At 61.1% G+C, this 57671-nt stretch carries 49 protein-coding genes (2 of these 49 running past the window's edge); 42 read left to right on the top strand and 7 right to left on the bottom strand.

From position 1 onward, the window contains the following. From ACWTV3_RS13345 to ACWTV3_RS13285, 13 genes are all read left to right on the top strand, one after another. Nucleotides 1–584, top strand: the 3' portion of a protein-coding gene (locus ACWTV3_RS13345) for an L-threonylcarbamoyladenylate synthase (RefSeq protein WP_100389968.1). It extends 73 nt beyond the left edge of the window; only the last 584 of its 657 coding nucleotides appear in the window; its start codon lies beyond the left edge, outside the window; the stop codon is at nt 582–584. Further along, a complete protein-coding gene (locus tag ACWTV3_RS13340; RefSeq protein ID WP_498478689.1) occupies nt 575–1867 on the top strand; it encodes an MraY family glycosyltransferase in 1293 nt (430 codons plus the stop codon). Before ACWTV3_RS13345 ends, ACWTV3_RS13340 begins: the two co-directional genes overlap by 10 nt. After that, nucleotides 1864–2313 carry a Cg1360 family ATP-synthase-associated protein gene (locus ACWTV3_RS13335; RefSeq protein ID WP_498478688.1) on the top strand — a complete coding sequence of 150 codons (450 nt, stop codon included), beginning with the start codon at nt 1864–1866 and terminating at the stop codon, nt 2311–2313. Before ACWTV3_RS13340 ends, ACWTV3_RS13335 begins: the two co-directional genes overlap by 4 nt. A gap of 142 nt (nt 2314–2455) precedes the next feature. Continuing rightward, nucleotides 2456–3256, top strand: coding sequence for a F0F1 ATP synthase subunit A (gene atpB, locus ACWTV3_RS13330; protein ID WP_498478758.1), 801 nt, complete (start codon nt 2456–2458; stop codon nt 3254–3256). Nucleotides 3257–3305: 49 nt separating this feature from the next. After that, nucleotides 3306–3530: an ATP synthase F0 subunit C gene (gene atpE, locus ACWTV3_RS13325; protein ID WP_129071100.1), complete on the top strand. Its 225-nt coding sequence runs from the start codon at nt 3306–3308 to the stop codon at nt 3528–3530. Between the two features lie 25 nt (nt 3531–3555). Then, nucleotides 3556–4116, top strand: coding sequence for a F0F1 ATP synthase subunit B (locus ACWTV3_RS13320; RefSeq protein ID WP_498478687.1), 561 nt, complete (start codon nt 3556–3558; stop codon nt 4114–4116). Further along, nucleotides 4116–4910: a F0F1 ATP synthase subunit delta gene (locus ACWTV3_RS13315; RefSeq protein WP_100389976.1), complete on the top strand. Its 795-nt coding sequence runs from the start codon at nt 4116–4118 to the stop codon at nt 4908–4910. The genes ACWTV3_RS13320 and ACWTV3_RS13315 overlap by 1 nt, the downstream gene beginning before the upstream one ends. A 37-nt stretch (nt 4911–4947) precedes the next feature. Then, nucleotides 4948–6585 carry a F0F1 ATP synthase subunit alpha gene (gene atpA / locus ACWTV3_RS13310; RefSeq protein WP_498478686.1) on the top strand — a complete coding sequence of 546 codons (1638 nt, stop codon included), beginning with the start codon at nt 4948–4950 and terminating at the stop codon, nt 6583–6585. A 50-nt stretch (nt 6586–6635) separates the two neighbouring features. Beyond that, entirely contained in the window at nt 6636–7535 is a 900-nt protein-coding gene (locus tag ACWTV3_RS13305) for a F0F1 ATP synthase subunit gamma (protein WP_100389978.1), read from the top strand. A 20-nt stretch (nt 7536–7555) separates the two neighbouring features. Next, nucleotides 7556–9082 (top strand): F0F1 ATP synthase subunit beta, encoded by a 1527-nt coding sequence (gene atpD, locus ACWTV3_RS13300; protein ID WP_229820453.1) that lies wholly within the window; start codon nt 7556–7558, stop codon nt 9080–9082. Between the two features lie 2 nt (nt 9083–9084). Next, nucleotides 9085–9345, top strand: a complete 261-nt coding sequence (locus tag ACWTV3_RS13295; protein ID WP_100389979.1) for a F0F1 ATP synthase subunit epsilon — start codon at nt 9085–9087, stop codon at nt 9343–9345. Between the two features lie 9 nt (nt 9346–9354). Continuing rightward, on the top strand, nt 9355–9876 hold the full coding sequence (locus ACWTV3_RS13290) for a P-loop nucleotide/nucleoside kinase family protein (RefSeq protein ID WP_100389980.1): 522 nt from the start codon (nt 9355–9357) through the stop codon (nt 9874–9876). Continuing rightward, nucleotides 9873–10622, top strand: coding sequence for a YaaA family protein (locus ACWTV3_RS13285; protein ID WP_498478685.1), 750 nt, complete (start codon nt 9873–9875; stop codon nt 10620–10622). The genes ACWTV3_RS13290 and ACWTV3_RS13285 overlap by 4 nt, the downstream gene beginning before the upstream one ends. Before the next feature lie 188 nt (nt 10623–10810). Here ACWTV3_RS13285 and ACWTV3_RS13280 read toward each other — a convergent pair whose 3' ends face one another. From ACWTV3_RS13280 to ACWTV3_RS13260, 5 genes are all read right to left on the bottom strand, one after another. After that, nucleotides 10811–11401, bottom strand: a complete 591-nt coding sequence (locus ACWTV3_RS13280; protein WP_498478684.1) for a DNA-3-methyladenine glycosylase I — start codon at nt 11399–11401, stop codon at nt 10811–10813. Beyond that, nucleotides 11398–11910 carry a methylated-DNA--[protein]-cysteine S-methyltransferase gene (locus tag ACWTV3_RS13275; protein WP_498478683.1) on the bottom strand — a complete coding sequence of 171 codons (513 nt, stop codon included), beginning with the start codon at nt 11908–11910 and terminating at the stop codon, nt 11398–11400. The genes ACWTV3_RS13280 and ACWTV3_RS13275 overlap by 4 nt, the downstream gene beginning before the upstream one ends. Before the next feature lie 91 nt (nt 11911–12001). Then, nucleotides 12002–13054, bottom strand: a complete 1053-nt coding sequence (locus ACWTV3_RS13270; protein ID WP_498478682.1) for a hypothetical protein — start codon at nt 13052–13054, stop codon at nt 12002–12004. A gap of 54 nt (nt 13055–13108) precedes the next feature. After that, nucleotides 13109–14491: an aspartate aminotransferase family protein gene (locus ACWTV3_RS13265; protein WP_498478681.1), complete on the bottom strand. Its 1383-nt coding sequence runs from the start codon at nt 14489–14491 to the stop codon at nt 13109–13111. 65 nt (nt 14492–14556) lie between these two features. Then, complete coding sequence (locus tag ACWTV3_RS13260; protein WP_498478680.1) at nt 14557–15039, bottom strand: Lrp/AsnC family transcriptional regulator; 483 nt, start codon at nt 15037–15039, stop codon at nt 14557–14559. Between the two features lie 122 nt (nt 15040–15161). On the opposite strand from ACWTV3_RS13260, the gene ACWTV3_RS13255 reads away from it, so the two are divergent. The 11 genes from ACWTV3_RS13255 to ACWTV3_RS13205 all read left to right on the top strand — a co-directional run bounded on the left by ACWTV3_RS13255 (nt 15162) and on the right by ACWTV3_RS13205 (nt 38350). Beyond that, on the top strand, nt 15162–16598 hold the full coding sequence (locus tag ACWTV3_RS13255) for a gamma-aminobutyraldehyde dehydrogenase (RefSeq protein WP_498478679.1): 1437 nt from the start codon (nt 15162–15164) through the stop codon (nt 16596–16598). A gap of 43 nt (nt 16599–16641) precedes the next feature. Then, nucleotides 16642–17256, top strand: coding sequence for an FHA domain-containing protein (locus ACWTV3_RS13250; protein WP_498478678.1), 615 nt, complete (start codon nt 16642–16644; stop codon nt 17254–17256). An 18-nt stretch (nt 17257–17274) separates the two neighbouring features. Further along, nucleotides 17275–18069 (top strand): PP2C family protein-serine/threonine phosphatase, encoded by a 795-nt coding sequence (locus tag ACWTV3_RS13245; protein WP_498478677.1) that lies wholly within the window; start codon nt 17275–17277, stop codon nt 18067–18069. A gap of 119 nt (nt 18070–18188) precedes the next feature. Then, nucleotides 18189–19616, top strand: coding sequence for a serine/threonine-protein kinase (locus ACWTV3_RS13240; protein ID WP_498478676.1), 1428 nt, complete (start codon nt 18189–18191; stop codon nt 19614–19616). 12 nt (nt 19617–19628) lie between these two features. Then, nucleotides 19629–25535 carry an Ig-like domain-containing protein gene (locus ACWTV3_RS13235; protein WP_498478675.1) on the top strand — a complete coding sequence of 1969 codons (5907 nt, stop codon included), beginning with the start codon at nt 19629–19631 and terminating at the stop codon, nt 25533–25535. A gap of 9 nt (nt 25536–25544) precedes the next feature. Then, nucleotides 25545–26516: an AAA family ATPase gene (locus ACWTV3_RS13230; RefSeq protein WP_100389990.1), complete on the top strand. Its 972-nt coding sequence runs from the start codon at nt 25545–25547 to the stop codon at nt 26514–26516. Beyond that, nucleotides 26513–27943: a DUF58 domain-containing protein gene (locus ACWTV3_RS13225; protein ID WP_498478674.1), complete on the top strand. Its 1431-nt coding sequence runs from the start codon at nt 26513–26515 to the stop codon at nt 27941–27943. Before ACWTV3_RS13230 ends, ACWTV3_RS13225 begins: the two co-directional genes overlap by 4 nt. Beyond that, the gene (locus ACWTV3_RS13220) at nt 27940–30231 is read left to right on the top strand and encodes a transglutaminase TgpA family protein (RefSeq protein WP_498478673.1); all 2292 of its coding nucleotides are present in this window, start codon (nt 27940–27942) and stop codon (nt 30229–30231) included. The genes ACWTV3_RS13225 and ACWTV3_RS13220 overlap by 4 nt, the downstream gene beginning before the upstream one ends. Before the next feature lie 145 nt (nt 30232–30376). Beyond that, nucleotides 30377–33877 carry an FHA domain-containing protein gene (locus ACWTV3_RS13215; protein WP_498478672.1) on the top strand — a complete coding sequence of 1167 codons (3501 nt, stop codon included), beginning with the start codon at nt 30377–30379 and terminating at the stop codon, nt 33875–33877. A gap of 105 nt (nt 33878–33982) precedes the next feature. Beyond that, nucleotides 33983–36976, top strand: coding sequence for an FtsK/SpoIIIE domain-containing protein (locus ACWTV3_RS13210; RefSeq protein ID WP_498478671.1), 2994 nt, complete (start codon nt 33983–33985; stop codon nt 36974–36976). Nucleotides 36977–37144: 168 nt separating this feature from the next. Continuing rightward, the gene (locus ACWTV3_RS13205) at nt 37145–38350 is read left to right on the top strand and encodes an ABC transporter substrate-binding protein (protein WP_498478670.1); all 1206 of its coding nucleotides are present in this window, start codon (nt 37145–37147) and stop codon (nt 38348–38350) included. 90 nt (nt 38351–38440) lie between these two features. Here ACWTV3_RS13205 and ACWTV3_RS13200 read toward each other — a convergent pair whose 3' ends face one another. Beyond that, nucleotides 38441–39424 carry an asparaginase gene (locus ACWTV3_RS13200; protein WP_498478669.1) on the bottom strand — a complete coding sequence of 328 codons (984 nt, stop codon included), beginning with the start codon at nt 39422–39424 and terminating at the stop codon, nt 38441–38443. Nucleotides 39425–39595: 171 nt separating this feature from the next. On the opposite strand from ACWTV3_RS13200, the gene ACWTV3_RS13195 reads away from it, so the two are divergent. The 4 genes from ACWTV3_RS13195 to ACWTV3_RS13180 all read left to right on the top strand — a co-directional run bounded on the left by ACWTV3_RS13195 (nt 39596) and on the right by ACWTV3_RS13180 (nt 43721). Then, entirely contained in the window at nt 39596–40075 is a 480-nt protein-coding gene (locus ACWTV3_RS13195; protein ID WP_498478668.1) for an OsmC family protein, read from the top strand. Between the two features lie 98 nt (nt 40076–40173). Continuing rightward, nucleotides 40174–41157 (top strand): FKBP-type peptidyl-prolyl cis-trans isomerase, encoded by a 984-nt coding sequence (locus ACWTV3_RS13190; protein WP_498478667.1) that lies wholly within the window; start codon nt 40174–40176, stop codon nt 41155–41157. 50 nt (nt 41158–41207) lie between these two features. Then, nucleotides 41208–42290: a 1-deoxy-D-xylulose-5-phosphate reductoisomerase gene (locus ACWTV3_RS13185; protein WP_498478666.1), complete on the top strand. Its 1083-nt coding sequence runs from the start codon at nt 41208–41210 to the stop codon at nt 42288–42290. Nucleotides 42291–42392: 102 nt separating this feature from the next. Further along, on the top strand, nt 42393–43721 hold the full coding sequence (locus ACWTV3_RS13180; protein ID WP_498478665.1) for a M50 family metallopeptidase: 1329 nt from the start codon (nt 42393–42395) through the stop codon (nt 43719–43721). 163 nt (nt 43722–43884) lie between these two features. Here ACWTV3_RS13180 and ACWTV3_RS13175 read toward each other — a convergent pair whose 3' ends face one another. After that, complete coding sequence (locus ACWTV3_RS13175) at nt 43885–45081, bottom strand: acetyl-CoA C-acetyltransferase (RefSeq protein ID WP_498478664.1); 1197 nt, start codon at nt 45079–45081, stop codon at nt 43885–43887. Between the two features lie 127 nt (nt 45082–45208). Here ACWTV3_RS13175 and ACWTV3_RS13170 point away from each other — a divergent pair, with 127 nt between their 5' ends. The 14 genes in view from ACWTV3_RS13170 to ACWTV3_RS13105 are tightly spaced (at most 45 nt apart) and all read left to right on the top strand, a layout consistent with a single transcriptional unit that may run on beyond the window. Beyond that, nucleotides 45209–46399 carry a substrate-binding domain-containing protein gene (locus ACWTV3_RS13170; protein WP_498478663.1) on the top strand — a complete coding sequence of 397 codons (1191 nt, stop codon included), beginning with the start codon at nt 45209–45211 and terminating at the stop codon, nt 46397–46399. Between the two features lie 14 nt (nt 46400–46413). After that, nucleotides 46414–47169, top strand: coding sequence for an ABC transporter ATP-binding protein (locus ACWTV3_RS13165; RefSeq protein WP_341620802.1), 756 nt, complete (start codon nt 46414–46416; stop codon nt 47167–47169). Next, entirely contained in the window at nt 47166–47873 is a 708-nt protein-coding gene (locus tag ACWTV3_RS13160; protein WP_498478662.1) for an ABC transporter ATP-binding protein, read from the top strand. Before ACWTV3_RS13165 ends, ACWTV3_RS13160 begins: the two co-directional genes overlap by 4 nt. Further along, nucleotides 47870–48745: a branched-chain amino acid ABC transporter permease gene (locus tag ACWTV3_RS13155; protein ID WP_100390004.1), complete on the top strand. Its 876-nt coding sequence runs from the start codon at nt 47870–47872 to the stop codon at nt 48743–48745. The genes ACWTV3_RS13160 and ACWTV3_RS13155 overlap by 4 nt, the downstream gene beginning before the upstream one ends. After that, entirely contained in the window at nt 48742–49821 is a 1080-nt protein-coding gene (locus ACWTV3_RS13150; RefSeq protein WP_498478661.1) for a branched-chain amino acid ABC transporter permease, read from the top strand. The genes ACWTV3_RS13155 and ACWTV3_RS13150 overlap by 4 nt, the downstream gene beginning before the upstream one ends. Then, nucleotides 49818–51380, top strand: a complete 1563-nt coding sequence (locus tag ACWTV3_RS13145; protein WP_498478660.1) for a class I adenylate-forming enzyme family protein — start codon at nt 49818–49820, stop codon at nt 51378–51380. Before ACWTV3_RS13150 ends, ACWTV3_RS13145 begins: the two co-directional genes overlap by 4 nt. Further along, on the top strand, nt 51377–52033 hold the full coding sequence (locus ACWTV3_RS13140) for a TetR/AcrR family transcriptional regulator (RefSeq protein WP_100390007.1): 657 nt from the start codon (nt 51377–51379) through the stop codon (nt 52031–52033). The genes ACWTV3_RS13145 and ACWTV3_RS13140 overlap by 4 nt, the downstream gene beginning before the upstream one ends. Beyond that, nucleotides 52030–52776, top strand: a complete 747-nt coding sequence (locus ACWTV3_RS13135) for a 3-hydroxybutyrate dehydrogenase (RefSeq protein ID WP_498478659.1) — start codon at nt 52030–52032, stop codon at nt 52774–52776. The genes ACWTV3_RS13140 and ACWTV3_RS13135 overlap by 4 nt, the downstream gene beginning before the upstream one ends. Beyond that, nucleotides 52773–53681 (top strand): alpha/beta fold hydrolase, encoded by a 909-nt coding sequence (locus ACWTV3_RS13130; RefSeq protein ID WP_498478658.1) that lies wholly within the window; start codon nt 52773–52775, stop codon nt 53679–53681. Before ACWTV3_RS13135 ends, ACWTV3_RS13130 begins: the two co-directional genes overlap by 4 nt. A 14-nt stretch (nt 53682–53695) precedes the next feature. Then, nucleotides 53696–54454: a CoA transferase subunit A gene (locus tag ACWTV3_RS13125; protein ID WP_498478757.1), complete on the top strand. Its 759-nt coding sequence runs from the start codon at nt 53696–53698 to the stop codon at nt 54452–54454. Then, nucleotides 54454–55095: a CoA transferase subunit B gene (locus ACWTV3_RS13120; protein WP_498478657.1), complete on the top strand. Its 642-nt coding sequence runs from the start codon at nt 54454–54456 to the stop codon at nt 55093–55095. The genes ACWTV3_RS13125 and ACWTV3_RS13120 overlap by 1 nt, the downstream gene beginning before the upstream one ends. Before the next feature lie 45 nt (nt 55096–55140). Beyond that, on the top strand, nt 55141–56199 hold the full coding sequence (locus ACWTV3_RS13115; protein ID WP_498478656.1) for an alpha/beta fold hydrolase: 1059 nt from the start codon (nt 55141–55143) through the stop codon (nt 56197–56199). A gap of 40 nt (nt 56200–56239) precedes the next feature. Next, entirely contained in the window at nt 56240–57388 is a 1149-nt protein-coding gene (gene ispG, locus ACWTV3_RS13110; protein WP_189621863.1) for a flavodoxin-dependent (E)-4-hydroxy-3-methylbut-2-enyl-diphosphate synthase, read from the top strand. Between the two features lie 18 nt (nt 57389–57406). Next, on the top strand, nt 57407–57671 hold the 5' portion of the coding sequence (locus ACWTV3_RS13105; protein ID WP_498478655.1) for a proline--tRNA ligase. 1517 nt of this gene lie beyond the right edge of the window; only the first 265 of its 1782 coding nucleotides appear in the window; its start codon is at nt 57407–57409; its stop codon lies off the right edge, out of view.

Raw genomic sequence — 57671 nt, 5'->3', positions numbered from 1 at the left:
GCCGTGGCGACCTCGTCGTCATTCCCACCGATACCGTTTACGGCGTTGCGGCAGACGCTTTTCAGCCGGATGCGGTGCAGAAACTTATTGACGCCAAGGGGCGTACTCGGCAGTCGCCTCCTCCGGTGCTCATCCCCGGCATCCCCACGCTTGATGCTCTCGCGGCGACGGTGCCCGACGAAGTGCGCACGCTCGTGGCCGAGTTCTGGCCCGGTGGCCTCACCATCATTCTTCCCGCCCAGCCCTCGCTGAGCTGGGATCTGGGGGAGACTCAGGGCACGGTTGCTTTGCGGATGCCGTCGAACCGTATTGCCCTCGAACTCCTTTCAGAGACGGGACCGCTCGCGGTGTCCAGCGCCAACAGCACCGGTCTGCCGGCCGCTCGCACGGCTGAGGCTGCTCACGAGATGCTGGGGGACTCCGTTTCGGTGTACCTCAGCGACGGTGAGGGCGGAGAGCTCGCGTCGACCATCGTGGATGCCACGGGTCTGCTTGTTGAGGGTGGCAAGCTGCGCATCGTGCGCGAAGGCGTCATTTCGGCCGACGCCATTCGCGATCTGATCGGGGCCGATCTGTGCGAATAGTTTTCTACTTCCTCATCGCGGGTATCGCCGCGATGGTCACCTACGCGCTTTCGCTGTTGGTGCTCAAGGTGGCGCTCAAGTACAAGCTTTATCCGCAGGTGCGTCAGCGCGACGTGCATTCGCGGCCCACTCCGCGACTGGGCGGCGTTGCGATGTTCTTCGGTGTGGTTGCGGCGTTCGCCGTGACCTCCAGTTTCAGCAACTTCTCGCTCATCTTCAATGAGCCAGGCAAGGTCTTTGGTCTTCTCGGCGCTGCCCTGATCATTGTGATCATCGGTGTCGCCGACGATATCTGGGATCTTGATTGGCTCACGAAGTTGGCCGGGCAAGTGATTGCTGCATTCGTCGTAGCGTGGCCAGGCGTGCAGCTCTCAACCTTGCCGATTGGCGGGAAAACAATCGTGTCGCCGCACGTCTCGATCATCATTACGATCTTCGCGATTGTCCTGGTGATGAATGCGGTCAACTTCATCGACGGACTCGATGGACTCGTTGCCGGTGTCGCGATCATCGCGAGCAGTGTCTTTTTCATCTATGCCTATCTGCTGCAAGGGCAAGCTCAGACCGAATACTTCAACCTTGCGTCTCTTACTACCGCGATCTTAATCGGGGCTTGCGTGGGGCTTCTTCCTGTGAATTTCTACCCGGCAAGAATGTTCATGGGTGATGCCGGTGCGCTGCTCGTAGGCCTTCTCATGGCAGCCTCTGCGATCTCCGTCACTGGCCAGGTCGACGACACGTACCTCGCACAGCCAGACAAGTTCACACTTGGTTTCTTACCCGCCTTCATCCCCATCCTCTTGCCCATAGCTGTTTTAGTCATTCCTTTGCTTGACTTCGGGCTTGCGATCATCCGCCGCCTGCGTGCTGGCAAGTCTCCCTTCACTGCTGACCGTAAGCATTTGCATCACCGTTTGCTAGATATGGGGCACTCTCACCTCCATGCGGTGCTCATCCTCTACAGCTGGACCTTCGTTGCCTCAGTCGGCGTTCTCGGGTTCACCTTCGTGCCGTGGCGTTGGGCCGCGCTCATGTTTATCGCGGGTCTTGCCGTGTGTGCGGCGGTAACGCTAGCGCCCCTGAGCCGCCGCAAATCGAGAGAAGTCGCCGCGCAACGTCTCGCCGCTGAGCAAGAGACTCTCGACGTCGCAAGGTACGACGGACTGGATGCGGCCTCAAGTGCTACAGCGGTGACCAGCTCATCCCCACCCGACAACGATCCGGATCACCCTGCGCCTCAGGGCGGCCCCGAAAGTCCCCACACAAAGGAACCCAGCGAATGAAGTCCTCAGCAATCCTCGGCCGCGCGATCGCTTATGGAGCGATCCTGACCGTCAGCATCGCTGTCGTCGGTTCCATCATTGGCTATCTCGTAGCGGGAAACTCGGGAATGATCAGCGCCCTCATCGGTGCCGGTCTCACCGCACTCTTCATGGGCCTCACCGCCGGCAGCATCGTCATCGCGTCTCGAGCAAGCGGCGGAGACTCCTCAAGCACGATCTTCTTTGCAGTCGTTCTCGGCGCGTGGCTGATGAAGTTTGTCGTCTTCATCGCGATCCTCGTGATCCTGCGTAGCCAGCCGTTCCTTGAGCCCGTCGTATTCTTCTTCGCGATGCTCGCGGCAGTGCTCGGAAGCCTCGTTGTTGACGTGCTCGCGTTCGTCCGAGCCCGCGAAAGTTACGTGCCTGGAGTGCAGTTGCCAGGTGAAGATACCTCGACGTCAAACTAATCTCGCGGATTCGCTTTCAGATTCGTCGTGAGTGTAATTCTCTTGATACAGTTGATCCTGCTACAAACCCCCATCTTTCATCGCCGCGTAATTACACGCCCCGATTCTGGAGACAGCGCTGTTATATAACGCTCTCGCGCTCATTGCGCCCTTTGCCACCGATGACGGATCAGGCGACGGGGGCTTTCACGGCCCCTCGCTAACCGAGTTTGTCCCACCCGGGTTTCTTTTTGTAGATACCCCCTTTGAGATCAACCGCATCATGATGGTGCGTTTCATCGCTGTCGCTGTTTTGGTCCTGCTGTTCTGGCTGGGCACGCGACGCATGAGCATGATCCCCGGCCGCGGCCAGAGCCTGCTCGAGATGGCCGTCGGCTTCGTCCGCTCAAACATCGCTGAAGGCGCATTGGGCAAGGAAGACGGCAAGCGCTTCATGCCGCTCCTCGCCACCATGTTCTTCATGGTGCTGGCAATGAACATCACCGGTATTGTGCCGGGGCTGAACATCGCGGGTACCTCCGTAATCGGTGTGCCGTTGGTCTTGGCGCTAGTCGCCTACGTCGTGTTCATCTACGCGGGAATCAAGAAGCAGGGCTTCAACTTCTTCAAGGCGTCGCTCTTCCCCGCCGGTGTGCCGTGGCCGCTGTACTTCATCGTTACTCCGATCGAGTTCGTCTCCACGTTCATCCTTCGCCCGGTAACTCTCGCCCTTCGTCTTCTCATGAATATGATCGCGGGTCACATGCTGCTCGTGCTCTGCTTCTCGGCAACGCACTTCTTCCTGTTCACTGCTGGCGGCCTCTTCGGTCTGTTCAGCATTGGCACCCTCGCCTTTGGCTTCATCTTCACAATCTTCGAACTACTTGTTGCGGTACTTCAGGCTTATGTCTTCACATTCCTGACCGCCGTATACATCCAGCTCGCGCTGGTCGAAGAGCACTAGACCGATCCCGGCACTCGCCTGGATTAGAAAACCACGGAAGGAAACACAAATGAACGTCGCAGAGCTGACTGGAAACATTGCACCCCTCGCATTCGGTGTTGCAACCATCGGACCCGCCATCGGTGTAGGCATCGTCGTAGGAAAGACCGTTGAGTCGGTTGCACGCCAACCTGAACTTCAGGGTCGCCTCACGGGCCTGATGTTCCTCGGTATTGCATTCACCGAAGCGCTCGCATTCATCGCGATCGCCGTAGCATTCATCCCGTTCCCGTAACCACTAACTGACTGAGGAGGCTGGGATGCATAGCGCACTACTGGCTGCTGCAGAAGAGGGCGAACCGGTTATCAACCCGCTCATTCCCGCAGATTACGACATTATTTGGTCAGCGGTTTGCTTCGCTATCATCTTGTTCTTCTTCTGGAAGAAGTTCCTTCCAGCACTGACGAAGACGCTCGATGCTCGCGCTGACGCCATCGAAGGTGGCATCAAGAAGGCCGAGATCGCTCAGGCTGAAGCTGCTACCGCTCTTGAGCAGTACAAGACGCAGCTTGCTGAGGGCCGTGCCGAAGCCGCGAAGATCCGCGAACAGGCTCGTCTCGAGGGAACCGCAATCGTCAACGAGCTCAAAGAGCAGGCGACGGTTGAAGCCGCTCGCATCACTGCGAACGCTCAAGCAACGATCGAAGCAGAACGCCAGGCGGCACTCGTCTCGCTCCGCAGCGAAGTTGGCTCAATGGCCATCGACCTCGCATCGGGCGTTATCGGGCAGAGCCTGACAGATGACAAGAAGTCGTCGGCACTCGTCGACCAGTTCTTGGCTGACCTCGAGGCATCAGAGAAGGCAAAGGCGAAGAAGTAATGGGATCAGCTACGAGAGAAGCGCTTGTTGCAGCGAAGGATGCACTCGCATCCGTCACTGCCAAGAACTCTCTGGCCACGGGCGCAGAGCTGTTCAAAGCAGGACGTGTAGTGGGCGACTCCGCTCAGCTTCGTGCTGTTTTGGCTGACCCTGCCGTTGACGCGAAAGACAAGGCCGCAACAGTCGGCTCGGTTTTCTCGTCGCTGAGCGCCTCAACGCGCACCGTACTTTCAGCCATCGTGAGCGCTCGCTGGTCGAGCGCTGACGACTTGCTCGCAGGGATCGAAGAGGTCGGCATTCGTGCGATCGCTAAGTCGGCTCCGGCAAAGCTCGCAATCGAAGACGAACTCTTTGCTTTCGGTACTACCGTCGCGTCTGACGCACAGCTCGAGCTTGCTGTTGGCAGCAAGCTCGGTTCGGCTGCTGCTAAGTCGAAGCTCGTCGGTTCCTTGCTCACGGGCAAGGCATCTGAACAGACGGCGCTGATCGTTGATCATCTCGTTCAGCAGCCCCGTGGGCGTCGCATCGGGGAACTCGTTTCCACGGCCGCTGACATCGTTGCGGACCAGGCAGGCAAGGCCGTCGCAACAATTACGACCGCCGCACCGCTCAAGGCAGCACAGCTTGAGCGCCTGCGTGCAGGACTTGCCAGCAACTACGGACGCGAGCTCAAGCTCAACGTTCGTCTCGACCCCTCGATTATCGGTGGGGTTCGCGTGCAGATCGGTGACGAAGTTATCGACGGCAGCGTTTCCACCAAGCTCAACGACCTCAGGATCCAACTCGCAGGCTAGCGAGTTAGCAGAACTTTCCACGGAATAGGAAAACACAATGGCAGAACTCAGCATTAGTCCGGACGAGATCCGCGACGCGCTCAAGGACTTCGTCAAGGCTTACGAGCCCGGCAAGGCCGCGACCACCGAAACCGGAACGGTCATTGACGCGTCCGACGGCATCGCCCACGTCGAGGGACTCCCCGGCGTTATGGCCAACGAGCTCATCCGCTTCGCTGATGGAACTCTGGGCCTCGCTCAGAACCTCGACGAAGACGAGATCGGTGTTGTTGTTCTCGGTGAGTTCACCGGCATCGTCGAAGGTATGGAAGTTACTCGCACTGGCGAAGTTCTTTCCTCGCCCGTCGGTGACGCATTCCTCGGCCGTGTAGTTGACCCGCTGGGTAACCCCATCGATGGTCTCGGCGACATCAAGGCAGAAGGTCGCCGCGCCCTTGAGCTTCAGGCTCCTGGCGTTATGGCCCGTAAGAGCGTGCACGAGCCCATGCAGACCGGAATCAAGGCAATCGACGCCATGATCCCGATCGGCCGTGGCCAGCGCCAGCTGATCATTGGTGACCGCCAGACGGGTAAGACCGCCATCGCGATCGACACCATCATCAACCAGAAGGACAACTGGGAGTCGGGCGACGAGAACAAGCAGGTTCGCTGCATCTACGTTGCTATCGGTCAAAAGGGTTCCACGATCGCTGCCGTCAAGGGTGCGCTCGAAGACGCCGGCGCAATGGAGTACACCACCATCGTGGCTGCTCCCGCATCCGACCCCGCAGGCTTCAAGTACCTCGCTCCCTACACCGGTTCGGCCATCGGCCAGCACTGGATGTACGGCGGCAAGCACGTACTGATCATCTTCGATGACCTCTCCAAGCAGGCTGAGGCCTACCGTGCCGTATCGCTGCTCCTGCGCCGTCCGCCAGGACGTGAGGCATACCCCGGTGACGTGTTCTACCTGCACTCCCGTCTGCTCGAGCGTTGTGCCAAGCTCTCTGACGAGCTGGGTGCCGGTTCGATGACCGGTCTTCCGATCATCGAGACCAAGGCAAACGACGTTGCTGCCTACATCCCGACCAACGTGATCTCGATCACCGACGGCCAGATCTTCTTGCAGTCCGACCTCTTCAACGCCAACCAGCGCCCCGCTGTTGACGTGGGAATCTCGGTCTCGCGAGTCGGTGGTGACGCCCAGGTCAAGTCGATCAAGAAGGTTTCAGGAACCCTGAAGCTCGAACTCGCTCAGTACCGTTCGCTCGAGGCATTCGCGATGTTCGCATCTGACCTCGACGCAACGAGCCGTCGCCAGCTTGCTCGAGGCGCACGCCTCACCGAGCTGCTGCGCCAGCCGCAGTACTCGCCGTTCCCCGTCGAGAACCAGGTCGTTTCGATCTGGGCCGGCACCAACGGCAAGCTCGATGAAGTTCCTGTCGAAGACGTCCTTCGTTTCGAAAGCGAACTCCACGACTACCTCGCACGCAACACGAAGGTGCTCGACACCCTCCGCGAGAAGAACGCACTCGATGACCAGCTGATCGCTGACATGGATGCCGGAGTTGAAGCCTTCAAGCTGGGCTTCCAGACGGGTGAGGGCAAGTCGCTCAACTCCGTCGGCACCGAGGAGTTCGACGAGATCGCTGAAGAAGACATCGCTCAAGAGCAGATCGTCAAGCAGAAGCGCTGAGCTTCGCAGCAGTGATCATCGACCAACACGACATAGAAAGTTAGAAAGCCATGGGAGCGCAACTTCGGGTCTACCGGCAGAAAATTAGTTCTGCCAAGACGACCAAGAAGATCACACGCGCGATGGAGCTGATCTCCGCGTCGCGCATTCAAAAGGCGAAACAGCGGGTTGCTGCATCGGGTCCGTACTCACGCGCCGTAACGCGTGCCGTTTCGGCGGTGGCGACTTTCTCGAACGTCGATCACGTGCTCACAACGGAGCCAGAGAAAGTCGAGCGCGCTGCGGTCGTCATTTTCTCCAGCGACCGCGGCCTCGCAGGAGCGTTCAACTCGAACGTTCTTCGCGAAGCTGGTGAACTCGCTGCTCGCCTCGAGGGTGAAGGTAAAGAAGTTGTTTACTACCTCGTCGGCCGCAAGGCTGCCGGATACTTTGCCTTCCGCAAGCGAGATGCTGAGCAAATCTGGACCGGTGGAACTGATTCCCCTGAGTTCGAGATTGCTAAGGAGATCGGTGACGCGGTTGTCAGCAAGTTCCTGCAGCCGGCCAGCGAGGGTGGCGTAGACGAGATTCACATCGTTTACAACCGCCTGGTCAGCATGCTTCTGCAGGTTCCTGAGGTTGTGCGTCTGCTCCCGCTGGAGATCGTCGAAGGTGTAGAAGCTCCCGATGAGAAGGATGTTCTCCCTCTCTACGAGTTCGAACCTGAGGTCGACAAGGTGCTTGACGCCTTGCTGCCGGTCTACATCGAAAGTCGTATCTTCAACGCCATGCTTCAGTCTGCTGCTGCAAAGCACGCCGCAACGCAGAAAGCAATGAAGTCTGCAAGCGACAACGCAGACAAGCTCATCAACGACTACACGCGCCTCGCAAACAACGCGCGCCAGTCTGAGATCACCCAGCAGATTTCCGAGATCGTGGGCGGCGCGGACGCCCTGAGCTCGGCTAAGTAAGAACCATAGATAGGGAAGCCATGACTGAAAAAGCCCCGGCCAAGAAGGCCCCAGCCAAAAAGACGCCAGCAAAGAAGGCGCCTGCGAAGAAGGCAGCTGCCGCTGCTGTTGTCGCCGGCGTTGGACGTATCGCACGTGTAACCGGTCCCGTTGTGGACGTCGAGTTCCCGCACGATTCGATCCCCGGTATCTACAACGCTCTCAAGACCAACGTTTCGATCGGTGGCGAGACCACCGAGATCACACTCGAGGTTGCTCAGCACCTCGGAGACGACGTTGTTCGTGCGATCGCGCTCAAGCCGACTGACGGACTTGTCCGCGGCCAGGAAGTCCGCGACACGGGCGAGCAGATCACGGTTCCCGTTGGTGACATCACCAAGGGCAAGGTCTTCAGCGTTACCGGAGAAATCCTGAACGCGGATGCCGATGGCAAGGTCAACGGCGAAACGATCGAGATCACCGAGCGCTGGCCTATCCACCGCAAGCCCCCGGCATTCGACCAGCTCGAGTCGAAGACCGAACTCTTCGAAACCGGTATCAAGGTCATCGACCTTCTCACCCCGTATGTCCAGGGTGGAAAGATCGGACTTTTCGGTGGTGCCGGTGTCGGCAAGACCGTTCTGATCCAGGAAATGATTCAGCGTGTAGCTCAGGACCACGGTGGAGTTTCCGTATTCGCCGGTGTTGGTGAGCGTACCCGTGAAGGTAACGACCTCATCGCTGAAATGGACGAGGCAGGCGTCTTCGACAAGACGGCCCTAGTCTTCGGCCAGATGGATGAGCCGCCAGGAACGCGTCTCCGCGTCGCTCTCTCGGCTCTGACCATGGCTGAGTACTTCCGCGACGTGCAGAAGCAAGACGTGTTGCTCTTCATCGACAACATCTTCCGCTTTACGCAGGCCGGTTCCGAGGTTTCGACCCTTCTGGGCCGTATGCCTTCCGCCGTGGGTTACCAGCCGAACCTTGCCGACGAGATGGGTATCCTTCAGGAGCGCATCACGTCGACCCGTGGACACTCGATTACGTCGCTGCAGGCAATTTACGTTCCTGCCGATGACTACACCGACCCCGCACCGGCAACGACCTTCGCCCACCTCGACGCCACGACTGAGCTCAGCCGTGAAATCGCATCGAAGGGTCTGTACCCGGCCGTTGACCCGCTCACCTCGACGAGTCGTATCCTCGACCCCCGTTACCTAGGTGCCGACCACTACCGCGTTGCTACCGACGTGAAGCAGATTCTGCAGAAGAACAAGGAACTTCAGGAGATCATCGCGATCCTCGGTGTTGACGAGCTCTCTGAAGAAGACAAGATCACGGTATCGCGCGCACGTCGTATCCAGCAGTTCCTCTCGCAGAACACCTACATGGCGAAGAAGTTCACCGGTGTTGAGGGATCGACTGTTCCGCTCAAGGACACCATCGAGTCGTTCGACGCGATCGTCAAGGGCGAATTCGACCACGTTGCTGAGCAGGCGTTCTTCAACGTCGGTGGAATCAACGACGTCGAAGAGCAGTGGGCCAAGATTCAGAAAGAGAACTCCTAACAATGGCAGTTCTCGCAGTGAGCGTTGTCTCCGCCGACCAGGAACTCTGGTCGGGGGAGGCAACCCAGCTCATCGCTCGTACCACCGAAGGTGAAATCGGAATCCTCCCGGGTCACGAACCGCTTCTGGCGATTCTGGCCAAAGGTGAGGTCCGTGTTTCCACCGCAGATGGCCAGACGGTGACCGCAATTGCGGACAACGGGTTCCTCTCGGTTGAGAACAACACCGTCACCGTGGTGGCGAGCACCGCAGAACTGGTTTAGTTTTCAATCATGCTTATAGCGATGGCCGGGTTGCCGGGTGCAGGAAAATCGACTCTCGCAGAGGTCGTTGGTGCCCGGCGCAAGACCACCGTGTTGTCTGTCGACCAGATAGAGACAGCGATCCTGAAGGCCGGCATCAGCGCCGGACAACCGACAGGACTCGCTGCCTATCTGGTGGCGGAGACCCTCGCCGAATCCGTGCTGATGAACGACAACGACATCATCATCGATGCTGTCAACGCCGTGGATCCAGCGCGCGAGCAGTGGGTCAACCTAGCCGAGCGCACCGGCTCCGGCATCCGATTCATTGAAGTCGTCTGTTCCGACGAAGAACTCCACAAAGAACGCCTCGTAGAGCGCGCTGCTAAGCGTGAGCTTGCGGGTGCGCCAGACCGCGATGCTGTCGAGCAAAGCGTTGAAGAGTATTCTCCGTGGAGCGGAGTGAGCGGCGCCGTCGCCCGCATCACCCTCGACTCTGCCGGCCCCATCGGCGTCAACGTCGAACGGGCGTCCGCTTTCCTCGACGCGTGATCGTTCTCCTTCCTCCGTCCGAAACTAAGCGTGACGGGGGAGATCAGAGTGCCGTGCTCGACTGGGATCGCCTCTCGTTTCCCGAGCTCACTCAGCCACGGCAAGCCGTCGTATCTGCGGTCTCAGAGCTCGCCGGGGACACCGAAGCCGCTCAACGCGCCCTTGGCATCAGCTCGAAACAGCTTTTCGAAGTGGAGCGCAACCGTGCGTTGGCCACCGCGCCGGTAATGCCAGCCCTCGAACGCTATACCGGCGTGCTATTCGACGGTTTGGATGCCGCGACCATGACTACTGATGAGCGCTCGTTCGCCCACGAGACTGTGGTCGTGCATTCTGCCCTGTTCGGCCCGATCGGTGCCGGCGATCCCATTCCCGCGTACCGCCTGTCTCATAACTCCAAAGTTCCTGGTCTGCCGTTGAAGAAGCATTGGCGTGCTCCGGCGTCCGAAACTCTGGCGGGGCTCGGTGGGCTCCAGCTAGACCTTCGCTCTGAAGCGTACGCACAGTTGGGCACGGCAGGGGAGAACAGCGCGTACCTGCGAGTGGTGACGACCGGTGCAGATGGCAAGCATGTGGCGTTGAGTCACTTCAACAAGAAGTCCAAAGGACTCTTCACTCGTGCGCTCGTGCGGGCGGGGATCCGCCATTCAACGGTCGACTCGCTTCTCGAGTGGGCAAACGGTGCCGGCTTCCAGCTGGAACACGGAGCCCTTGGCGAACTCGATCTAATCGTAGAGAACCCCTAGTGATGGCGCTGATCCACACCGCAGATCAGCCGCAATTCTTCTGAACCGCTGACGCTGCCGCAGCACCGCTGAGCTGATGCGCTGCCGGGCCGTGACGCTGCCGCAATACCCCTGAACCGCTGACGCTGCGGCTGCGCTTCGACTCCGCTGTGCCGGCCGCGCTCTTAAGCAGCTAAGCAGCTAAGTAGCTAAGCGGCGCGCCAGCAGCCTTCGAGGTGGTCGTCGACCATGCCCGCGGATTGCATGAGCGCGTACATCGTTGTCGGGCCCACAAAGCGGAACCCTCGCGCTTTGAGCGCCTTACTCATGGCCGTTGACTCCTCGGTGGTCGCAGGAACGTCCCCGAACGCTGCGAGACGAGTAGTTCGTGGTGGCGGTGCGAAACTCCACAGCAGCGTGTCTAGCGCGCCGGGGTCGTTCCGCGTGAGCTCGAGAGTCGCTTGAGCATTGGTGATCGCCGCAGATACCTTGAGCCGATTGCGGATGATGCGGGGGTCGTTCAGCAACCGTGCAATGTCGTCGTCGCCGTAGCCTGCGATCGTGGCGGCGTTGAAGTGATCGAAGGCTTCGCGGATGCCCTCACGGCGACGCAAGATCGTGATCCAGGACAGGCCCGCTTGAAACGCTTCGAGCATTATCTTCTCGAAGAGTTTGTGGTCGCCGCGGAGGGGATTGCCCCATTCGGTGTCGTGATACTTGCGGTACTGCTGGTCGTCTCCGACCCAACTGCATCGAGCGCGGCCGTCCGGCCCGGCAAGGAGGGATTCACGATCGCTCACTTGTGACTGATTCCCTCGTGCTTGAGAAGCCAGACTTTGGTGGGAATGCCGTCGCCACCGCTGTAGCCGGTAATCCGCTGGTTCGAGGCCAGCACGCGGTGACAGGGAACGATGATCGGAATCGGGTTGGCGCCGACAGCACCGCCAACGGCGCGACCGGCGGTGGGGCGGCCTGTCGCGCGGCCGATATCGGCGTAGGACACTGCGGCGCCGTACGGCAGTTGGTTGAGCTGTAGCCACACGGACTTTTGGAATTCTGTGCCGGCCGCGGAGAGCGGCAAGTCGAAGGAGCGGCGGTCTCCGGCAAAGTACTCGGCGAGTTGAGCGGCCGCGGTGTCGAGAACCTGGCAAGAACGCTCCGGCTGTTCGCTGCGGGGGAGAACACCGTCGTTCTCAATGGCGAGGCCGATGACGCTAGCGCCGTCGCTCGTGAGCTCGATACGGCCTATCGGCGAAGACAGCCGGCGCAGGTAAGTGACCTCGGTCTGTAGGGGGGTGAGCGTGTTCATGCTTCGAGCGTACGCCGCCTAGCGAGAAGACGGCTGGCCATTTTCGGACATTGCAATTCGCTTCGAAAAAACGTGCTGTGGAGGAGCGGCGTTAGATGCCGTCTTCGTTGCGCGGTTCGATGTTGATGCTCTCGTTGAGTTCGCTGATCGTGGCGTTGAGATCTTCGAGCTGAACGACAAGCCCGTCGTAGGCGGCGACGTTAGCTTCGATGGTGTCGTAGAGCGCGTTCAGCTCATCCTGGCGATCGATGAGCTGGTTTCGTTCACGATTGAACTGATCGAGCGTGGTGAAGTCTCCTCGGTCAGCGCGTGCATTGAAGTTGTCGATGTCGGCGTTCAAGCTGTCATAGCCCGAGTTGTAGGTCGCGTAGTCGTCATCGATCGTGCCTCGGAGAGCATCCAGCTGCTCAACGAGCTTCTTGCTGGCATCCAGCTGTTCGGTGAAGACTGCATTCGACTTCTCGTGCAGCGCCACAACTGTCGCGCGATCCGTGAAGTAGGTGGCGTAGTGCTCTTCAAGCTCCGGGCTCAGATCGGCAAATTCTGTACCGATGATCGAATGGAGCTCGTTTGAACGCTCGCCGGGCTCAGTCTTAGCGTAGAACTCCAGCGTTGTTGCGAACTCCGGATCATCCTTCATGCGGTCGGCTTCTGCCTCGAGCAATGGCGCCAGTCGGGCGCGCTCGTCATCCGAAAGTCGATCCCACGCAGCGTGGAGCATCTCGTGTGCGGCGACGACCTCTTCGATGCCGGCGAGCCGCTCATCCGTCACATCAAAGAGGTATATCGCTTTGCTGCTCGGAAAGTAGCATCCCAGCACGCCAAAGTTCTCTTCAACGTTGGAGCACGTGCTGTTGAACTCCGGGTTTTCTTGGACGACGGGCTGGCTCGCGTAGAAGAGGAACTCGCCCTCCTCTGACATCGCCGCCGAGGTGACGTAGGTGCTCACCGTAGAGGACGGCTCGAACTGCCACACCGTGAACTGATCGGAGATGCGCTGCTGGTGTGTGAGAGCCCACACCCCAGCAGCGATCACCGTTACGTTCAACAGGATCGCGAGCACAATTGCGATTGCGCGTGCCACAGTGATCCGAGCGCGGTCATCGCGCGGACGCAGTGTTAGCGAATTTTCCTCAGTGCTCACGGAAGGAACTCTATCCGAGCCGTGGGGTAAGAGGGAGGGCGAACGCGGTGGGTTCTAGAGACGGCTCCATGCTTCGGTCAAAACCGAACGCAGGATCGATTCTATCTCGTCAAACTCGGCGGGTCCGATCGTGAGCGGCGGTGCCAGCTGAATCACAGGATCTCCACGGTCATCGGCGCGGCAGTAGAGCCCGGCTTCGTAGAGCGCCTTCGACAAGAAACCGCGGAGCAGGCTCTCGGATTCTTCATCGTTGAAGGTCTCTTTTGTCGCCTTGTTTTTCACGAGTTCGATGCCGAAGAAGTATCCATCGCCACGAACATCGCCCACGATGGGCAAGTCGAGAAGGCGCTCAAGGGCAGCACGGAACTTGGGAGAGTTCTCGCGGACATGCTCGTTGATCTTCTCTTCTTCGAAGATGTCGAGGTTCTCTAGCGCTACTGCAGCGGAAACCGGATGTCCGCCGAAAGTGTAGCCGTGGTAGAAAGTCGTCTCGCCGTGCTTGAAGGGCTCGTACACGCGGTCGGAGACGATGGTCGCACCGATCGGTGAGTAGCCGCTGGTCATTCCCTTGGCGCACGTGATCATGTCGGGAACGTAGCCGTATGCATCACACGCGAACATGTGGCCGAGGCGACCAAACGCGCAAATGACTTCGTCGCTGACGAGCAGAACGTCGTACTCGTCGCAAATCTCGCGCACGCGCTCGAAGTAGCCAGCGGGAGGCGGGAAACATCCACCCGAGTTTTGAACGGGCTCTAAGAAGACCGCAGCGACGGTCTCGGGGCCTTCGAACTGGATCATTTCTTCGATGCGGTTCGCCGCCCACAGTCCGAATTCTTCTTCGGTGCCGTGGAAGCCCATCTCCTCGGCGCGGTAGTAGTTGGTGTTTGGCACGCGGAAGCCGCCGGGAACGAGAGGTTCGAACATCTCCTTCATGCCGGGGATGCCGGTGATGGCCAGTGCTCCCTGCGGGGTGCCGTGGTAGGCGACGGCACGCGAGATGACCTTGTGCTTGGTGTGGCGGCCCTGAAGCTTCCAGTACTGCTTGGCCAACTTGAAGGCGGTCTCTACTGCCTCGCCACCGCCGGTGGAGAAGAAGACGCGGTTAAGATCGCCCGGGGCGTAGCCCGCTAGCCGGTCAGCCAGCTCGATGGCCTTGGGATGCGCGTACGACCAGAGCGGGAAGAACGCGAGTTCTTCAGCCTGCTTAGCCGCGACCTCGGCCAGGCGCTTGCGGCCGTGACCCGCGTTGACAACGAAAAGTCCGCTGAGGCCGTCGAAGTACTTGTTGCCCTTGGTGTCATAAATGTGGTGACCCTCACCGCGAACGATGATGGGAACGCCGTGACCGTCTTCCATCACCGACTGGCGGGAGAAGTGCATCCATAGGTGATCTTTCGCTTTTTGCTGAAGATCGGCTTCGTTGAACTCTGACATCTCAAACACTTTCTTTAGTGCGTTGGGGAACTGGTGCGTGGTGACGTTGGTGAGGTGGGGAGCGCTTAGCGCGTTCCCCAGTTATAGAACTGCTTGTGGAGGCGCAGGTAGACGAAAGTTTCCGTCGATCGCACGCCTTCGATGCCGCGGATGTCGTGGTTGAGGAGCTCGATGAGGTCGTCGTCGTTCTCACACACGACTTCGACGAGAAGGTCGAAGCTGCCGGCGGTAAGAACGACGTAGTCGACTGAGGGGAGCTTGCCGATCTTTTCGGCCACCGAAGTGGTGTCTCCCGAGATCTGGATGCCGATCATTGCTTGGCGAAAGAAGCCCAGTTGCATTGGATCAGTGACAGCCACGATCTGCATGACGCCAGATTCGGTGAGCTTCTGCACGCGCTGGCGTACAGCGGCTTCGCTCAAGCCAACAGCCTTGCCGATCTCCGCATAAGAACGACGACCGTCGTTCTGTAGCTGTTCGATGATTGACTTGGAGACGTCGTCAAGGTGCACAGGCTTGTTGGCGGAACCACGCGAAGAAGTGCTCATGTATCGATTTTGTCAGTTCAGGGCATGGCTGGCAAGTGATTCCGTATCAAAAATGCCTTTTTGCGGCGGAAATCGTTAGTGCCGGGGTGGATTAGTGGCGTCATGGTCGCTATCTTTGAGGCATGAGCGCTCCTGACATCCAGAACTTTATTAATGGCGAGTACGTCGCAGCGCGTACGGAAAGCGGCTTCGATGTGATCGACCCCGCCACTGAAGACAACTACGCGCACTCGCCGGTTTCGTCGAGTGCGGATGTTGACGCCGCCTATTCCGCCGCGGCGACAGCCTTTGAGACTTGGGGTGAGACCACGCCCTCCGAGCGCCAACTTGCGCTCTTCCGTATCGCCGACGCAATGGAAGCTCGCGCCGACGAATTCGCCGACCTCGAGTCGAAGGACACCGGCAAGCCGCGTGCGAGCCTCGTCGCTGACGAAATCATGCTTTCGGTCGACCAGATTCGGTTCTTCGCCGGCGAAGCCCGTCATCTCTCGGGAATGGCCTCGGGCGAGTACATGAAAGACCACACGTCGTCGATCCGTAGAGAACCGATCGGCGTCATCGGGCAAGTAGCGCCGTGGAACTATCCGCTCAACATGGCGGTGTGGAAGGTCGCCCCGGCCATCGCTGCGGGAAACACGACCGTGCTCAAGCCCAGTGACACGACTCCCTCGGCGACACTGCTGTTCGCTGAAGTCGCCGCTGAGTTTCTTCCCGCTGGCGTGTTCAACGTGCTGACAGGGGACCGCACCACCGGCGGGCTCATGATCGACCACAAGACGCCGCAAATGGTGTCCATCACGGGATCGGTGCGGGCGGGAATGGAAGTCGCCAAGGCGGCATCCGTCGATCTCAAACGAGTGCACCTCGAGCTGGGCGGTAAGGCTCCTGTTGTTGTCTTCGACGACGCCGACATCCCCGCTGCTGTTGCCGGTATTGGCGCCGCGGGGTACTTCAACGCGGGGCAGGACTGCACTGCGGCGACGCGAGTAATCGTGCACGCCAACATCCACGACGAGTTCGTTGCTGAGCTTGTGAAGTGGACGCGCGAGAACGCGACCACTGGTGCGCCGAGCGAAGACGTCTATTTTGGTGCCGTGAATAACGCGAACCAACTTGCGCAGGTGTCTCGCGTCATCGAAGAGCTGCCATCGCATGCGCAGGTCGAACTCGGTGGTGCACGCCAGGGCGATCGCGGTTACTTCTACGAAGCGACCATCGTTTCGGGACTTCAGCAGAACGACTCGGCAGTTCAGAACGAGATCTTCGGCCCCGTCATCACTGTTCAGAAGTTCACGGATGAGGGCCAAGCGCTTGAGTGGGCCAACGACGTCAACTACGGGCTGGCTTCGAGCGTGTGGACTCGCGATCACGGCCGTGCGATGCGCTTCGCTAAGCACCTCGACTTCGGTTGCGTCTGGATCAACACCCATATTCCGATCGTGGCGGAGATGCCCCACGGTGGCTTCAAGCACTCGGGTTATGGCAAAGATTTGTCGAGCTACGGTTTCGAGGACTACACCCGCATCAAGCATGTGATGAGTTTTATCGGACAAGCGTGACGTGCTCCCACGAGAAAACGTCTAGCGTGCCTAAGATTGCCGCGTGAAGCATGACTTCGATGACACGATAACGGCGGGCCAGCGGCCGCAGCTTCAGCCGACCATGCCTGATCTCGATGACACGATTATCATCAGCGCGCGACGAACCGCAGCGGTCGTTAAGCCCTACCAACGTCCCGTCGAATCGCAAGCAAAGCAAGCATCGCCGACTACAGCTCAAGAGGCAGCGCGCTTGCGGGCGCGTGCCGCAGCGCAAGTGAAGCCACCGCGCGCTCCCGTGGAGCCGACGGCGGCATCCTCTGCGCTGTATTACCGGGTGCAACTTGACGGCACTGCGCAGATGTACTCTCTGGAACATGCGTGTGTGTTTGGGCGAGACCCGCGACCTCCGCGCATTGTGAAAGGCGTGGGCCCGCGCCTTGTGGCGGTACAGTCTCCGCAGTGCGAAGTATCAGAAACGCACGTCGAAGTGCGGCAATTGGGGGCATCGGTGATCGTCACCGATCTGCGCTCCACCAATGGTTCGGTCGTTCAAGTGCCGGGCAATGCGGCACGAAAACTTCGTCAGGGTGAGTCGGTGGTGGTTTCCACCGGCACGCTAGTGGATATTGGAGACGGAAACATTATTAGGATTCTGCCTCGGCGGCGTCTGGAGTAAACGGGCAGGAAGGTAGCCGTGACCGAAATCGGCGGCAACAACCCGGGGCATACCATCGCCCTACCGGGGCGAGCAGAACAAACGTTTACGTTTGCGTGGGCTGCGGGCACTCACACTGGACATCGGCGCGCCGCAAACGAGGACAGCTACGTGGCGCGTTCTCCCATGTTCGCTGTGGCCGATGGAATGGGCGGACACTCGGCGGGAGATCTCGCCAGTGCTGCCGTCGTCGAGCGACTCGATGATGCCATTACGGGTGACTTTCTGCCGGCACGCGCTGTGGAGCGCGCGCTGGAACGAGCGACCGACTACATCGGCTTGATTGCGCAAGACAGTGAGCTGGGCGTGGGGACGACCGTCACTGGCGTCGTGATCACTGAACACCACGAGTCCGCGAGCTTCGCCGTCTTCAACGTGGGGGACAGCCGGGTCTACAACTTTGACTCCGAGCGCCTAACTCAAATCACACGAGACCACTCGGTGGTTCAAGACCTCGTTGAGGCCGGCTTGATCTCGCGCGACGAGGCAGACGATCATCCGGATGCCAACATCATTACGCGAGCGATCGGCTTCAACGCCGCACCGTCACCAGACTTCTGGATGCTGCCTATCCAATGCGGGCAGCGCCTGCTGGTCTGCTCGGATGGCCTCACTCGCGAGGTCTCGGACGACGAAATTGAGCGCCTGATGAAGCAGGGTCTTTCTCCCGATGAGACGGTATCGCAACTCATTGATTCCGCGCTCGATAGCGGTGGGCGAGACAACATCACCGCAATTGTGATCGATGTGTTGAAAGTGCCTACAGCGGCGTAGCCCTCGAGTCCTCCATACTGGGGACAGACAAACTGACCCCAGACAAGGGGCAGAATCCGATTTTTGAGTGGTTTCCTCATTTAGAATGATCGAACTCGACGACAAGTAAGGGGTGTTCTGTGGCGAGAAGATTGCCCTCAGCTCCTCCTGCGCTGCCCGGATTCTCCCACGTTCACGTTCTGGGCTCGGGTGGCTTCGCCGATGTCTTCCTTTATGAGCAGAATATGCCGCGACGCCAAGTCGCTGTCAAAGTGATGCTCAGCGAGGTTGTGAACGACCAAGTTCGGCTCATGTTCCAGGCCGAAGCCAACCTGATGGCCCAGCTCAGCTCGCACCCTTCGATCCTCACGGTCTACCAAGCGAGTGTGTCTTCAGACGGCCGCCCGTACCTTGTCATGGAGTTGTGTTCCTCGTCGCTCAGCCAGCGTTACCGAGTCGAACGACTCCCTGTTCCTGAAGTGCTTCGCATTGCCATCAAGATCGGCAGTGCTATCGAGACCGCCCATCGTGCGGGTGTGCTGCACCGAGACATCAAGCCGTCCAATATTTTGACGACTGCCTATGGGCATCCTGTGCTCTCCGACTTTGGTATTGCGGCGACGCTCAGCGAGTCTGAAAATCTTGAAGCCGTGGGAATGTCGATCCCGTGGTCGGCACCCGAAGTGTTAATGGATGAGACCGCCGGCACGATCGAATCTGAACTGTGGTCGTATGCGGCCACGGTGTACTCGTTGCTTGCCGGGCGCTCGCCCTTCGAGGTGCCGGGGGAGTCGAACAAATCGACCGACCTCATCTCACGCATTAACCGCGCGAAGCCACGCACTACCGGGCGAAGCGATGTGCCCGAGAGCTTGGAACGCGCCCTCAACCGCGCGATGTCTCGCAAAGCGGAGGCGCGCCAAGGCAGCGTTCTCGAACTAGTACACGAGTTGCAAGCGGTGGAGTCTGAGCTCGGGCTCTCGCAGACAGCAATCGAAGTTGCCATGGACGACTGGGCTCTGGCTACGGTCGCCGAGCTGGAAGACCGCACCCGTGTGCGCCCCGGCCAAGCATCACCAATGACGTCCTCGCAACGCCGTAAGCGTCGCCGCCCCGCTAACATCGAAGAAAGCTTCGGCTCGTTCGAGAGTGAAGCGGCCGAAGGCAAAATGTCGCGTCGCAAGACAGGCATCAGTCCCATTCCCAAAACGCGCGGCATGCAGACCGTCGCGTGGATCGGTGTTGCGCTCGCAGCCTTCGTCGTCGTGCTGGGAGCCACGGCCACGTTCATTCAGCTTCAGTCGGGCTCGAACGACATCCCCGTGGTGAGCGACATCTCAGCATCGGTCTCAGCCGACGTCGTGGAGTTCTCCTGGCTTGATCCCGGCCTCGAAGCCGGCGACTTCTACCAAATCAAAACGACCGATGGGCAACCGTCAGTTCAGCAGCGCGAGCCGAACTTTGTCGTTGACGCTGAGTCGGGCGAAAACGTCTGTATTTCCGTCACTGTTACTCGCGAGGGCAAGTCTGGCCCCGCGAGTGCCCAAAAATGCGCGGTGTTGCCGTGATGAGGGAGGCCAGTGATTAAGCGTTGGGGTAAAGCGCGCCGCTCCACAGTGATCGGTGTGGTGAGTGTCTCTGCGATCGTAGCGCTGGTAACTACGGTCGCAATTGTGTCGACGGGATACACCGCTCAGCGCGTCGACTTGGCAGACGGTGCCGTCTGGGTCGCCAACAACCAACAGCAGGCAATCGGGCGCGCCAGCACCGAAGTGCTTGAAATCAACTCCGTCGTAAACGCGCAAAGTGCCGACCTCGAAGTGGTTCAACAAGGCGAGAGCGTATTGCTCTTCGACCGCTCGGAAAGTTCGATCGACATTGTCGACCCAGCGCTCTCTGAAATCGACGACAGCGTTGCGCTCCCGCCCAACCAGCCCGAAGTGTATTTCGCAGGCAACAACGTAGTCGTACTCGAGCACGGCACCGGAGAGCTGTGGATCAGGTCGTACGAAGACTTCTTGAACTTCGATGCCGAATCTCCCGCATCCTTGAGCCTCGGCGCCGATGCAATCGTCAGCGTCGATGAAGATGGGCTACTGTTCGCCTACTCTCCGTCAGCCGCTCAGCTCTTCCGAGTGAATGCCGCTATCTCAGACACGGCGGAGTCCAGCGAGAACCTCGAACTTGATCCAAATGCCGAGTTGAGCATCACGTCGGTTGCTGGCCAGTGGGCGATCCTCGACTCCGATGCCGAACTGTTGCACATGGATGGCCGCGAGGTTGACCTCACCGGGCTTGTGGATGGCGGCAACGGCACCATTCTCCAGATTCCCTCTGCTGCCGGCGAACGAGTTCTCATCGGATACAGCAATGGCGTGCTGAGCGTTCCGCTCAACGGTGCCGCTGCCGTCGGCCTTGCCACGGGCCAATCCGGTATTCCGGCGGCTCCGCTGCGGCTGGGCGAGTGCGAATTTGCAGCATGGTCGAGCGGCGAGAACTGGCGACGCTGCCCCACGGATGCTGGCGAAGGCGTCATGCTTCAGTTGAGCGAGATGCAAGCCAACGCTCAGCTTTCCTACTCGGTTAACGGATCGCGCGCGGTGCTCAACGATCGACTTTCTGGTCGCACCTGGGCAGTGCAGAGCAGCGGCGAGCTGATCGACAACTGGAATCAGCTCATCACGATCGAAGAGGAAGAGCCCGAGGTTGAGCAGAACCTCGTCGACCTCGAGCCCGAGGTCGACAAAGTGCAGCAGCCGCCAGTCGCGGTCGACGATACCTTTGGAGCCCGCCCGGGCCGTTCCACCGTTCTGCCGGTGTTGCTCAACGACTATGACCCAAACGGTGATGTTCTCGTAATCGAAGACCTGCCCATCATCGATCCAGGAATCGGTCGAATCGACCGCATCAACGACCGGCAGCAGATTCAGATCACACTGGAGCCTGGCGTTAGCGGGGAAGTGTCGTTCAACTACACTGTTAGCGATGGCCGCGGGGGCACGGCCAGTGCCAGTGTGACTGTCGAGATCCGCGAGGATTCCGAAAACTCGCCCCCGCAACAGGTGCGCGCTACCGAGTTCACTGTGCAGTCGGGCGGGCGCGTTTCGAATCAAATTCTCGGCGACTGGGTAGACCCGGATGGCGATCCCTTCTATCTCACGAGTGCGTCTGTCGCAGCCCCCGACGTCGTGAGCTACCAGCCGGGAGGGGACCTCGTATTCTCAGATTCCGGAGCCGGTGGCGAACTCAAGGTCGTCACGCTCGTAGTCTCGGACGGCACTGCCGAAAGTTCGGGCAGCGTGTCGCTCTCGGTGAAGCCTGCCGGAGAAGTTCCGATCGAAGCCGACCCGTTCGTGGTGCTGGCTTATGCGGGCAAGGAAGTCACGGTGTCGCCGCTGAGTTACGTTCACGGTGGCAACGGCAATATTCGCCTCACTAGCGTTCCTTCAAAAACTGGCTCGCAAGTGCTGCCGAGCTACGAAACCGGAACCTTCCGTTTCGAGAGCGATGAGATTCGCAGCCACAACCTTGAATACGTCGTGACGGATGGAAACCTCACGTTCACGGCGATCGTGCGTATCGACGTTGTCGCGCCGCCAGACGCCAATACGTCACCGATCACCGTGCCCAAGACTGTGTTCGTCCAAACTCTCCAGAATGAGAGAATTGACGTTGCAGGCACAGACGTCGATCCCGCCGGTGGAGTGCTTCTCGTCACTGAAACGATGAACCTGCCCGTGGGCTCTGGCGTTCGCGCCGAGATCCTCGAACAGCGCCTTGTTCGAGTCAGCCTCGAGGCTCCGCTCGACAACGGGCCGGTCAGCTTCAACTACCGCATCAGTAATGGGCTAGCGGATGCCGTCGGCGTGATCACCGTTGTCGAAATTCCCGCGCCGTCCCGCTTGCAGGCCCCCATCGCCAACGATGACTCGGTGACGGTTCGCGTGGGACAGGCTGTCGACATCCCTGTGCTTCTGAATGATGAACACCCCGATGGGCTCGAACTGTCGTTGGAGCCGAAGCTGGCTCAGGACCTTCCCGATGACTCAGGCCTCCTCTTCGCTTCTGGCGACGTGTTGCGCTACCTCGCGCCCGACAGACCCGGCAACTTCACCGCGGCGTATCAAGTCGCGGGGCCCGACGGGCAATCCGCGACAGCGATCGTAAATATTGCCGTTCGTGAGGTCGACGCGTCGAGTAACAACCCGCCGGTTCCGCCTACCGTCACTGCGCGCGTGCTTGCTGGTGACACCGTTCGCATCTCCATCCCGCTGACCTCCGCCGACCCTGATGGCGACTCGGTTCTCCTGCTCGGCCAAGCAACGAACCCGAATAAGGGCGCGGTAATCGAAGTTGATTCCAATACCTTCGTGTACCAGGCGGGAGAGTACTCCGCGGGCACCGACACTTTCAGCTACACCCTGATCGACTCACTCGGAGCTCGGGCGGATGGCGAAATCAATATCGGTATTAGCCCGCGTCTCGATGGTGCCCGCAATCCCGTTGCAATCATCGACGAAGTGACGGTTAAACCTGGCATCACCGTTTCCGTTCAGGTCCTAGCTAATGATTCAGACCCCGATGGCAGCACACTCTCTGTCGTTTCGGTAGAGCCGAACGATGCCGAAACGGTTGCCGAGATCGATGGCGATGTGGTGAAGGTCACGCCTCCGGAAACCCCTGGCGATTACGGCATCATCTATGTCATCGAGAACGAAACAGGCGGATCGAGTCAAAACTTCATACGCGTTACGGTCGATCCGGACGCGAAGCCGGCGTATCCGATCGCGACGGACAGCGTGCTCACGCTCTCCGACGTGCTCGATCGAAACCGTGTGACCGTCGATGTTCTTGCCGACGTGTTCTTCGCCGACGGCGACCCACGAACGCTCTCCTTGGGAATCTACCCGGGGTACGGCGACTCGGCGTCGGTTACATCAGATAAGCAGATCGAAGTCTCGGTCGGAGACACCGGCCAGATCATCCCGTTCCGTGTGACGAACCCAGCCGACCCGACTATCTTCAGCTATGGCTTTATCAAGGTGCCGGGCTACAACGATGCTCTTCCCCAGATCGATCGCCGGGCACCGAAGCTGAGCATCAGCAGCGAGAGCACTCTCGTCATTGACCTCGACGACTACATCATTGCGGTGGGCGATAACCCGGTGCGTCTCACCGACTCCAGCACGGTTTTGGCGACCCACAGCGACGGCTCGAGCCTCGTGCGCGACGAAGACACGCTGGTATTCACCTCTGCGGAAAAGTACTTCGGGCCGGCCTCCATCTCCTTTGAAGTCACCGATGGAACTTCGGCGACGGATCCGGAGGGGCGCACTTCAATTCTCGTGTTGCCTATCGAGGTTCTTCCGCGTGACAACCAAGCTCCCGTTTTCGGCGGCGCGGTCATCGACTTCGAACCCGGTCAAGAGAAGGAGATCGACCTTCTCAAGCTGACTAACTATCCGTACCCGGATGACCTCGATGAGCTTGCGTACACTGTTCTGAGCCCGCTTCCTGAAGCGTTTAGCTATTCGCTCGAAGGCACGATGCTGACCTTGCGCGCTAACGACAGCGCTTTCAAGGGCACCCGCACCTCTATCTCCCTCGGCGTGAGCGATGACCTCTCCGAAGGAAAGTCAGGGCGTATCGAGCTCAACGTCGTTCCATCTACCCGTCCTCTTGCTAGCCCCGCTCCTGACGTAGCGATTGTCAAGCGTGGCGAAACTACGGTCGTCGATGTGCTCGCCAACGATGCGTCGACAAATCCTTTCCCCGGCGCGCCATTGCGCGTGGTCGACATTCGCGGTCTTGGCGGCGGTGCTATCCCGGCTGGGATCTCTATCGTTCCGAGCAGCGACAATCAAACGCTGACCGTCACGGTGTCAGATTCGGCAGTTCCGGGTGACGTGAATCTCCAATATCGGGTAGCGGATGCCACCAACGACGAGAGCCGCTACGTCTGGGGCACCGTTGTGGTGTCGGTTCAAGACAAGCCTGATCCCGTTTCGAACCTCGGCCCGAGCGGTTTTAGTGACAAAACCATCATGATGCGCTGGAACGCCGGACCAGCCAACAACTCTCCGATCACGTCGTACCGAGTGACGACTCGTGTCGCTGGAGTTCTGGTGAACACGACGGAGTGTGCTGGAACGACCTGTGCGATCCCGACGACCGGAAACGGCCCGACAAACTCGGTGAAGGTGACGGTCGTTGCCATCAACGCGATCGGCGAATCCGAACCGGTAACGCTTGCGGACTCAGTGTGGTCTGACATCATCCCGGTCGCGCCAACGACGCTGAGCGCATCTCCGCTTGATCACGGCCTGCGCCTCACCTGGAACACTGTGCCCACGCCTGCTGGCGGCTCACCGGTAGATCGGTACCGCGTTGTTGTGGGCGGTTTCGAGACCACGCTCGGCCTTGCGCAGTGTGACGCAGGAACTTGTACCTGGGAGACGCCGTCGACCTGGGTACTCGACAACGGTGTTGCGGTGTCCTATACCGTGAGCGCTCGAAACTCTGCCTACACGGCACTGTCGGTGTGGAACACGAGCGAGCCGCGAAGCGCTATCCCGGCGGGACCGCCGATCGCGCTTGCTGCACCCGTAGCATCCGTAGTGAACGACACCACCGCTAACTTGAGCTGGGCTGGTGCCTTCAACCAAAATGGTCGACCGGTCACGTCGTACACCGCGGCTGCCTACACCGGAACCCAGCCAACCTGTGCGCCCGATGGCTCGATCACGAGCAACGGCGCAAAGCTCGCTGCAGTCGGCACGGGAACCTCCGCGACGCTGTCGGGGCTATCGCCGAATCGCACGTACACAATGCTGGTCTTTGCGTACAACGGCCAGGGCTGCACGGCAACCCCTACGGTGATTGCTCACACTCCGCCCGCCGTGGTGACCGCTCTCAATACCGCCGGCCCCGTGCCCAATGGCAACCGCTACGACTTCACGGTCAATGGCGGCATGATGGGTAGCGACGCGCTCGATAGCGATTACACGGTTTACTACCGTTTGAGCGGCGGCACCGTACCGGGCACGGTTTACGGTCCTGTGGCGCTCGGTTCGTTCCTCACGGCGGATGGCGGTCAGCAATACGGCCAAGACATCTCGGTCGAAGTGCGCGCGTGCCGCAGCTACGGATCGGGCCCGATCTGTCAGCCGGAGTGGTCAGCGGCGTTCCCGCTGGGCGTGCCGGTGAACCCTTCGGTATCGAGCCTGACTTTCACCTCCGACAATGACGTGCTCAATGAGAGCGGCACTTTCGCGTGGCTCAACTGGCCTACGGGAGATTACGAAAGCGTGCAGTACCGCTGTGGTGGAATCACCCTGGGTGCATGGCAGACAGCGGACACCGCTGTTCCCGGGGCGAGTTGTCACGCCGACGTTGCGCTCCTTGCCACACCTACCCTCGTAATTCGCGTGGTTGCCAATGGTGGCCAGATTTATGAGAGAACGTATAACGGATATGACTATGACTAGAGGTGCACTATGACCATGACTCCCGACGAAGCCGCATGGTTCGCAGAAAGCTTTAACCGACTTGTCACGAACGTAGAACAGGTTCTTCTCGGCAAGACCTTTGTCGTGCGCCTCGGTTTCACCGCGCTTCTCAGCGAAGGTCACCTTCTCCTCGAGGACTACCCGGGAACGGGAAAGACCTCATTCGCTCGCGCGATCGCGCAGAGCGTCTCGGGAACGACAAACCGTATCCAGTTCACTCCTGACCTACTCCCCGGTGACATCACGGGTGTCAGCATTTTCGATCAGCGTGAGAACGAATTCGAGTTTCACCCGGGCCCCGTTTTCTCCAACATTGTTCTTGCGGATGAAATCAACCGTGCCAGCCCCAAAACTCAAGCCGCTCTTCTCGAAGTAATGGAAGAAGGCCAGGTGACCGTGGATGGCGTCACGCATCCCGTGGGCTCGCCGTTTATGGTTATCGCAACCCAGAACCCCATCGAGCAGGCCGGAACGTACCGCCTACCTGAAGCGCAGCTTGACCGCTTCCTGATGAAAGCGTCGATCGGTTACCCCGACCGCGCATCCACACTTCGTATTCTCGATGGTGCCGGTGTCGCTGCTCATTCCACGACTATCGAACCAGTGGTCAGTGCTGAACTCGTCGTGGAAATGGCTCAACTTGCACGCACCGTGCACGTTGACCCGACGATCAATGACTACGTCAGCCGCTTGGTCGAAGCTACTCGTAGCGCCACCGAGGTTCGACTCGGCGTGAGTGTGCGGGGCGCCCTCGCACTGATGCGCGCAGCGAAGACTCTCGCAGCATCCAATGGTCGACACTATGTCGTTCCGGATGACGTAAAGGCCCTCGCCGAATCGGTGCTCGCTCACCGTCTGGTGATCGATGCTGAAGCCGAGTTCGAAGGCGTCACCGCCTCGAGCGTGATTGCACAGATCCTCATCGAGAACCCGCCGCCCACAGAACGGCAAGCCGTGTGAGTTCACTTCTGAACCGCTCGGCGAAAGGGCATTCGAATAACACCGCGGCGGAGAATTCAGGTCCGGGCGGGGAGCGGGCGCGCTCAGACAGCGACTTTCCGACCGCAATTCGCGGTCTCGATAACGCGCGCACCCGAATTGTTGGATACCGCACTGGTTTTCTTGCCGACCTGATCGTCACGTTGGTGCGGTTTGCAGTAGTCGCGCGCGCCACGATCACCCGGTACGCCGAGCGCGTTACATCGGTTATCACGCCGGTCGGGTGGGCCGTTCTGTTGCTCATACCGCTGACGCTTGTGGTCGGATACTCGATCTCGTGGAATGAGCTTGTTGTTGTTGGCTTCGCCCTGATTGCCATCGCGCTCATGGCCGCCATCTACCTCTTGGGTCGAAGCCACCTCGCTATTAGCCTGCGAGTCGAGCACCAGCGCGTGGTCGTGGGCGAGGCTGCCAGCGGCGAAGTGCACGGGGTCAATGAAGGTAAGCGTCGCAGCTTGGGGGTTGTCGCAGAGATTCCGGTGGCATCCACCGTGGCTGAGGCAGTGCTGCCTAGTTTGCGCCCTGGCGGAGCGGCCGCTCATGACTTTCCCATCCCGACGAACCGCCGTGGCGTGATCTCAGTGGGACCAGTGCGTACCGTGCGTGCAGACCCCGTTGGACTTGTGCGGCGCGAGCTAATCTGGACCGATTCAGCTGAGATTTTTGTGCATCCCCGAACGATTAGCATCCCCAGCGTGAGTACCGGCCTCATCCGCGACCTCGAGGGCAACCCGACTAAGGACCTTGCTAACAACGACATCTCGTTCCACGCGCTGCGCGAATACGTTCGCGGCGACGAACGCCGCAACATCCACTGGAAATCGACGGCTCGCACCGGTCGCTACATGGTGCGGCAATTTGAAGAGACTCGACGCAGCCACCTCGTGATTGCTTTGAGCCTCGCGACGGCGGATTATGCCAACGACTATGAGTTTGAGATGGGCGTCAGCGTTGCCGGCTCTCTCGGAGCGCAGGCAATTCGGGATGCCCGAACCGTCACCGTAGTCGCTAGTGAGCAGACTCCGCAGTTCGCCAAGCGCAAGGTTTTTGCAGTTCGCGCCCTGTCCACCTTGACCGGAACACGGTTGCTGGATGACCTCACTCGAGTTCAGAGCGCCGACACCGCCCTCCGTCTGATCGACGTCGCTCGCGTAACGTCGGAACAAACCAGCGGCGTCTCGGTTGCGTTTCTCATTTGTGGTTCCACAGTGACCTCTCAGCAGTTGCGCGCGGCGTCGACGAAGTTCGCGGCCAATGTAGAAGTTGTGGCAATCGTGTGTGACCCGGAGGCAGTCCCGGGGCTCCGCCGGGTTGCTGGCCTCAGCGTGCTCACAATTGGCTATCTCGAAGAGCTCAAGCGTGCTCTCTCACGATCGGCGGGTGCATGACACGACCTGTCTCTCGTTCTTTCGTTATCGTTTCTGGCGTACTGCTCTGGTTGTCGATCGCGGTCGCTTCGGCTGCGCTCTGGCCGATCTACCGCACGCAGGCGCTCACCACACTGATTGCCGTCGCCATCCTCGCGGGATCTATTGTTGCCGTGCTCGCCCTGTGGCGATCGTGGTCGTTCGTGACGACATCCCTCGTCTCGGTGTTGGTCTTTCTCATCATTGGAGTGCCGGTCGCCGTGCCGTCGGAGACCCAGTTCGGCGTTGTGCCGTCGCTCGAAGGGCTCAGCGATCTCATTGTGGGAGTAGCGCTGGGGTGGAAACAGCTGCTCACCATTTCCTTGCCGGTAGGCGATTATCAAGCCCTGCTCGTCCCTGCCCTCGTGCTTGTGTATTTCGGCACCGTGGTTGCGTTGAGCATCGCGTTCCGCACCCGCGTTGCGGAGCTCGCGGTGGTGCCGGCGATGGTTGTCTTCGTGATGGCCATTGCCCTGGGCCCGACCTATCCCGATCAGCCGCTCTCGTTGTCTCTCATCCTTCTCATCGTGATTTCGCTCTCGTTGGTGTGGTTCCGCTGGCGTCGCCGTCGCGATACGGTCAACGCTCTTGAAGCAGCAATGGATAAAGCTGGCGTCGCGCGTCGTAAGCGTGAATTCGGCTTTGCTGGGGTTCGCACGGTGGTCAGCGCGGTCGTCATTTTGGCTATCGCCTCGGGCATCGCTGTGGTGGCCGCTAACGTTCTCCCGCCGACGAACAACCGTTCGGTGTTGCGCACGGCAATCGTTGAGCCTTTCGATCCCCGTGACTATGTCAGCCCGCTTTCGGGCTTCCGGCGCTACTGGCAGCCGAGCACCGCAAATTCTGTGCTGTTCGAAGTAGCGGGAGTGCCTTTGGGAACTCGAGTGCGCCTCGCGACTCTGGATAGCTACAACGGCGTGGTTTATGCGGTCGGCAGTGACCAAGTGTCAAGCGAATCTGGTTCCTTCTCGCGCGTGCCGTCTCGCTTTGACCAGTCCGCGATTGACGGCGAACAAGTCGAAATGACCATCACGGTCGCTGACTATTCCGGGGTATGGCTCCCCACCGTAGGGCTGTTCGAGCAGGTCGATTTCTCGGGCGATCGTGCAGCTGACCTTCGGGATTCTTTCTACTACAACAAGGTCTCGGGAACTGCCGCGGTTGTCGACGGTCTTATGAGCGGTGATTCCTACACCTTCGAAGGTGTGGCGCCCTTCCAGCCGGATGCAGACGAGATCAGTTCTCTTACTCCTGGCCCGGCCGAAGTGCCCTCGATTCAGCAGTCGCCCGACGAGCTCACCGAGAAACTTGACCAGTACGTGCGGGGATTCACCTCGTCGGGGGAGCGCTTGCAAGCGATGCTCTCCGGACTCGCTGCCGACGGCTACATCAGTCACGGCGTCGGCGTGGATGAGCCAGCTAGCCGCTCGGGACACTCTGCCGATCGGATTGCCGAGTTGGTGACGGCACCACGCATGATTGGCGATGGAGAGCAGTACGCGGTTGCGGCATCCATGATGGCCAATGAACTCGGATTCCCTGCGCGTGTGGTGCTCGGGTTCGTAACATCAGATTCTCAGATTCGTGGCGACGATGTCTCGGCGTGGATCGAGGTGAACACAGCAGAGTACGGCTGGGTCACCATCGACCCGAACCCGCCACTACGAGAGATTCCGGATGAAGACCCGGACGACATTGCCCAGGTCGCCCGCCCGCAGACCGTCGTTCAGCCGCCTGACATTGAGTCGGATACGACCAACCAGCAGTCGAACCCCGATAGCGAGCAGGCTTTGCAGCCCGACCTCGACCCAGTACTCCAAGCCATTCTCGCTGCGCTGCGTACGGCAGGTTGGATCGCACTTATTGTGCTGGTGCTCGCGGCACCGTTCGTTCTCATCATTGCCGCGAAGTTGCGCCGCCGACAGCTGCGCAAACGCGCTGAGTCATCGGTAGAGCAGATCAGCGGTGGGTGGCAAGAGTTCGAGGATTCGCTCATTGACCACGGTTACTCGCCACCCATTGCGGGCACGCGAACCGAGGTCGCTGCCGTGATGGCGACTCCGGATGCGCGTCAGCTTGCCGAGCATGCCGACCGCGCAATTTTCTCGGGGGGCACCCCTGAAGCTTCTGACGTCGATGCTTTCTGGTCGACCGTGTCGGAATTGGAAACTCAACTCAACACAGGGCTGTCGCGCTGGGCACGGTTCAAGACCAAAATATCGCTGCGATCGCTCGGTGGTTATAGTGTCACAAGTCTGTTTAAGCGATAGAGGGCTACCCGTGAATTGTTCTTTCTGCGCGACGCAACTGCCTGCCGATGCCGTCTACTGCGCTGAGTGTGGCCGGCCGGCGATGTCTCGTCGTGCCCGCAGAGGTGCTGCGACGAGTACTGAGTCTGCCCGCCAACCGGTCGCCGTGAGCGAACGCTCGGCTAGTAAAAACGCAGACGCTCCGCTGGGCTCGCGTCGTCGCCGTAAGCGCGAATTGGCTGCTGCCGAGAACGGTGCTGCCGCCACGAGCGTTGCTCTTGCTGAGGATGAGCCAGCCACAGCCACAGCCACAACTCCGGCTTCGGATACCGCCGAGACGCCGATCGGGGAGCACGAAATTGCGGTTGGAGCTGCTGACGAAGCTGCCGTGACCGCAGAGCATGAATCCGAGCCCGCTGCTAGCAGTGATCACGAGGCGAGTGCGAGTGCGAGCGTGAGCGCTAGTGCGAGTGACGATGACGACGCCGTTATTTCTCTTGACGAATTGCCTGCCGCGCTTCGTGAAGCCCTTGTGTCATTACCTGATGTCCTTGAGGAAGACGCGCGCACTCTGCAACTGGGCGAGCCCCTTGTGCTGTCCGCACCAGCCGACATCGCGGTCTCGACCGGCGAGGCTGACGTTGCGCACGACGTCAATGCCCTCGTGGACGAGATGCCCTTTGATGAAGATGGCCCGTACGACGAAGTGCTGCCCTTCGACGAAGACGGTCCCTATGACGAAGTGCCCAACCCCTCGGCGCTGAGCTTTGACCGAAACTTGATCGTGAGCTCGGTGAGTGAGCTTCCGGAGCCTGTCGCGACGGCGACCTGGCGGGATATGCCCGCGCCGATTATCGAGCAGGCAGATCAGGCAGAGCAGCCCGAGCCGGCAGAGCAGCCCGACCCGGCAGAGCGGCCCGACCCGGCAGAGCGGCTAGACGAACCCGAACCCGAACCCGAGCCCGAGCCCGAACCTCACACCGAGGCCGCCGAGAGTAACGACGGCACTGTGGGCTTGCATTCACACGAAGAAGAAGTTCGCGGTGAGAGCCGGGACGATTCCGTGAGCCCTGACGCCGAGAGCGGCGCTCCTGATGTAGCCGCGGCTTCGGACGCGAATGCTGGCCGCGAAGACGACAGCGCTGAACCCGTCGATACCCCTCCGCTACTGACTCCCATGACGCAGATCGATTATTTCGCTGATGCTGATGCAGATGTCGAACCTGTAGCCGCAACCGCAACCGCAACCGCAACCGCAGCCGCCGAACCGGATGCAAATACGGAACTGGAACCGGAAACCGCTCTCGACGCAGATGACGACGTGGCAACAGATGTCCAAGTGGATGCCAGCCCGGAATCAGTCGCGAGCATCGGGTCCTTCGCACACGTCGCGCCCGCCTCAGAAACAGGTCAGCCGGACGAGCCCAAACGGGCCCACCACGTTGAAGTCCTAGCGAGTGTCGCTGCGGCTGCGCAGACTGATGAGCCCGCGGCGGCGACCTCCAGCACTTCGTTGAGCGACCAAAGCCATGCGGAAGAGCCGTCTACTGCCGACTTCGAGACGTCGTCTGAACTGGATGCCGCTATCGACGAGGCGCGAGCCGACGAGGCGCGAGCCGAAGCGGCGGCGGCCGTAGAGGCAGAAACCCCGGGGCTCGCAGCCGACAGCGCCGACCTCGAGAACGCAGAGACCACTGACGCAGATGCTGTTGCTGACACTGACCGAATCCGCGAAGAAGTATCACGAGTAGTCGCTCCTGAGAGTGCAGCAAGCGAATCTATCGCTGAGCCTGAGCCTGAGCCTGAGCCTGAGCCTGAGCCTGAGCCTGAGCCTGAAGTCGAACAGTCCAGCGATGCTGCAGAGTTCGATAGTGATGACTTCCACGCGCGCGAAGAAGAGCAAGACCACGAGCGCGAGCACGAGCGCGAGCACGAGCAAGAGCACGAAGATGGGGAGTCGGGGGACATGAACGAGAAAGCTGCTGTAGTCGAACCGGCGAGAGTCGTTCCAGAGCCGCTTGTCGAGCCGGCGCCGTTGCCACGCTCGTCATTCGAGCCTGACTTGAGCAAGCTGGGGCGCACTGAGGTGACTCCAGACGACGTAGAGTCGCTTCGCGTGAAGCCTGTACGCCCGCTCGGCGAAGAAGCCGTCTTTACGACGGCCGATCGACTTCGCGCTTCCGCTTTCGCTCCTGTTGCTTCAGAACGGGTCGTCGACCATCCAGCACCAGCGGCTGTTACGGACGACGAGGCGCCCATCTCCGCTGAAGCTGAGCCTAGCGGCCACGGAACACAACCGCGCTCAGCGGTTGCGGCGGTACAGTCTCGCCCGAACGCTCGCGAGCCGGAACGCTCCGCGAGCAGTGCAACAATGGAAAGCCATGCTGGCGCAGACACGTGCACTCAGTGCGGAAATGAGCTGTCAGAGTCAGATATCTTCTGCGGATCCTGCGGGTTCGTCAAGCATGGTGTCGGCCCCAGCTCGCGTGCGGCCGCTCCGGTGCTTGATCCATTCCCGTGGGGAACGCCGGCAGCCGAGAAGGCTGTTGCGGGTGCTCCCGAGAACGACGAGCCCAACGGCAGCGCCGAGAACCTCAACTTTGAGGCCTCCGCGTCTGTTGAGGCCATCCCCGCCCCGACGGAGGAGCCCCGGGCGGAGCAGGACGAGCAGCCCCAGCAGAGCGCCCCGGCCGAAAACGCTGACGTCCCGGTCGAGATTGACAATGAGCCGAGCGGTATCAATGCGCTCTCCGCCGACCATCGAGCTGCCGTTCCTGACATCCTTGAAGTAGTCGAGACCCGGAACGATGATCCCCAGCCAGAGCCAGAGCCAGAGCCAGAGCCAGAGCCAGATGTCGTCGACGGCATCGAGATTGCCGCGCCCCGTGCATCCGCGGACAGTAAGACCGAGGCCGAAGACGCTCCGCCGGAGAACCCTGACGTTCCCGCGATGGAAACAGCGAAAAGCGCAAGCGCGACAAGGGATGCTTTTCCGCTCATCGAGCCAGGAAGTGTAGAGCTCGAGCAGCCTCTTATCGGCGGCACCGAACCTCAGGCACCTCACACCGAATCCCGCGAAGAGGGCCCGGCTGCCGCCGCCGCGCAGCCGCATCTGGAAGCGGCACCTCCGCTCGAAACAGCAGCCGAGGGTGAAGGCATGCAGGGTAGTACGGCCGCGGCAACGACTGCCTCGGGAGCCCCGGGGTTCTCGGTGCTTGCGCCGCCGCCAAAGTCGAACCAGAGGGTCGAGCTTCCGATCTCGCCGCCCGTCCCTCTGGCAGCGCTCGGAGCGGATGAAGCAGACATCGAAGACACCCGCATCGTCGAACGCAGCGTCACTGGTACGCGCTTTGTGCTGCAGTTCAGCACGGGCGACAGCGTTATCGTGACCGGAAACGGGCTCGTGGGGCGAAACCCCATCCCGGAGCCTTCTGAGAAATTCGACATCGTGGTGCCGATCACCGACCCCAGCAAGTCAGTCTCGAAGACTCATCTTGAGTTCGGTCAAATGAGTGGCGTGTTCTGGATCAGCGACCGTTACTCCGGCAACGGAACCATCGTGCGTGAGCCTGGCGCAGAGCCGAAGCGGTGCGAACCGGGTAAGCGTTACCGGGTCGTCCGTGGAACTCGCGTAGAAATCGGAGAGCAGTTCTTCATCGTCAGCTAGCGGCGAGAACCGAGACTGTCCCTCCACAGGGTTTGCCCCGAAGGGGGTCTGCACTAGGTTTCGTGCGCGCCGAATCGTGAGTGCGGAAACTGATGAAGTAGAGGAGTGAACGAGACTCCTCTTACTGCCCCTCGCATTGCGCTTCCGCCGCCCCCGCAGCGCCCGGCACCATTCAAATTCCCGGTGATCGCGGCGACTGTTCCGGTCGTTGCCTCCGTGGCGATCTGGTTGATCACGGGTTCAACCTTTGCCCTCATCTTCGCCGCGCTGGGCCCGCTGGCAGCGACAGGTAGCTATATCGATTCGCGCGTGTCCGCTCGAGCATTGCGCCGCACTGAGAAAGCTCGATTTTCCGATGACGCCGCCGCGACTGTGACAAAAATCCAGGCATATCACCGTCGCGAACTTGCCGAACTTGCCGAGAAAACACCCCCGGCAATCATGTTGGTCAGTGACGTTCATACCGACGCATCACGCTGGATGCGTGAGCCAGCCGATGTGCTTCCGGTTCATCTCGGCTATGGGCTTGTCCGCAGCAGCATCGCGATCGATCGCACCGGCGCTCATGACGCTCAACCGCCCGAGGTTGAAGAAAGTTATCGCACGCTCACGGCACAGGCCGAGCACCTTGAACGCGCCCCTATCGCGGTCAATGCGCGGCTCGGGGTCGCGATCTTCGGCAACCAGCTGATGGCGCTGTCCCTGGCCCGCGCGGTATCGATCCAACTTGCGCGAACCCTCGCGCCCACCGCGAGCTGGGTGAGACTCGGCGGAGCATTCGCGGCCGAACCCTGGAGCGAGGCTCTTCCGCACCGGCAACTCCGGGGGAGTGATGTGCAGAGTCAGAGCGTCGACGAGTCAGCTGGCGGTACCGACCTTGCGACTGTGCAGTGGGGCGTGTTGGGGGACTCAACACCACAGGTATCGGTCACCGTGGTGCAGGAAGAGGGGCACGTGCCAAGCGGGCACAGGATCGTTATTCAGGCACGCGGTGACAGAGTCGCGGTGGTGCGGCACCCAGATCGTCATCAACGCCGTGACTTCGAACCCTCGTTCTTGGGCCGTGAGCAAGCGTTGGAGTGGGTGCGGGCAGCGCGAGGAATTGCGGCCCGCGACGGTCTCGCCTCGGGGATCGACGATTTGCCAGATCTGGTGCGTTTCTCTGAAATCGCGGCGATGTCGCACGCTGAACACCGTCCGCGCGCCGCGCGTCGTCGTTCCTTGAAAGCGCGGCCGGCAATGGGCACCCGCAGTGCGATGTCGCTCGATCTTGTCGCCGACGGTCCGCACGCAATTGTGGGCGGAACGACGGGCAGCGGTAAGAGTGAGTTGCTCATCGCCTGGGTCCTTGCCATGGCGGCCGAGACAGCGCCGGAGGACGTCACGTTCCTGCTCGTTGATTTCAAGGGCGGCTCTGCTTTTGACGCCCTAACCCAGCTTCCACATACCGTCGGAATCATTACCGACCTCGACGAAAACTCCGCAGCGAGAGCATTTTCTAGCCTCCGCGCCGAGTTGCGACATCGTGAACGCGCTCTCGCTCAGGCAAAGGTCCGCGATATCTCAGATCTTGAGAGCATGCCACGGCTGGTGATCGTGGTTGACGAGTTCGCGGCGATGATGGAGGACTATCCTCAACTCCACACCCTCTTCAGCGACATCGCCGCGCGCGGCCGCTCTCTTGGAGTTCATCTCATTCTGTGCACACAGCGCCCCTCGGGTGTTGTGCGGGACTCTCTTCTCGCCAACGCTGACTTGCGGATATCGCTTCGAGTCAACAACGGAGCCGATAGTTCCGCCGTCATCGGCAGCGACCGCGCCGCAGAACTCCCGGCGCAGCAGAAAGGGCGGGCGTGGGTCGCGCATGGATCGTCGTCCGCCGAGCTCGCGCAGTTTGCGCTGGTCGACCCCCGCGACATCCGGGATATTGCTGAACGATGGGCTTCGAGCGCGAAACCCCGACGGCCGTGGTGTGAGCCGCTGAGTGAACACCTTTCGCTCTCGACCGTGCTCGCGCATCCAGAGGCTCCCGGCGCAGTGACACGTCACACCCCAGAGGGCGGGGGCACTATTGCGTTCGGAATGACGGACCTCCCTGAAGAGCAACGTCATGGCGTCGCGACCTGGTCGCCCTCCGGCGATGGACACCTGCTCGTGCTTGGCGCCCCCTCCAGCGGAAAAAGCGTCACGCTCTCGACGCTCGCTCACGTGACATCCCGCGACATCCTTGTGCTCGGAACCGACTCAGCGTCGTTTTGGGACTCCCTCGCGCAGCTCTATGCGCGGTTGGATGTGATCGGTCACCCGGGCCGCGCCGCCGCTGCAGTGCTTGTGGTGGTCGACGACCTCGACGCTGCGGTGTCACGATTTGACGACGAATACCGTCCGGCAGTGCTGGAACGACTCGCGCGCATACTGCGGGAAGGGCCGGCGGCTGGGATTGCGGTCGTCGCGAGCGCTCAACGGATCACCGCGGCCTTGCAGTCACTCTCGCAGCTCTTTCCTCAAACCTTGCGTCTGAGGTTCTCCACCCGACAAGACTTTGTGCTTTCAGGCGGCCGCACGGAGGAGTACAACGACACGCTGCCCGCGGGAGGAGCACTGTGGCAGGGCGCGCGGGTGCAGGTCGCACAGAGCGACCGGTTCCTTCCCGTACCGCCCCCTGCTTCCGCCGCAGTCGTCGGCAGGGAAGGAGGGCTCGCCATCGTGAGCACGCGCCCGGCGGCTACTGCAGCGGCTTGCACCGAGGCAGGGTGGACAGTGCAACTAGTGGAGGGTGCCCCTGGCAGTGAGCGAGAGCTGCTGATCAATCCGAGCGGAACGCGGGGATCCGTAGCTCTCGTCGGTTCGGTAGACGAATGGCAGTCCCGCTGGGGAGCGATTCAAGCACTTCTTCCGCACGCCACAGTGCTGCTCGACGGGTGCAGCCTGAGCGACTACCGGCAACTGGCTCGCGCGAGAGAATTGCCACCGCCCCTCAGCCCCGGATCGCGACAGTACTGGCGACTGAGCGGCGGCGGCCCCACCGAGCGGGTTCAACTGCCTCGAAAGAGCCACGCCTCCGCGCCGACAGGCGACAACGTCGCGCGAAACGCCTAACGTGCGTCTTCCTCAGGGGTACCCGAATTGGGCACATTTTGAGCGCGAAATTGTGAAGTATCCGTGAAATTATTATGAAGCGCCAAAAGCCCCCTCCTAATTGGGGCTACAACAACCCGGACTGCGCTCACTACCATCGGTGTAACTGGTGGGGGCGAAGGAGAAAACGTGACGAGAGCACTTCCGCAGGATCATGCGATCCAGCAGCTAATGCTGCAGGCGAAGCAATCTCAACTCAGCCGTCGGCGGTTGTTGCAAGGAGCAGGTGTCGGTATGTCCGCACTCGCGCTTGCGGCGTGTGCCGCGCCGGATGGGTCGGACGCGATCGATATTTCTGACAGCGACAGTTCGCTGGTCTGGGCCAGCTGGCCCTCGTACATCGACGAGGACCTCAGCGGTAGCTCAGCGACACTCAAGGCGTTCAAGAAAGAAACAGGCATCGAAGTCGAGTACAAGGCCGTTGTTGAAGACAACGTTGGCTTCTACCTGACGATGAAAGACCAGCTCGCTCTCGGAGAACCGACCGGTGCCGACATCATTTGCGTCAGCGACTGGATGGCCGCGCGCCTCATTCGCTTCGGATACGCCCAGAAGTTTGACTCAGCCAACATCCCGAACAAGGCAAATCTCACCAAGACTCTGAGTAACCCAGAATTTGACCCCGAGCGCGAATACTCGCTGCCGTGGCAGAGCGGATTCATCGGACTCGCCTGGAACGCGGAGGAGTACCCCAAGGGGCTGGTCTCCGTTGAACAGCTGTGGAGCGAAGACCTCAAGGGCAAAGTCGTTGTGCTCGCCGAAATGCGTCACACCATGGGCATGCTGCTGCTCGCTAACGGCGTCGACATCGCTGATGAAAATTGGGGAATCGACGAATTCAAGAAGGCCAGCGCCGTTCTCGAAACTCACCTCGCGTCGAAGCACATCCTCGGTGTGTACGGAAGCGACTACCTTGAAAAACTCAAATCTGGCGAAGCATTGGCCGGATTCGCCCGCGCAGGAGACATCGCGGTGCTCAACGCCCAAGCAGGCTACGAGAAATTCAAGTTCTTGCTGCCCGGATCGCGAGGCACTTTCTTCACGGACTCGCTCGTGATTCCGGCTGGCGCTCAGCACAAGGCCAACGCCGAAAAGCTCATGAACTTCTACTACGACCCCGCTATCGCCACAGAGGTTGTGGAGTGGATCCACTGTGTGAGCCCCGTCGACGGAACTCTCGAGTACGCCATCGAGAACTTCCCGAAGCTCGCATCGAACCAGTTCACGTTCCCCAACGCCACGGCGATGTCACGTGCAAGCACGTTCCGCACGCTCAGCACGACCGATGACCAGTCGTTCAACGCTGAATTCCGTCGCATCACGGGCAAGGGCTAAATACTCCATCACTCCTCCCCAGCGCGGCGTGCTCCATGAGCGCAGCCGCCTGGGGTGAGTGCGTTAACCGCCCGAAGTACGCGGGCTGCCCTAGGCCAATTCGAAGCGCAGCTCGCCAACGGGCAGACCGCGGCCGAGCACTTGCTCAGTCGTCGACTTCAGCACGGTCGCCACAGCATCCGCATCAAGAGCGCCCGCCTCGGCGAGCAACGAAAGTCCCACGGGCAACAGCGGGCGGATCGAGCCATCGAGAATCTTAAGCGTGACGGTCGTGCCGTCGGGCGCAGCGGCAATAAGCACCCCTTCGGCACCACGCTTGGCGATGATTCCCAGGGTGTCCATCGCTTCGGCGACCTGCGGCATATCGAGGCCCCACGCGTTGCCGCGAATGGCGCTCACGAGCGAGTGTGCGTGGGCGTCGGTCGCGGCATCCGCCAGCACAATGCGCTGGATGGCGGTGGCGAGCGACACGAGACTCACGGCGAATACCGGAGCCCCGCATCCATCCGTTCCTTCATGAGCGAGAGGCTCACCCGTGAACTCGACGATGGTGTTTCGAATGCGTTCCTGAAGCGGATGACCGTGCTCGAGGTAGTTCTCGAGCGGCCAGTCATTGACGACGCACGCGGCCAAGAAACTCGCGTGTTTGCCCGAGCAGTTCATGGCGAGTCGGCGCGGAGCATCTGAAGCGCGCCGCGTGGCCGAGTCTGCGGGCCAATCGGGCGGGCAGCGAAGGTGATCTTCGGTGAGGCCGTACGCAGCGAGCGTCGATGCGACAACGTCTTGGTGGCGCTGACTGCCGGTGTGGCTGGCACTAGCTAAGACAAGTTGTTCGTCATTCAGCGTGACGCCGGCGCGTAAGACGGTGATTGCCTGCATCGGCTTCAGCGTGGAGCGCGGGTAAATCAACGCATCGGGGTTGCCCAGTCGACGCAGTTCGGTGCCATCGGGGGAGAGCACGACGGCGGCTCCAAGATGCCGAGATTCGATCATCCCGGAACGCTCCAACACAGCGAGCTGAGTGGTGTCGTCGACCGTGAGTGCGCGGGAGGAAGCCGTCGTTACAGAGTTCACCCTCCTACGTTATCTCCGTCTGGCCAGAGTGAGGGTTCGGATGCCGAACCCGTGTGAAACCGCGGCGACACTTCTCAGCGTGCGGCGCTACGGTGAGAGTTAGATACGTTGGGTGTGATCGCCCCGCTGCGGTCTGTGATGCTGGCCCTCGGGGCCGCGAGGGAGGTTTCGATGAACATCGACCACAATTTTGAAGTGCGCTTGGAATGGTCCGGAAATCTGGGCGAGGGCACGACAAACTACCGTGGCTACTCTCGCCACAACGAGGTCACCGCGGTGGGCAAGCATCCGATCGATGGGTCAAGCGCTCGAGTATTCCATGGCCATGCAGATCGTTGGAACCCCGAAGAGCTGCTGATCGCGGCGCTCAGCCAGTGCCACATGCTCAGCTACCTGCACGTTGCTGTCAGTCGCGGGATTGTTGTTACCGCGTACCACGACGAGGTATCGGGCACCCTGAAGCAGACCGACAACGGGGGAGGCCACTTCACGTCGGTCACCCTGCGCCCGGTCGTCACGATTTCTGCCGGCAGCGTAGAAGACGCCATGGATGCCCACGCCGAGGCGAGTGGCAAGTGCTTCATTGCGTCTTCCGTAAACTTTCCCGTGCTGCACCAACCTCGCATCATCGTCGAGTCTGCCGCTGAGTAATGCCGACGGCAGACTGGCCGAGTCGGCGATTCCACACGCTACACACAGCAAGGGTGCGGGAGGATTGGTGCTCCGTGTTCTTGCTGTGAAGGGTTCTTGTGCGAAAAGCGATTCCGTTTCTGTTGACCATCGGCGTTGTGGCGTCACTCGCCGCGTGTTCGCCCGCCGACTCGACGACTGCTGAGAACTCCGGCGATTGCACGCCGACGGCATCCGGCTCGGCCTCTGAGGCCGTTCAGGTGAGCGGCGACTTCGGCGCCAAGCCTGAGGTCACCATTGACTTCCCGACCGACGTTTCTGAAACCGAGCGCTCTGTCGCGATTGCCGGTGACGGCGACATCGTTGCTATTGAGGCAGCCACGGCCAACGTGCAGTTCAGCCTGTACAGCGGTGAAACGGGCGAAGAGCTTTCCTCCACTACTTACGACGAAACCGGGTTGACCCCGTTCCCCGTGGATGCCGAGCAGTTCCTCGTGGGCATCGTCAAGACAATTGAGTGCTCCACCGCGGGTACTCGCGTCGTGGGCGTCATTCCGCCCGAGGAGTCGTTCGCCGACGACGCAAGCCGCGAATCGCTCGGAGTCGGCGCTGATGACGACATCGTCTTCGTTGTTGACGTAGTTTCCGTTGACGAGCCTGCCGAGCCCGCGCTTCCGCGCGCCGACGGTGAAGACCAGCCCGCTGAGGAAGGTTTCCCGGCGGTTGAGCTCGACGACGATGGTCGCCCCACGATCACCATTCCTGACACTGACCCGTCAGCGGAGCTTGAAGTCGCTGTACTGAAGCAGGGTGCTGGCGAAACCGTTCAAGAGAACTCGGATGTTGTTGTCCACTACGTGGGCATGAACTGGACCACCGGCGAGATTTTCGACGAGAGCTGGGCGCGCGGGGAGCCGTCGACCTTCAACACGGGGCAAGTAGTGCCTGGCTTCAAAGCTGCGCTCGAGGGCCAGCAGGTTGGTTCACAAATCATCGCGGTATTGCCTCCGAGCGAAGGCTATGGAGAAGCCGGTAACGAGGGCGCAGGCATTGGCGGAACCGATACCATCGTCTTCGTCGTCGACATCCTCGGCATTGGCTAATTCGCGCTCGTCGTTGACGCACATTTGTGCGAGCCAACTAAAGTAGCGGGATGCGCAAGATAATTCTGCTCGGATCGACGGGCTCGATCGGCACGCAAACCCTTGAGGTAATCGAGGCAAACCGTGACCGTTTCGAGGTCGTCGGTCTCGCAGCCGGCTCCAACCGAACCCTCGTCGAAGAGCAGGCGGCTCGCTTCGGCGTGAAGCACATTGCCTTCGGTGCCGAGGAGGCGGCGCAGTTGGTGCGGGATGTCCCTGCCGACGTCGTCGTCAACGGAATCACCGGTTCAGTAGGCCTCGGGCCCACGCTCGCGGCCCTTGAATCTGGCGCGACGCTCGCTCTCGCCAACAAAGAGAGCCTCATTGTCGGCGGAGAACTCGTGACGTCGCGAGCGAAGCCCGGGCAAATTGTTCCCGTTGACTCGGAGCACTCGGCCATCGCCCAAGCGCTGCGTTCTGGCGAACACTCCGAAGTGCGCCGCTTGGTGCTTACGGCATCCGGGGGTCCATTCCGGGGTCGCACGCGTGATTCCCTGCGCGATGTGACTCCGCGCGAGGCGCTCGCTCATCCCACCTGGGATATGGGGCTCGTGGTTACGACGAATTCCTCAACCCTCGTGAACAAGGGCCTCGAAGTGATTGAGGCGCACTTGCTGTTCGGTGTGCCGTACGACCGCATTGCTGTGACGGTGCATCCACAGTCCATCGTGCATTCGATGGTGGAGTTCGTCGATGGCTCGACGATCGCTCAGGCCAGCCCGCCCGACATGCGGTTGCCGATTTCGCTCGGCCTGGACTGGCCGAGCCGCGTCGCGGGCGTCGGCGCTCCGCTCGACTGGATGACGGCGAGCACGTGGAACTTTGAGCCTCTCGACAACGAGGTATTCCCTGCGGTTGAAATGGCGAAAGCTGTTGGCGCAGCCGGCCTCACTTTCCCCGCGGTCTTCAATGCAGCGAACGAGCAGGCCGTGTTGGCTTTCCACGCCGGCGCGATCGGCTACCTCGACATCTTGGATGTCGTTGAGCGGGTCGTGCAGTCCCACGAGGCAACCGAGCTGACGTTGGATGCTCTCGCCGAGGCAGAGTCGTGGGCGCGACGCACCGCTGATGCTGTGGTCGCCACTCGCTCCTAGCTGCGGCACTGAACGGGGCGTTCGCCCCCAGTGTGGGGTTGTTCTGCCGCTTCCACAGCACCGGTACAGGTGACCGTCGGTGCGCGTGGCTAGTCTTAGCGGGTGGAAAACGTGCTCTTGTACATTCTTGGCATCCTCGTCGTTCTCGTCGGGCTTGCTGTGTCTATTGGCCTGCATGAAATCGGACACCTGCTGCCCGCGAAGCTCTTTGGCGTGCGCGTTAGTCAGTACATGATTGGTTTCGGACCAACGATCTTCTCGCGCAAGCGTGGGGAGACGGAATACGGCGTGAAGGCGATTCCGCTCGGTGGCTATATCTCGATGGCGGGCATGTTCCCTCCCGGCAAATCTGAGAGTGGAAGCCGCACGGCTACCACCGGCGTTTTTCAAGCGCTCGTTCAAGATGCTCGCAGCGCCAGCGCCGACACTCTGGTCGACGTCGATGAATCGCGCGCTTTCTACAAACTTCCCGTGCTGAAGCGCGTCGTCATCATGCTCGGTGGGCCGGTAATGAACCTGCTCATCGCCATCGTGATGTTCGCCATTCTCTTCATGGGTTTCGGTGTCGCGCAGCCCTCCACCACGGTGGGTAGCGTTTCTGAGTGCGTTCTCGACGCCACCTCCGAACGCCAGACGTGCGAAAGCACCGACCCTGACGCTCCCGGCTTCGCCGCGGGAATCATACCCGGAGACCGACTCGTGTCAATGGATGGCCAAGCCGTCTCCTCATGGGCCGAAGCGACAGAATTCATCCGTGCCGCTGCTGGCAATGAACTGAACATCGTCGTCGAGCGCGACGGTGCCGAGGTTTCTCTCGTGGCTGAGCCACTGCTCACTGAGCGCTACGTCTACGACGATAGCGGTCAGATCGTTGAGGATGCTGACGGCGTCGCCCTAACGGAAGAATACGGCTTCTTGGGTATCGGTTCCGCTCTCGAGACCGTACAGCAGCCGGTGACCGCCGTGCTGCCTGCGGTCGGCGACAATATCGTTTCGGTGGCCAACGTCATCCTGAATCTGCCCCAGCGCATGGTCGACGTGGCCAACGCGGCTTTTGGTCCTGACGAGCGTGACCCCAATGGCCCCATCAGTGTTGTGGGCGTTGGTCGTATCGCCGGTGAGATCACGAGCCTCGACAACGCCCCCGTGGCCGACAAAGTAGCGTCTCTCATCGGCCTCATTGGCTCGCTCAACGTTGCACTCTTTGTCTTCAACCTCGTGCCGCTCATGCCACTCGACGGTGGACACGTGGCTGGCGCACTGTTCGAGGGTGTTCGCCGCTTCTTCGCCAAGCTCTTCGGTAAGCCCGACCCCGGCCCCTTCGATGCCGCAAAGTTCATTCCGCTCACGCTGGTTGTCGTCGTTCTGTTGGGCGCCATGAGCGCCATGCTGATCTACGCCGACATCGTGAAGCCGATCTCGATCTTCTAAGCCGCTGCCGCTGCCGCTGCCGCTGCCGCTGCCGCTGCCGCTGCCGCTGCCGCTGCCGCTGCAGCGCTCGCTATCGCGACCGCTGCTGCGGTTGCCGCAAAACGGTGGCCGGAGACGTTGTCGACTCAGGCCACCGTTGCAGTCGGTCTAGCTATGAGAGTTTCTAGCGCGTTAGCAGCAGCGCGTCGCCCTGACCGCCGCCGCCACAGAGCGCTACGGCCGCGCGGCCCGAGCCACGGCGTGCCAACTCGTGAGCGGCGTGGACCACCAAGCGAGCACCGGACGCCCCGACCGGGTGACCAATAGCGATAGCGCCGCCGTGGATGTTCACGATGTCGTGGCTGAGCCCGAGTTCGGCGGTGGAGCGCAGACTCACGGCGGCGAAGGCCTCGTTAATTTCGGCAAAGTCGAGATCTCCGGCACTCCAACCGGCGTTGTCGAGGGCAGCGGCAATGGCGCGAGCGGGCTGCGAGTGCAGAGAGTTGTCGGGGCCGGCGACGTGACCCGAGCGGTCGAGTACAGCAAGCCAGGTGAGGCCGTGTTCTTCGGCCCACGCGCGACTGGCCAAAATCACGGCGGATGCTCCGTCGCTCAGCGGCGAAGAGTTGCCGGCGGTGATGGTGCCTTCGGGGTCGAAGGCGGGGCGCAATCCGGCGAGCGTTTCAACGGTGGTGTTGGCGCGGACGCCCTCATCGGTGTCGAGAACGAGGTCGTCGCCCTTGCGCTGCGGGATCGTCACCGGCGCGATTTCGTCGGCGAAGATGCCGGCTTCGATCGCGGCGGCGGCACGCTGGTGCGAGGCTGCGGCAATCTCATCCTGCTCGGATCGCCCGATGTCGAGGCGGCCGTTGTGGCGCTCGGTGCTGGCACCCATCGATTCGGCGTCGAAGGCATCGGTGAGGGCATCGTGCGCGGCGGAGTCGAGGGCAGAGACTGTTCCGTACGCCCAACCCATGCGCGATCCGGGGAGTACGTGCGGGGCGTTGGTCATGGATTCTTGACCGCCGGCAGCCACGACGTTGGCTTCTCCGAGACGGATGAGGCGCGCAGCATCCACGATCGCAGCGAGCCCGGAGAGGCAGACCTTGTTGATGGTGACGGTGGGGGTCTTCCATGCGAGTCCGGCGGCGATGGCCGTCTGGCGGGCGGGGTTCTGCCCGGCGCCGGCCTGAATGACTTGGCCGAAGATCACCTGATCGATGGAGTCAACGTCAACACCGGAGCGTTCGACAGCGGCGCGGAGGGCGACAGCGCCGAGCTCGACGGCGGAGAGTGAAGCGAGTTGTCCGCGCAATTTTCCCTGGGGGGTACGTGTTGCGGAAAGGATCACTACATCGTTGGGTGCGGGGGTGTTGGCCACTGTGCAAACTCCTTTGTTTGGTCGCCGTTGTTGACAGCGTGGTTGCGCAACCATAGGCTACATGAAACCTGAACCGGGTCTCAGGTTCAGATCACAATCCTCCTAAGGCAGCAGGAAAGGTCCCATCATGCGGGTCAGTAAAAAGTACCTCGCTCCGGCGTTAATTGCGACGGTTGCACTCACACTGGCGGGTTGTGCTCCCGCCGTCGACAGCGGAAGTGGCGGCGATGACCTCGCCCCCGTCGATGTCTCGGTCATCACCTCGCAGACAGGCCCTCTTGCGGCCTATGGTGAGGCCTATCTCGCCGGCTTCGATGCCGGTCTCGACTACGCCACCGACGGCACAGGCGCCGTCGACGGCCGCGAACTCAACATCACGATCACGGATGACGCGGGCGACGCCGACAAGGCCGTCACCGCAGCCAAGGACGTGATCGGTCAAGGCCAGAAGATCATCGTCGGTACGGTTTCCTCGGGAATCGCGCTTGCCCTCGCTGAGCAGGCCGAGCAGAACAAGGTTCTCTACATCTCCGGCCCCGCCGCAGCAGACGGCATCACGGGCGTGAACGACTACACGTTCCGCTCGGGGCGCCAGAGCTTCCAAGACGTCGCTACCGCGGGTACCTTCATCGGTGACCCGGCAGGCAAGTCGGTTCTGGTCTTCGCTCAGGACACGGCCTTCGGTCAGGGCAACGTTGCCGCTGCCACCGCCGTTCTTGGCGGCCAGGGCGCTGACGTCACGAGCCTTCTCGTTCCCGAGGACGCCACCGAGTTCACTCCTTTCGCCCAGCAGATCGTTGACGCTCAGCCCGACCTCGTGTTCGTAGCGTGGGCCGGTGCGACTTCCGGCGCCATGTGGGAGGCACTCAGCCAGCAGGGCGTGTTCGATAGCGTTCCTGTCGCCACCGGTCTCGGTGACGTCTCGACCTACGGTGCTTACGGCGCTGCGAGCGACCAGATCAGCTTCCTCAACCACTACTTCGGTGGTGCTACGGACAACGACGCGAACGCGGCCATGGTCAGCTACCTCGAAGCAGAGGGCAAGCAGGCTGACCTGTTCTCGCCCGACGGTTTCGTTGCAGCACAGATGGTCGTTCAGGCTGTTCGTGAAGGTGGCGACGATGTGGATGCCATGATCGCCGCTCTCGAGGGCTGGACTTTTGACTCGGTCAAGGGCTCCATCACGGTTCGCGCCGAGGACCACGCCATGATCCAGCCGATGTTCCAGGTCTCGCTTGTTGCCGATGGTGACTCGTGGATTCCTGAACTGGTCACGGCCGTCGACGCTGACGCCGTAACCCCGCCCGTCGCAGAGTAAGTAGCTAACGAACTATGTCGAACCAGCCCGTGCTCACGGTGGAGCACCTTGCCCTCACGATCGGGGGTGCGGTCATCATTGATGACGTGTCACTCTCGATCGCTCAGGGCGAGATGCTCGGCGTGATCGGCCCTAACGGGGCCGGCAAAACCACGCTCTTCAATCTCATTTCTGGGGTGATGACTCCCACCGGTGGCGTTGTCACGCTCGAAGGGCGTGATGTCACGAATCAGTCCATTGATGCGCGGGCCCGGGCTGGGCTCGGCAGAACCTTTCAAACATCCAGTCTCTTTCCGGCGCTTAGCGCGCTCGAGAATGTTCGCCTGGCAGCCCAAGTGAAATTGGGCGGCGCGACCTCGGTCATTCGTTTTCCGCGAGCGCACGACAAAGCAACAACCATCGCTCGAGCTCGGCTCGACGAGGTGGGGCTGAGCCACCACAGCGAAACCGAAGCCGGGGTTCTTTCTCACGGCGACAAGCGCAAGCTCGAGATCGCGATGTTGCTGGCCACCGACCCCAGCGTGATCCTGCTCGACGAGCCGATGGCGGGTGTCGCTTCGGGCGATGTGGCCGGGCTCACCGAAGTGATCCGGCAGGTGCATCAGTCGGGTCGCACCGTGCTCATGGTCGAACACCACATGGATGTTGTACTCGGCCTGGTCGACCGCGTTGCGGTCATGCACCATGGCCAGCTTCTCGCCTGTGACACCCCGGATGCCGTGATGGCAGACGAAGCGGTGCAGAAAGCTTATTTGGGGGCTCCACTATGACCGACACTGTGACCGACTCGATTCTGTCGGTTGCTGGATTGAGCGCGAGTATCGCCGGCCAGCAAGTTGTTGAAGACGTGAGCTTCGAGATGCTTCCCGTTGGCGTGACGGCACTTCTGGGCCGTAACGGCGTCGGAAAGACAAGTACGCTGCGCGCCATTATGGGGCTCATCGAACGCTCTGGAGAGGTGACGATTGCGGGGGAGCGCGTTGATCGCGAACCCACTCACCGCATCGTGCAGCGCGGCGTTGGCTATGTGCCGGAGGACCGTGAGGTGTTTTCCTCGCTCACGGTTGCCGAGAACTTGCGGTTGGCCGAGCGCGATTCGTCGCCGAATCGCCAACTGATCCATGAACTTTTCCCTGACCTTTCGGACCGGGCCGGCCAGCTTGCGGGTACGCTCTCGGGTGGTCAACAGCAGATGGTGTCGCTCGCTCGTGCTCTCGTCAACGACAATCGCGTGCTCCTGGTTGACGAGCCGACGAAGGGCCTCGCTCCCCTCATTGTCATGGATGTCGCCAAAGCGCTTGAGCGCGCTGCCCAGACGGTGCCGGTACTTCTGGTCGAACAAAACCTGCAAGTCGTGCGGATGCTCGCCGAGAAAGCCATCGTGCTTGAAGGCGGTCGCGTGGTCTACGACGGCAGTGCCGAAGAACTCTTGAGCAATGAAGCTCTTACGAAAGAACTGTTGGGGGTCGCATGAGCACCATAATTCTTCTGCTCATCACGGGCCTCGGGCTCGGTGCGCTGTACTTCTTGGTCGCTTCCGGCCTTTCCCTGATCTACGGCCTCATGGGTGTGCTCAACTTTGCGCACGGCTCGTTTCTCACGCTCGGCGCCTTCGCCGGTTGGGAACTGGCCCGGCGGATGGACGGCAGCAGCTGGGGCACGCTCATCGCCTCGCTGGTGCTCGGAATGGCGGTCGGGGCCTTCGTGGCCGCCGCTACCGAGTTCCTTCTCATCCGGCGGCTCTACAACCGGCATATCGAGCAAGTGCTCGTGACGGTCGGTCTGGCTCTTGCCTCGGTTGCGCTCTTCGAAGGTATTTGGGGCACGGACGCGATCTATGTCACCGCCCCCGAATGGCTCTCACAGACGACCGAAATCTTGGGCGCCCGTGTTCCCAACGATCGCTTCTTAATGATCGGCGCCGCGGTGTTGGTGTTGCTCGGTATTGTCGCCTTCCTGCGGTACACCCGCTTCGGACTCATCATCCGGGCCGGCGTTGAAAACCGCTCGATGGTGACCGCTCTCGGTATCGATGTGCGCAAGGCCTTTACGGTCGTGTTCGCGATCGGTGGCGCTGCTGCGGGTCTTGGCGGAGTGCTCGCCTCGCACTACTTCGGCTACGTGTCGCCCCAGCTCGGCGGATCCCTGCTGATCTTCGCCTTCATCGTCACCGTCATTGGTGGGCTTGGTTCGCTCGCGGGTGCCGCTATCGCTTCCGTTGTTGTCGCGGTACTTCAGCAATTCGCTAACTACTTTTGGGGCGGAACCGGCGACTTGATGGTCGTCCTGTTGCTCGCCGTCGTGCTGTTGGTACGCCCGACCGGAATCTTGGGGAAGAAAGCATGAAGTCGCTCTCAAAGTTGAGCCAGCGCACCTGGTGGATCGTCGGTGGTGTTCTCGTAGTCATCGCAGCTCTCTTGCCATTGCTGAACATCTCGATCCCTGGTGTACTGCCCGGGGCAACCTACACACCGGGCACGCTGCAACTGCTCGCCCTGGCACTGCTCTTCGCCTCGCTCGCACTGAGCTATCACCTGCTGTTCGGTACCGCCGGGATGCTCTCCTTCGGTCACGCGCTGTACTTTGCACTGGGTGCCTATGGGCTCGGCATCGTGCTGCACGAGACTGAACTGACGCTGTTGCCGGCCCTTGGCCTGACGCTCGCGATTGTAATCACGGCGGCCTATTTGCTGGGCTCGTTGAGCCTGCGGGTGACCGGCATCTCCTTCGCGATGGTGACTTTGGCGTTTGCTCAGGCCGGCAACGTGCTCGTGCGTCGCAACCCCGGCATCACGGGCGGTGAAGAGGGCTTGCGACTCGACACCGAGCACATCCCGGACTTCTTCATTGGCGTTCTGAATACGCGCAACCTGTATTGGCTCGCCCTTGCGCTACTCGTGGTGGTGTTCGTCGTTGTCGCCTGGTTCGAGAACTCCCGCGCCGGTCACGCGGTAACGGCGACGCGCGAGAACGAATTGCGCGTGCGGGTGCTTGGCCTCCGCCCGTTCGGCGTCAAGCTCATGGCCTTTGTCATCGCCTCCGTGCTGGCGTCGCTCGTGGGAATGGTGCACTTGCTGCTGCAGAGCGGTACAACACCCCGCGCCACGTCTGCTGACTTCACGCTCACGATCCTCGTGATCGTCGTGCTCGGTGGTGTCGGCTCCCGCTGGGGCGCTATCGTCGGCGGCATCATTTACACCCTGCTCGATCAGCGCCTGACGGCATTGGCCAGCTCGGATGCCATCGACGGACTTCCGGCGATCTTGCGGATTCCCCTCTCCGAGCCGCTCTTTATCCTCGGCACGCTGTTTATCCTTGTGGTGTTGTTCCTTCCCGGAGGAATCGCCGGTGCGGTGCAGCGCCTCTCCACAGGCACCAGTCTCGCGCCGCAGAAGCGTCAGCGGCTCGAGGAGGCAGAATGACCCAGTCTGAAGGGCTACACACGCTCGGGCGGTGGACTGCCGACCGCGCGCTCGCTACGCCCGACAGGGTGGCCGTCGACGACCGCGGCGTCGTGCTGACCTACCGTCAACTGGATGACCGGGCCACGGCGCTCGCCGAAGCTTTCCTCGCGGGCGGCTATGGTGTCGGTGATCGCATCGCCACCATCACGGGCAACAGCTCGGACCACGTGGTTGTGTTCTTCGCGTGTGCCAAGGCGGGGCTCGTGCTCGTTCCGCTCTCGTGGCGCCTGTCACCGCGAGAGATCGCGCAGCAGCTTGAGCAGGCTGATCCTGCACTGCTCCTCGTTGAGGACGAGTTCTCGACGCTGGGCACTCTCGCCACCGATCGTCTCGTCGTGCCGATTGCTCGCGGCATCCTCGGCACCCACGGCATCGAGCGGGACATCGTGGCACCGTTGCGCAGTGAGGCAACGACTCCCGTGCATCGCCCCGTGCGCGACGAGGATGCTCTGCTCATCATCTTCACGTCGGGAACGCTCGATCAGGCCAAGGGTGCCATTCTCAGCCACGCCAATTGCTTCTGGACCAACCTGTCGCTCTCGCGCACCGCTGAGATCACGAGTGCCGACACGGTGCTGGCCGTCATGCCTCAGTACCACGTGGGTGGCTGGAACATTCAGCCGCTGCTGGCCTGGTGGATGGGCGCTACGGTCGTGCTCGAGCGCACCTTCGATCCCGCTCGCGTGCTGCAGCTCATCGCTGACCGCCGCATCACCACGATGATGGGCGTGCCCGCCAACTACTTGATCCTCTCGCAGCATCCGCGATTCGCCTCGAGCGACCTGTCGAGCCTCGCGCACGCCATCGTCGGGGGAGCACCGATGCCCGAACCGCTCTTGCGCGTCTGGCACAGCCGCGGTGTGGCCCTGACTCAGGGCTATGGGCTTACCGAAGCTGCGCCGAACGTCTTGTGCCTGCCCGATGAGGAAGCGCGCACGCGCATCGGCTCCGCGGGCAAGCCCTACCCGCACGTGGATGTCGACATTGCCGACCCCGTGACGGGAGAGCGCATTGAGGGTGCTGGCCAGGGCGAACTGCTGGTCAAGGGCCCCGGAGTGTTCAGCGGCTACTTCCGTGCCCCCGAGGCCACCGCGCTGGCGCTGCGCAACGGATGGCTCGCGACCGGCGATCTCGTCAGCCGCGATTCTGAAGGCTACTACCGCGTTCTCGACCGCCTCAAAGACATCTTCATCACCGGGGGAGAGTCCGTTGCTCCTGCCGAGATCGAGGGCGTTCTTTTTGGGCATCCGGCGATTGCCGATGTGGCTGTCGTCGGGGTTCCCGATGAGAAATGGGGCGAAGTCGCCGTGGCTTGGGTTGTCGTGCGCTCCGGAGCTTCCACCGATGAGACCGACGTTCTCAACTTTGCGAGCGCAAGCCTGGCGAAATACAAAGTGCCCCGGCGCGTGATCTTTACCGAACACATCCCACGGTCATCCAGCGACAAAGTTCGTCGCCGGGTGCTGCTGGGGCAATGGACAGAAGAGTCCGCACAAGCAGGACGGATCAGTTCATGAGCACACCACTCACCGCTCGCGGTACCCGCACCAAAGCAAAGCTCATCGAGGCCGCCGAAACGGTCTTTGCGCGCTACGGCTACACGGATGCTTCGGTCGTGCGCATCACCGAAGAAGCGGGCGTCGGTCAAGGAACGTTCTACCTGTACTTCGCGAGCAAGCTCGAGATCTTCGAAGAGCTCGTGGAAGATCTCAACCGCCGCGTGCGTCGTGCCATGAGCGAAGCCTCGGGCGCAGCATCCAACCGCATCGAATCGGAACGGGCCGGTTTTCGTGCGTTCTTTGAGTTCACCGCCGAACACCCCGCGCTCTACCGCGTGGTGCGCGAAGCAGAATTTGTCTCGCCCAAGTCGCTGCGCCTGCACTACTCACGCATTGTCGATGGCTACATCGAAGGTCTTAAAGAGGCTCAATTGCTGGGCGAGATCGGGGACATTGACCCGACCGTTGCCGCGTGGGCCCTCATGGGCATTGGCGAGATGATCGGGATGCGCTGGGTGCTTTGGGGAGATTCTGCCGATGCCGGCAACGATGCCGACCCCACCGCCAGCGGCACCTCGCGCGTGCCCGACGACGTTCTCGATCAGATGATTACGTTTATCCGCCGCGCTCTGGCCGTGCCAGAGCCGAGCACCGAAGGAGTCGAGAAATGACCGATCTCACGGGCCGTCGAGCCCTTGTCACGGGGGGAGCGAGCGGTATTGGTGCTGCCTGCACCGTCGCCCTCGCGAAAGCCGGAGCCCACGTCATCGTGGCTGACCTTAATGGCGATGCCGCTCGGGCTCAAGCTGAGATTGTGGGGGGCGAAGCCTGGCAGATCGACCTCACCGATAAGGCGGCGCTCGCGGACCTCTCACTCGACGTCGACGTGATCGTCAACAACGCGGGCATCCAGCACGTCAATCCCATCGAGACGTTCGACCCGGTGATGTTCAGCCGCATCCTCGACCTCATGGTCGAGGCACCCTTCTTGCTCGTGCGGGCGGCGCTGCCAAAGATGTATGAACGCAACTTCGGTCGCATCATCAACCTCAGCTCTGTTCACGGCTTGCGTGCTTCGCCGTACAAGTCGGCGTACGTGACCGCCAAGCATGGGCTCGAGGGCTTCTCCAAGGTCACCGCGCTCGAGGGCGGCGCTCATGGCGTCACGAGCAATTGCGTGAACCCCGGCTACGTGCGCACGCCGCTCGTCGAGAAGCAGATCGCTGATCAGGCCAAGGTTCATGGCATCCCGGAATCCGAAGTGGTCGAGAAAGTCATGCTCACTGAGAGCGCTATCAAGCGCCTCGTTGAGCCGGCTGAAGTGGCCGACCTCGTGCTCTGGCTTGCAGGCGACAGCGCCGGCATGGTCACGGGCGCTTCGTACACGATGGATGGCGGCTGGAGCGCACGATGACTGCCCTACACACGACCATCACCGTTCCTGTCGTCGGCGGTGAACTGACCGCGGCGATCTGGGAACCCGAGTCAAAACCTGTCGCCACGATCCTTCTGATCCACGGCATTACGGCCTCGCATATGTCGTGGCCGCTGATCGCCGCGGCCTTCCCCGACTGTCGGGTTATTGCTCCTGATCTTCGCGGTCGCGGTGCGAGCCGCGACCTACCTGCTCCGTTCGGGATGCCGCAGCACGCCGCCGACATGAACGTGCTGTTAGAAGCCACCGGCACCGAGTCCGCGCTCGTCGTCGGGCATTCGATGGGGGGATTCGTCGCTGCAACCTTGGCGGCGCAGCACCCGGAGCGTGTCTCCAGCTTGCTCCTCATCGATGGCGGCTTGCCGATCCCGGCACCCGAGGGCACCTCGATGGAGGAGCTGCCGCAGGTGATCTTGGGTCCGGCAGCGGAACGGCTCTCAATGACATTCCCCGATCGGGAGAGTTACCAGGAGTTCTGGCGCGTGCATCCGGCCTTCGCCGACAACTTCACGTCGGCAGTGCGTGACTACGTTGACTACGACCTTGTCGGCGCTGCACCGCACCTGCACCCCGCGAGCTCGATCGACGCGGTGAGCTTCGATGCCTTGCAACTGAGCGGAGACGCCCAGTATCGCGCGGCTCTCGAGGGGCTCAGCATGCCCGTGCACTTCATCCGGGCACCGCGGGGTCTTCTCAATCAGGTACCGGCGTTGTATCCTCCGGAACAGTGTGACCACTGGCGGTCAGAGCTTCCTCATGTGGAATTTCACGAAGCGTCAGACGTCAATCACTACACAATTACTTTGACGCAACGAGGCGCAGATATCGTCGCGGGCGTCATGACTCAACTAATGGCGAACCAACCGCGGGAGGTCCGAGCGTGAGTATCGACAAGACAATGGGGTCGGCGGCAGAAGCGGTCGCTGATATTCCGAGCGGGGCATCCTTGGCAGTCGGCGGCTTCGGCCTGTGCGGCAACCCGATGGTGCTCATCCAAGCGCTGCTGGAGTTGGGCTCCGACGATCTCAGTATCGTGAGCAACAACTGCGGTGTGGATGACTGGGGGCTCGGCGTGCTGCTGGCCGCCCGTCGCATCCGCAAAATGACGTCGTCGTATGTGGGGGAGAACAAAGAGTTCGAGCGCCAGTTCTTGACGGGGGAGCTCGAAGTGGAGTTGACCCCGCAGGGAACCCTCGCCGAGAAGCTCCGGGCCGGTGGCTCGGGAGTGGCCGCGTTCTTCACGCAGACCGGCGTCGGCACTCAGGTAGCCGAGGGTGGCCTGCCGCGTCGCTACGACGGTTCCGGCGGTGTGGCGATTGCGTCGCCCCAGAAAGAGGTTCGCTCGTTCGAAGTGCGGGGAACCGCGAAAGACTTCGTACTCGAAGAAGCGATCACGACCGACTTCTCGCTCGTTCACGCGCTCAAGGGTGACCGCCACGGCAACCTTGTCTTTGCCAAGTCGGCGCGCAACTTCTCGCCGCTCGCGGCGATGGCCGGGCGTATCTGTATCGCCCAGGTCGAAGAGATCGTCGAGCCCGGCGAGATTGAACCGGATGCCGTTCACCTGCCCGGCGTTTACGTCTCGCGAGTGATCGAAGTTGGCTCCGATGTCGAGAAACGAATCGAACGTCGCACAGTGCAGAAGGTGGTCGCATAATGGCTTTGACTCGCGAAGAAATGGCGGCCCGTGCCGCTCTCGAACTGGCCGATGGCTCGTACGTAAATCTCGGAATCGGTCTTCCGACGCTCGTGCCGAACTATGTGCCTGAAGGTCGCACGGTGGTGCTGCAATCGGAGAACGGCATCCTCGGAGTCGGTCCGTACCCGACCGAACAGAACGTCGACCCCGACCTCATTAACGCGGGAAAAGAGACGGTCACGACCCTCCCGGGCACCGCCTTCTTTGACTCTGCGATGAGCTTCGGCATGATCCGCGGCGGCAAGATTGATGCAGCCATCCTCGGTGCCATGCAGGTCTCTGTTGCCGGTGACCTCGCCAACTGGATGATCCCCGGCAAGATGGTCAAGGGCCCCGGCGGTGCGATGGACCTTGTGCACGGCGCTGCGCGCGTCATTGTGCTGATGGAGCACGTCGCAAAAGATGGCAGCCCCAAAATCGTGAACGAGTGCTCGCTACCGCTGACTGGCCGCGGTGTCGTTCACCGCATCATTACTGACCTCGCCGTCATCGACGTGACGGATCGCGGTCTCGTTCTCCGCGAACTCGCTCCCGGCGTTGACGAAGAAACCGTGCGCGCCGCCACCGAACCCGAGCTCATTGTCGAGCTCACCGCCTAACCAGTTTCGCCACTTCCCGTAGTTCAACTCACCAAAGGACACACCATGGCTACCCTTCTCGCCGGCATCGTTCAGCACAGCGTTACGACACCGCGCATTGTCGCATCGGTGTTGGAGCGCCCGGCCGACAACCCCACATCGACCGTCGTGTTCGTGCACGGCAACGTGTCATCGTCGCTGTTCTGGCAGCCAACAATGCTCGCGCTCGACAGCAGTGTGCGCGCACTGGCCATCGATCTGCGTGGTTTTGGTGACAGCGAAACGCTTCCCGTGGATGCCACGCGGGGCGTTCGCGATTTCTCCGACGACATCGCCGCGGTTCTCGACGCGCTCAGCATTGAGCGGGCGAGCTTCGTCGGCTGGAGCATGGGCGGTGGGGTCGTGATGCAGTTCATGCTCGACTATGCCGAGCGCGTCGACACTGTTTCGTTTGTGTCTCCTGTCTCGCCCTTCGGCTTCGGCGGCACTCAGGGTGCAAATGGCGAACTACTGAACCCCGAGTGCTCCGGCACGGGCGGCGGGGGAGCGAATCCCGATTTCGTAGCCCAGTTGAACGCGGGTGATGCTGCTGACGAGTCGCCGACATCCGCTCGCACGGTGTTCCGTACGGCGTATGTGGCGGATGCCGTGGCCCACACCGAACACGAAGATCTCTGGGTCGAATCAATGCTCACGACCGCCACGGGCGAAGACAACTACCCGGGCGACTCGGTTGCTGTTGACGCTTGGCCTGGCTTCGGCCCCGGTGGACGTGGCGTGCTCAACACCATGACGCCCAACCACTTCAACGTCAGCGCCATCACCGAACTGCCCACGAAGCCGCGTGTTCTGTGGGTTCGAGGTGTGCAAGACGCGATCGTGTCGGATGCCTCGGGCTTCGACCTCAACTTCTTGGGGCAGCTTGGTGTTATCCCCGGCTGGCCCGGTGCCGAGGTTGCTCCGCCGCAGCCGATGATCGAGCAGACCCGCGCGGTTTTCGAGCAGTACAAGGCCAATGGCGGCGAGTACACCGAGCTGGCATGGGAGAACTGCGGTCACTCCGCTCATCTTGAACGTCCGCAGGAATTCGTGGATGCACTGACTGCTCACCTCGGCGCGCGCTAGCGTTCCGCCGATGTTCAGGTGTCGGCTTTAGGATAGACGAGTGCCAGCAATCAATCTCGGAATGCCGAAAGTCCCTGAAGTCCTCGCTCCCCGTCGCAAGACCCGGCAGATCAAGGTCGGTTCAGTAGGCGTCGGTAGTGAGTCGCAAGTCAGCGTTCAGTCCATGACGACAACGCAAACCACCAATATCGATGCCACTCTGCAGCAAATTGCCGAGCTGACGGCTTCGGGTTGCGACATTGTGCGCGTTGCTGTGCCTCATCAGGACGACGCGGATGTGCTGCACATCATTGCGAAGAAGAGCCAGATTCCGGTTATTGCCGACATCCACTTTCAGCCCCGTTATGTCTTCTCGGCGATTGATGCCGGAGTCGGAGCTGTGCGCGTCAACCCCGGAAACATCCGCAAGTTTGACGACAAGGTCGGCGAGATCGCTAAGGCTGCCAAGGATGCGGGCACGAGCCTGCGCATTGGTGTCAACGCTGGTTCGCTCGAGCCGAGCCTGCTCCAGAAGTACGGCAAGGCCACCGCGGAGGCTCTCGTCGAGAGTGCTGTGTGGGAGGCAAGCCTCTTCGAAGAGCACGACTTCCACGACTTCAAGATCTCGGTGAAGCACAACGACCCGATTGTCATGGTTAAGGCGTACCGAATGCTCGCTGAGCGTGGAGACTGGCCGCTGCACCTCGGTGTGACCGAGGCTGGGCCTGAGTTCCAGGGCACGATCAAGAGCGCTACGGCGTTCGGCATCCTGCTCTCGGAGGGCATCGGAGACACAATTCGTGTCTCGCTCTCGGCGCCTCCCGTGCAGGAGATCAAGGTTGGCTTGCAGATTCTGCAGTCGCTGAACCTGCGCGAGCGCAAGCTTGAAATTGTGTCGTGCCCCTCGTGTGGTCGCGCTCAGGTCGACGTTTACAAGCTCGCCAACGATGTCACTGAGGGCCTTGAAGGTATGACGGTTCCGCTGCGCGTCGCTGTAATGGGCTGTGTTGTCAACGGACCGGGTGAAGCCCGCGAAGCTGACCTCGGTGTGGCCAGCGGTAACGGTAAGGGCCAGATCTTTGTGAAGGGTGAAGTCATCAAGACGGTTCCCGAAGCAGACATCGTGGCCACGCTGATCGAAGAGGCGAACCGCATTGCAGCAGAGATGCCTGCCGGTGCTACGGGAAGTCCGCAAGTTCTCACCCCGTAGGCGCACTACCATTGAGGCGTGTCTACACGTCTCTCTCAACTCTTTGTCCGCACGCTTCGCGAAGATCCCGTCGATGCTGAAGTAGCTAGCCACCGCCTTTTGGTGCGCGCCGGCTACATCCGTCGTCAGGCTCCCGGCGTTTTTGCGTGGTTGCCTCTCGGTCTTAAGGTTCGCCGCAAGATCGAGGCGGTCATCCGCGAAGAACTCGAAGCATTTGGCGCGCAAGAAGTGTTGTTCCCGGCTTTGCTGCCGCGCGAACCTTACGAGCTCACGGGTCGCTGGA

This window comes from Salinibacterium sp. AL4.1, assembly GCF_059767305.1.
Note: the sequence above shows the minus strand (reverse complement) of the source record. Positions and strands in the feature narration are given on the sequence as shown.

Excerpts from the sequence above, each read along its gene's own strand:
- ACWTV3_RS13335 (WP_498478688.1), top strand. The coding sequence starts at position 1,864 with ATGAAGTCCTCAGCAATCCTCGGCCGCGCGATCGCTTATGGAGCGATC.
- atpE (WP_129071100.1), top strand. The coding sequence starts at position 3,306 with ATGAACGTCGCAGAGCTGACTGGAAACATTGCACCCCTCGCATTCGGT.
- ACWTV3_RS13320 (WP_498478687.1), top strand. The coding sequence starts at position 3,556 with ATGCATAGCGCACTACTGGCTGCTGCAGAAGAGGGCGAACCGGTTATC.
- ACWTV3_RS13315 (WP_100389976.1), top strand. The coding sequence starts at position 4,116 with ATGGGATCAGCTACGAGAGAAGCGCTTGTTGCAGCGAAGGATGCACTC.
- atpA (WP_498478686.1), top strand. The coding sequence starts at position 4,948 with ATGGCAGAACTCAGCATTAGTCCGGACGAGATCCGCGACGCGCTCAAG.
- ACWTV3_RS13305 (WP_100389978.1), top strand. The coding sequence starts at position 6,636 with ATGGGAGCGCAACTTCGGGTCTACCGGCAGAAAATTAGTTCTGCCAAG.
- atpD (WP_229820453.1), top strand. The coding sequence starts at position 7,556 with ATGACTGAAAAAGCCCCGGCCAAGAAGGCCCCAGCCAAAAAGACGCCA.
- ACWTV3_RS13295 (WP_100389979.1), top strand. The coding sequence starts at position 9,085 with ATGGCAGTTCTCGCAGTGAGCGTTGTCTCCGCCGACCAGGAACTCTGG.
- ACWTV3_RS13290 (WP_100389980.1), top strand. The coding sequence starts at position 9,355 with ATGCTTATAGCGATGGCCGGGTTGCCGGGTGCAGGAAAATCGACTCTC.
- ACWTV3_RS13275 (WP_498478683.1), bottom strand. The coding sequence starts at position 11,910 with ATGAACACGCTCACCCCCCTACAGACCGAGGTCACTTACCTGCGCCGG.
- ACWTV3_RS13265 (WP_498478681.1), bottom strand. The coding sequence starts at position 14,491 with ATGTCAGAGTTCAACGAAGCCGATCTTCAGCAAAAAGCGAAAGATCAC.
- ACWTV3_RS13260 (WP_498478680.1), bottom strand. The coding sequence starts at position 15,039 with ATGAGCACTTCTTCGCGTGGTTCCGCCAACAAGCCTGTGCACCTTGAC.
- ACWTV3_RS13255 (WP_498478679.1), top strand. The coding sequence starts at position 15,162 with ATGAGCGCTCCTGACATCCAGAACTTTATTAATGGCGAGTACGTCGCA.
- ACWTV3_RS13230 (WP_100389990.1), top strand. The coding sequence starts at position 25,545 with ATGACCATGACTCCCGACGAAGCCGCATGGTTCGCAGAAAGCTTTAAC.
- ACWTV3_RS13220 (WP_498478673.1), top strand. The coding sequence starts at position 27,940 with ATGACACGACCTGTCTCTCGTTCTTTCGTTATCGTTTCTGGCGTACTG.
- ACWTV3_RS13195 (WP_498478668.1), top strand. The coding sequence starts at position 39,596 with ATGAACATCGACCACAATTTTGAAGTGCGCTTGGAATGGTCCGGAAAT.
- ACWTV3_RS13185 (WP_498478666.1), top strand. The coding sequence starts at position 41,208 with ATGCGCAAGATAATTCTGCTCGGATCGACGGGCTCGATCGGCACGCAA.
- ACWTV3_RS13170 (WP_498478663.1), top strand. The coding sequence starts at position 45,209 with ATGCGGGTCAGTAAAAAGTACCTCGCTCCGGCGTTAATTGCGACGGTT.
- ACWTV3_RS13165 (WP_341620802.1), top strand. The coding sequence starts at position 46,414 with ATGTCGAACCAGCCCGTGCTCACGGTGGAGCACCTTGCCCTCACGATC.
- ACWTV3_RS13160 (WP_498478662.1), top strand. The coding sequence starts at position 47,166 with ATGACCGACACTGTGACCGACTCGATTCTGTCGGTTGCTGGATTGAGC.
- ACWTV3_RS13155 (WP_100390004.1), top strand. The coding sequence starts at position 47,870 with ATGAGCACCATAATTCTTCTGCTCATCACGGGCCTCGGGCTCGGTGCG.
- ACWTV3_RS13150 (WP_498478661.1), top strand. The coding sequence starts at position 48,742 with ATGAAGTCGCTCTCAAAGTTGAGCCAGCGCACCTGGTGGATCGTCGGT.
- ACWTV3_RS13145 (WP_498478660.1), top strand. The coding sequence starts at position 49,818 with ATGACCCAGTCTGAAGGGCTACACACGCTCGGGCGGTGGACTGCCGAC.
- ACWTV3_RS13140 (WP_100390007.1), top strand. The coding sequence starts at position 51,377 with ATGAGCACACCACTCACCGCTCGCGGTACCCGCACCAAAGCAAAGCTC.
- ACWTV3_RS13135 (WP_498478659.1), top strand. The coding sequence starts at position 52,030 with ATGACCGATCTCACGGGCCGTCGAGCCCTTGTCACGGGGGGAGCGAGC.
- ACWTV3_RS13130 (WP_498478658.1), top strand. The coding sequence starts at position 52,773 with ATGACTGCCCTACACACGACCATCACCGTTCCTGTCGTCGGCGGTGAA.
- ACWTV3_RS13125 (WP_498478757.1), top strand. The coding sequence starts at position 53,696 with ATGGGGTCGGCGGCAGAAGCGGTCGCTGATATTCCGAGCGGGGCATCC.
- ACWTV3_RS13120 (WP_498478657.1), top strand. The coding sequence starts at position 54,454 with ATGGCTTTGACTCGCGAAGAAATGGCGGCCCGTGCCGCTCTCGAACTG.
- ACWTV3_RS13115 (WP_498478656.1), top strand. The coding sequence starts at position 55,141 with ATGGCTACCCTTCTCGCCGGCATCGTTCAGCACAGCGTTACGACACCG.